Source organism: Cellulosimicrobium protaetiae (assembly GCF_009708005.2).
GTDB lineage: Bacteria > Actinomycetota > Actinomycetes > Actinomycetales > Cellulomonadaceae > Cellulosimicrobium > Cellulosimicrobium protaetiae.
Window position 1 is genome coordinate 921,611 of record NZ_CP052757.1, and the last position, 57,671, is coordinate 979,281.

General features: G+C 69.9%; 36 protein-coding genes (2 of these 36 running past the window's edge). 13 read left to right on the top strand and 23 right to left on the bottom strand.

The features are described from left to right. On the top strand, window positions 1-79 hold the 3' portion of the coding sequence (locus tag FIC82_RS03955; RefSeq protein ID WP_154797647.1) for a GTPase. The gene continues 1,181 nt to the left of window position 1, outside the view; the window shows 79 of its 1,260 coding nt (coding positions 1,182-1,260); its start codon lies beyond the left edge, outside the window; it ends in the stop codon at window positions 77-79. An 11-nt stretch (window positions 80-90) separates the two neighbouring features. Here the strand turns inward: FIC82_RS03955 and FIC82_RS03960 are convergent, their stop codons facing one another. The 10 genes from FIC82_RS03960 to FIC82_RS04005 form a co-directional block, all read right to left on the bottom strand. After that, window positions 91-507, bottom strand: coding sequence for a hypothetical protein (locus FIC82_RS03960; protein ID WP_154797648.1), 417 nt, complete (start codon window positions 505-507; stop codon window positions 91-93). Next, complete coding sequence (locus FIC82_RS03965) at window positions 494-1,000, bottom strand: helix-turn-helix domain-containing protein (RefSeq protein ID WP_216609982.1); 507 nt, start codon at window positions 998-1,000, stop codon at window positions 494-496. Before FIC82_RS03965 ends, FIC82_RS03960 begins: the two co-directional genes overlap by 14 nt. A 52-nt stretch (window positions 1,001-1,052) precedes the next feature. Beyond that, entirely contained in the window at window positions 1,053-1,547 is a 495-nt protein-coding gene (locus FIC82_RS03970; protein WP_154797649.1) for a hypothetical protein, read from the bottom strand. Between the two features lie 91 nt (window positions 1,548-1,638). Continuing rightward, window positions 1,639-2,388 carry a PP2C family serine/threonine-protein phosphatase gene (locus FIC82_RS03975; protein ID WP_256390417.1) on the bottom strand — a complete coding sequence of 250 codons (750 nt, stop codon included), beginning with the start codon at window positions 2,386-2,388 and terminating at the stop codon, window positions 1,639-1,641. Between the two features lie 24 nt (window positions 2,389-2,412). Then, window positions 2,413-3,096: a vWA domain-containing protein gene (locus tag FIC82_RS03980; protein WP_168731465.1), complete on the bottom strand. Its 684-nt coding sequence runs from the start codon at window positions 3,094-3,096 to the stop codon at window positions 2,413-2,415. Then, window positions 3,077-5,770 (bottom strand): CFI-box-CTERM domain-containing protein, encoded by a 2,694-nt coding sequence (locus FIC82_RS03985; RefSeq protein WP_168731466.1) that lies wholly within the window; start codon window positions 5,768-5,770, stop codon window positions 3,077-3,079. The genes FIC82_RS03980 and FIC82_RS03985 overlap by 20 nt, the downstream gene beginning before the upstream one ends. Then, a complete protein-coding gene (locus FIC82_RS03990; RefSeq protein WP_154797652.1) occupies window positions 5,748-6,278 on the bottom strand; it encodes a hypothetical protein in 531 nt (176 codons plus the stop codon). The genes FIC82_RS03985 and FIC82_RS03990 overlap by 23 nt, the downstream gene beginning before the upstream one ends. A 116-nt stretch (window positions 6,279-6,394) precedes the next feature. Continuing rightward, entirely contained in the window at window positions 6,395-9,160 is a 2,766-nt protein-coding gene (locus tag FIC82_RS03995) for a GmrSD restriction endonuclease domain-containing protein (protein WP_168731467.1), read from the bottom strand. Window positions 9,161-9,246: 86 nt separating this feature from the next. Further along, window positions 9,247-14,193 (bottom strand): class I SAM-dependent DNA methyltransferase, encoded by a 4,947-nt coding sequence (locus FIC82_RS04000; protein WP_154797653.1) that lies wholly within the window; start codon window positions 14,191-14,193, stop codon window positions 9,247-9,249. Beyond that, window positions 14,193-17,234, bottom strand: a complete 3,042-nt coding sequence (locus FIC82_RS04005) for a helicase-related protein (RefSeq protein WP_168731468.1) — start codon at window positions 17,232-17,234, stop codon at window positions 14,193-14,195. Before FIC82_RS04005 ends, FIC82_RS04000 begins: the two co-directional genes overlap by 1 nt. A gap of 308 nt (window positions 17,235-17,542) precedes the next feature. On the opposite strand from FIC82_RS04005, the gene FIC82_RS04010 reads away from it, so the two are divergent. The 3 genes from FIC82_RS04010 to FIC82_RS04020 all read left to right on the top strand — a co-directional run bounded on the left by FIC82_RS04010 (window position 17,543) and on the right by FIC82_RS04020 (window position 26,030). Further along, window positions 17,543-23,818: a DUF4011 domain-containing protein gene (locus tag FIC82_RS04010; RefSeq protein WP_154797654.1), complete on the top strand. Its 6,276-nt coding sequence runs from the start codon at window positions 17,543-17,545 to the stop codon at window positions 23,816-23,818. 153 nt (window positions 23,819-23,971) lie between these two features. Further along, window positions 23,972-25,582 carry a DNA cytosine methyltransferase gene (locus tag FIC82_RS04015; RefSeq protein WP_154797655.1) on the top strand — a complete coding sequence of 537 codons (1,611 nt, stop codon included), beginning with the start codon at window positions 23,972-23,974 and terminating at the stop codon, window positions 25,580-25,582. Window positions 25,583-25,652: 70 nt separating this feature from the next. After that, window positions 25,653-26,030 (top strand): very short patch repair endonuclease, encoded by a 378-nt coding sequence (locus FIC82_RS04020; RefSeq protein WP_154799809.1) that lies wholly within the window; start codon window positions 25,653-25,655, stop codon window positions 26,028-26,030. 64 nt (window positions 26,031-26,094) lie between these two features. On the opposite strand, the gene FIC82_RS04025 is transcribed toward FIC82_RS04020, so the two are convergent. Both FIC82_RS04025 and FIC82_RS20795 read right to left on the bottom strand, forming a co-directional pair. Continuing rightward, complete coding sequence (locus FIC82_RS04025; protein ID WP_154797656.1) at window positions 26,095-31,398, bottom strand: DEAD/DEAH box helicase; 5,304 nt, start codon at window positions 31,396-31,398, stop codon at window positions 26,095-26,097. 5 nt (window positions 31,399-31,403) lie between these two features. After that, complete coding sequence (locus FIC82_RS20795; RefSeq protein WP_154797657.1) at window positions 31,404-34,412, bottom strand: hypothetical protein; 3,009 nt, start codon at window positions 34,410-34,412, stop codon at window positions 31,404-31,406. A 158-nt stretch (window positions 34,413-34,570) separates the two neighbouring features. On the opposite strand from FIC82_RS20795, the gene FIC82_RS04030 reads away from it, so the two are divergent. Both FIC82_RS04030 and FIC82_RS04035 read left to right on the top strand, forming a co-directional pair. Next, the gene (locus FIC82_RS04030; RefSeq protein ID WP_168731470.1) at window positions 34,571-36,469 is read left to right on the top strand and encodes a DUF262 domain-containing protein; all 1,899 of its coding nucleotides are present in this window, start codon (window positions 34,571-34,573) and stop codon (window positions 36,467-36,469) included. Window positions 36,470-36,506: 37 nt separating this feature from the next. Then, window positions 36,507-37,157 (top strand): hypothetical protein, encoded by a 651-nt coding sequence (locus FIC82_RS04035; RefSeq protein WP_154797659.1) that lies wholly within the window; start codon window positions 36,507-36,509, stop codon window positions 37,155-37,157. A 138-nt stretch (window positions 37,158-37,295) separates the two neighbouring features. Here the strand turns inward: FIC82_RS04035 and FIC82_RS04040 are convergent, their stop codons facing one another. The 4 genes from FIC82_RS04040 to FIC82_RS04055 form a co-directional block, all read right to left on the bottom strand. Beyond that, window positions 37,296-37,502: a response regulator transcription factor gene (locus tag FIC82_RS04040; RefSeq protein WP_168731471.1), complete on the bottom strand. Its 207-nt coding sequence runs from the start codon at window positions 37,500-37,502 to the stop codon at window positions 37,296-37,298. A 535-nt stretch (window positions 37,503-38,037) separates the two neighbouring features. Beyond that, window positions 38,038-39,084 (bottom strand): flavin-dependent monooxygenase, encoded by a 1,047-nt coding sequence (locus tag FIC82_RS04045; RefSeq protein WP_154797661.1) that lies wholly within the window; start codon window positions 39,082-39,084, stop codon window positions 38,038-38,040. A gap of 157 nt (window positions 39,085-39,241) precedes the next feature. Next, complete coding sequence (locus FIC82_RS04050) at window positions 39,242-39,886, bottom strand: response regulator (RefSeq protein WP_253691426.1); 645 nt, start codon at window positions 39,884-39,886, stop codon at window positions 39,242-39,244. A gap of 42 nt (window positions 39,887-39,928) precedes the next feature. Continuing rightward, complete coding sequence (locus FIC82_RS04055; protein WP_154797662.1) at window positions 39,929-41,488, bottom strand: sensor histidine kinase; 1,560 nt, start codon at window positions 41,486-41,488, stop codon at window positions 39,929-39,931. A gap of 198 nt (window positions 41,489-41,686) precedes the next feature. On the opposite strand from FIC82_RS04055, the gene FIC82_RS04060 reads away from it, so the two are divergent. After that, window positions 41,687-42,529 carry a DUF4352 domain-containing protein gene (locus FIC82_RS04060; RefSeq protein ID WP_253691428.1) on the top strand — a complete coding sequence of 281 codons (843 nt, stop codon included), beginning with the start codon at window positions 41,687-41,689 and terminating at the stop codon, window positions 42,527-42,529. Window positions 42,530-42,762: 233 nt separating this feature from the next. Then, complete coding sequence (locus tag FIC82_RS04065) at window positions 42,763-44,940, top strand: family 43 glycosylhydrolase (protein ID WP_154797663.1); 2,178 nt, start codon at window positions 42,763-42,765, stop codon at window positions 44,938-44,940. Between the two features lie 437 nt (window positions 44,941-45,377). Here FIC82_RS04065 and FIC82_RS04070 read toward each other — a convergent pair whose 3' ends face one another. Both FIC82_RS04070 and FIC82_RS04075 read right to left on the bottom strand, forming a co-directional pair. After that, window positions 45,378-45,737, bottom strand: a complete 360-nt coding sequence (locus tag FIC82_RS04070; protein WP_154797664.1) for a HepT-like ribonuclease domain-containing protein — start codon at window positions 45,735-45,737, stop codon at window positions 45,378-45,380. Then, window positions 45,734-46,171, bottom strand: coding sequence for a helix-turn-helix domain-containing protein (locus tag FIC82_RS04075; RefSeq protein ID WP_154797665.1), 438 nt, complete (start codon window positions 46,169-46,171; stop codon window positions 45,734-45,736). Before FIC82_RS04075 ends, FIC82_RS04070 begins: the two co-directional genes overlap by 4 nt. Window positions 46,172-46,504: 333 nt before the next feature. On the opposite strand from FIC82_RS04075, the gene FIC82_RS04080 reads away from it, so the two are divergent. Beyond that, window positions 46,505-49,093 (top strand): hypothetical protein, encoded by a 2,589-nt coding sequence (locus tag FIC82_RS04080; protein ID WP_154797666.1) that lies wholly within the window; start codon window positions 46,505-46,507, stop codon window positions 49,091-49,093. A 36-nt stretch (window positions 49,094-49,129) separates the two neighbouring features. Here the strand turns inward: FIC82_RS04080 and FIC82_RS04085 are convergent, their stop codons facing one another. The 3 genes from FIC82_RS04085 to FIC82_RS04095 all read right to left on the bottom strand — a co-directional run bounded on the left by FIC82_RS04085 (window position 49,130) and on the right by FIC82_RS04095 (window position 51,683). Further along, window positions 49,130-49,870, bottom strand: coding sequence for a hypothetical protein (locus FIC82_RS04085; protein ID WP_154797667.1), 741 nt, complete (start codon window positions 49,868-49,870; stop codon window positions 49,130-49,132). A gap of 281 nt (window positions 49,871-50,151) precedes the next feature. After that, entirely contained in the window at window positions 50,152-51,129 is a 978-nt protein-coding gene (locus FIC82_RS04090; RefSeq protein WP_154797668.1) for a hypothetical protein, read from the bottom strand. 5 nt (window positions 51,130-51,134) lie between these two features. Further along, window positions 51,135-51,683 (bottom strand): DUF6318 family protein, encoded by a 549-nt coding sequence (locus tag FIC82_RS04095; protein ID WP_154797669.1) that lies wholly within the window; start codon window positions 51,681-51,683, stop codon window positions 51,135-51,137. A 464-nt stretch (window positions 51,684-52,147) separates the two neighbouring features. On the opposite strand from FIC82_RS04095, the gene FIC82_RS04100 reads away from it, so the two are divergent. The 4 genes from FIC82_RS04100 (at window position 52,148) to FIC82_RS04115 (ending at window position 56,421) form a co-directional block, all read left to right on the top strand. Beyond that, window positions 52,148-53,185 (top strand): carbohydrate ABC transporter permease, encoded by a 1,038-nt coding sequence (locus FIC82_RS04100; RefSeq protein WP_418884342.1) that lies wholly within the window; start codon window positions 52,148-52,150, stop codon window positions 53,183-53,185. Further along, window positions 53,182-54,099 (top strand): carbohydrate ABC transporter permease, encoded by a 918-nt coding sequence (locus FIC82_RS04105; RefSeq protein WP_154797670.1) that lies wholly within the window; start codon window positions 53,182-53,184, stop codon window positions 54,097-54,099. Before FIC82_RS04100 ends, FIC82_RS04105 begins: the two co-directional genes overlap by 4 nt. Window positions 54,100-54,247: 148 nt before the next feature. Continuing rightward, window positions 54,248-55,633 (top strand): ABC transporter substrate-binding protein, encoded by a 1,386-nt coding sequence (locus FIC82_RS04110; protein WP_168731472.1) that lies wholly within the window; start codon window positions 54,248-54,250, stop codon window positions 55,631-55,633. Continuing rightward, window positions 55,630-56,421 (top strand): glycerophosphodiester phosphodiesterase, encoded by a 792-nt coding sequence (locus FIC82_RS04115; RefSeq protein WP_253691430.1) that lies wholly within the window; start codon window positions 55,630-55,632, stop codon window positions 56,419-56,421. The genes FIC82_RS04110 and FIC82_RS04115 overlap by 4 nt, the downstream gene beginning before the upstream one ends. Window positions 56,422-56,476: 55 nt before the next feature. On the opposite strand, the gene FIC82_RS04120 is transcribed toward FIC82_RS04115, so the two are convergent. After that, window positions 56,477-57,040, bottom strand: coding sequence for a dihydrofolate reductase family protein (locus FIC82_RS04120; RefSeq protein ID WP_154797671.1), 564 nt, complete (start codon window positions 57,038-57,040; stop codon window positions 56,477-56,479). Window positions 57,041-57,143: 103 nt separating this feature from the next. Beyond that, window positions 57,144-57,671, bottom strand: the 3' portion of a protein-coding gene (locus tag FIC82_RS04125; protein ID WP_154797672.1) for a ribonuclease Z. 414 nt of this gene lie beyond the right edge of the window; 528 of the gene's 942 nt are visible here — the last part of the coding sequence; its start codon lies beyond the right edge, outside the window; it ends in the stop codon at window positions 57,144-57,146.

Sequence of the window (57,671 nt, forward strand, 5' to 3'; positions counted from 1 at the left end):
CATCATGGTCGTGCTCGAGTCGAAGCTCAAGGGCATGAGATCAACGGCTTCGGGGGCCTCCGCTGCGAGCTCGAAATAGCTCGAAGCGCCTCACTCGCCAGCCATGCGGTCTGCTTCCACCGCCGCGAGGTCCAAGGACATCGGCAGGCCAAGGCTCTTGCCGGCGACGGGTGGGATGAGGTTGATCAGTTCTGCTCGGGCGTGCGGCCAGAGCGCGCTGACGAGCGATCCGTGGTCGTCCAGCTCGACATCCGGTGAGAGTGCCACCGCGTAGGCAGCGTGCACTCCGAACACGCCACGGTCGGGGGAGTCGTCCTCGACGCGCTGGTCGCGGACGTCTACCCGGTAGTCGACCCGCCAGAGCACGGTCTGCTCGATCGGGTTGATCTCCATCCCGATCGAGATGTCGAGGGTCTCGGGGTCCGGGCCGATCCGACGCCGTTCGGCACCGAGGGCAAGCGTGAAGATGGCTTCGATGCCACCGAAGCCGCGTTCAGACAGTCGCACGTGTCGCGCCTGCGTAGGCCGCCAGGTCAGTGCCGCGCGCATCGCCAAGCGACACGCGCATCTGGCGGGTAGTGCCGGTCCGATGGTCTCGCGAGACTGCGTGCAAGATCTCGGATTCGTGCGGCGCGTTCTCTGTGTAGAAGCGAGAACTGCCCACGCCGGAGTCTCCGGCGACGACGAGGCGAACTTCGTGTCGGCCCGTCGACCAGCACCCCGGATCGGAGACGTCCGTGACCGTGTGCCGGACGACCTTTCCGACGGCGACGGCGTATCGGCGCAATGTCGACAGTCGGGGATCACGGTTCGCGGCCTCGATCCGTGCGACCGCTGCCTGCGAGATTCCCATGAGGTCGGCGACGTCGCGCTGCGTCGACGTCGCCCGCCGATGGCTGACGAGAGCATCGATCATCGCCTGGTCCTCTGCGACCTGTGCGGCAGCCCGCTCCTGGATGGGGTCGGTCGTGTCGATGCCGAGCATTGCTGCGAGATCCACTGCACACCTCCTATTACCTTTGAGTAATACTCCCACCCGGTGGCTGCTGTGCCTAGACCTGTTGCCGTGTGATCTCCCACGCTTCTGCTCGGGATCGCGCCTCGAGTGCGTGCCGCGTCTGCTCGTCGAGACCGATGCGACCCGGTGACTTCGAAGCGACCTTCAGACCGAGGAGCAGGCGGTCGTGCCGCGACGGCTCGATGAAGTAGAACCGCACGTGGCGTCTCCCGTTCGAGGCGCCGGTCCGGGTGGTGAGCCGGAGCTCCAGGACGCAGCCCGTGGTCTCCATCAGGTCCACGTCACCCGAGCGATCACGTCCCGTCCCGCGGACGAACTCGAGCTCGCCGCTCTCGGCACGGTTGAGCAGGTGTGTCACCTCGGCGAAGAGCACTGCCCTGTCGACCGGTGCGCATGCCGTGATGACGTCGCGCAGCTCAGCGATAGGGGTCGGCAAGGAAGGGTCGCCGACGTGCTTCCATGAGCCGCCGACACCTGGTCCGTCGCCGGAGCGACAGGAACGCGCGCCTGGAGGTTGGGCGATCTGCATGGAGCGAACCTAGACCTGCCCACCGACAGGCTCTTGGCGGTCTGACCAGCACAGAAGCACGCACATGAACCACGTCGCACGTGGTGCATCGTCACGGTGTGTCAAGGTGCCCGGCATTCGAGGCTCGTGCCAGGATCGCCAGCGAACAGTCGTCCTTCGTCCGGTTCCGGATGGTGGTGTCGACGACCCGCCGCAGCTGCTTCTTGAAGGTGGGGTTCCGTACCTGAGCGGTGGGAGCCCTGCCCACAACCGAGATGAGCGTGGAGCAGGCTCGTGCGAGCGTCGCCGAGCGCGAGTTGTACAGGCTGGCTCCGGTGCCGTCACTCATCACGATGAAACCAGAGATCTCGTCAGTCTCACCGCGAAACAGGCGCGTGCTCGTGGCCGCTCCTCGCGTGGTGACGAAGGTCGTCTGGTTCGCGAACTCGGAGTTGTCGGGTGAGGACATCAACCGCAGCGTGCCGTCCTTCACATATCCGATCACACCGTCCCCGGTGTGCACGGCGATGAACCTGTCGCCCGAGACGGCCACCGCGAGAAACGTGGCTGCGAGGTCCGCGACCTGGCAGCCAAGGCGGTCCGCGGTTCGTGCGAGTACGCCCAGGAGGTGCTGGGAGACCGCCTCCTTGACGGCACGGCCGTCGTCGTTCGCGATGAGCTCCTCGAAGTTGTCGACGAGGAAGCGAGAACCTGCATCGGTGATCGCCTGTGCCCCGTACTCCGACCGGGTCGCCGTTCCCGCACCGTCGGACAGGCAGATCGCCTGAACCCCTCCGCGCGACAGGTACTGGGTGCGGTCCTGGCACACGGTCCCGTCCTCGGCGTGACCCCGCCCCCGCACTTGGTGGTGGAACTCTTTGAACAACTACAGCTCCGCCCATCCGGCGAGACCCGCGAGGTCCAGCTTGACGGTGTCGCCAGGGCTCGACTGAGAGACGCGTGCCACGGACTTGGAGAGCCACTCGAAGAACTCCTTGAAGTGGAGACCCTGGAGGCGGAGTGGCGGACGCGTCGGGCTGAACCGTGCCAGGACGTCCATGTCGGCGCCTGCCCCGATTCCGATCGCGAAGACGGTGAGCTTCTTGTTCCCGGCGAGGTCCGTCACGCGCTGCACTGCGCGATCGAGCGCGGCGCGGTCACCGTTCGGTCCACCGTCGGTCATGAGGACGAGCCATGGCTGGTAGTAGAGGACGCCGTTGTCCGAGTAGAGCCGCTTGCGCGCATCGAGCGTGTCCAGGGCGAGGTTGACCCCTTCACCCATGTAGGTGCGACCTGTCGGCGCGATGGTCGTGATCCGCTGAAGACGTTCGACGCTCGCGAACTCCTGGATGACCTTCGCCCCCGAGTTGAACTCGACGATGCACACCTCGGCGGCGTCGTGGGCGTCGTCGTCCTCATCGATCGCGTCGTAGAACTGGTTGACACCGGCCACGAGCTCGCGGATCGGGTCACCGGACATCGAGCCGCTGGTGTCGATGCAGATGGCGACCGGCACGCGGGGCGTCGGGTTCTCGACCAGGTCCTCTGTCTCAATGTTGAGCTGCGCCACGTACGTCTCCCTCGGTCGGGTTGCCACCGGGTCGTCGAACTTCCGACCCGATGGGATCACGGTCTTGGTAGGGCTCGTCACCGAACCCGGATCGCTTGAGCGTCCTGACGACGCGGTTCAGCAGGTGGAGGACGGGGGTCGTGAACCACGGCTTCTCCCCGACATGAGCTACCAGAGGCGGGCTCCACCGGTAGTAGCAGCGGACGAACAGTCGTCCAGGAGCGGTCGTTCGGAGGCGAGTGTCCCTCCAGCGCCTCAGGACCCAGACCTCGGGGCAGTCGTATGAGCCGTAGACGGCTGTCGCCACGAAGCACCCGCCGGAGCCCTCTGCCTTGCCGTCTGTCGACGGCTTCGGGGCCCCGGTGCCCGGACGCGACTGGACCGGTACGCACGCAGGGGCGTCGCGCCGGTGGGCAGTCGGTACGGGCTTGTTGTTCGTCTGATGCCACTCGACGTTGCCGTGGGTGATGAACGTCTTGCCGCAACGTGTGCACAGGCGGGTCGGATCGATGGTCCGTCCCCTCTTCTGCTGCTCCGCTCGGCGAGCGGCGTCCGCGGCCCGACAGCGGGCACAACGGCCGGAAGAGAGCGTCGACCTCTCGGACTCGAGGCCGCAGCCCTTGCAGGCGATCGTTTGACACGCGTTGCACCGACCGCGGACGAGGTACTGCTTGCGGATGCCGCGGCCGCAGGACGCGCAGGTGCCCTGGTTGCAGTCGTAGCACCGCCCGTCCTTGAGCGACGATCGGCGCCGTCCGCAATCGGCGCACGCAGGTTGATGCTCCTTGCACTTGAGGCAGAGGGAGGGGGTCGCGTAGGACTTGGTGGTGTCGCTCCAGATGCCGGCCATCGACGCCCCGCACCCGGAGCACTCGTACAGGGGTGTGTCCGGAGACATCGCCTTGAACCGCGTCGGATAGACGTCGTTCGAGAGCGGATCGAAGTTCGCGGGGCTGCCGAGATACCTCCTGTAACCACGGAAGGCCGTGAGCCACTCCTGATCCGTGGGGCGGTCGTCGTAGCGGTCGCCGTCACGGTGGAAGGTGTGCCAGAACAGTCCCTTGACGCCGACTTGCAGGTGGCTCCACATGAAGCGCCAGTTCCCTGCGGGTTGGTCCTGGTTCGAGTTCTCCTTGTACTGGAAGGCAAAGTTGCCCTCCTTGATGAGTCTGACGATGTCGCCGTCCGAGCCGGACCTGGCGTACGGGAACTGCCCCGTGATGAGGATCATGAACAGCATCGTCGCGACGGCGAAGCGCTCGTCCTCGATGGTGCGCAGGAAGTCCGGATAGCGTCTCCCGATCACCGATGGAGCGCTGAACATCTCGGTTCCGACGGGGCACGGGAATCCCTCGAGCTGCCACGAGTCGGCGTCGATGACCCAGACGTCCTTGTTGGCGTCGACGAGGAGGTTCTTGGGGTTGATGTCGCCGAGGAGGATGTTCTGGGAGTGCAGGTAGTCAACCTTCTCCAGGAAGGAGATCGCGACGTCGACCAGATCCGACTTGGTCCAGCCGGGATACTCGTTCCTGAACCGTCTCGGGTTGAACAGGGACTTGGAGAACTCTCGCCCGCTCGCTCTCGGCATGAGGTAGCCGACGAACGCGCCGTCCAGGTCGGTGACGAACGCCTGGGGGAAGCAGATTCCCGGTTCGTCCAGCTGCCGACCGACGAGCAGCCGGATCTTCTCCTCGCGATGGACCGTGATGTGGTCGCCGTCGAAGATCTTCACGACGTGGGTGTCAGACACTGCGTAGACGCTGCCCTCGCCTCCCTCACCGAGCCTGCCGAGCAGCGTGCACTCGTACGTGTTCCCCGGCGACACCACGCGGACATGGTCGCCCTCGCTCGGGATGTCGCGGACGGGCAGCACCTCGTCGGGACCCTGGTACGCGGCGTCGGCAGCGAAGGGTGAGGGTCGGGGCCGCGGTGGGACGTCGCTGCTGGTGCCGTGGGACGTTCTCGGGCGACCGTTCCGCGAGTCCTCTTCCGCAGACAGGTCGAACGCGTCGCCGTACGCGAGGAGCACGGACTTCAGCGATGCCGCCTCGAGGTGGTCCTTGCGGGTTCCCCCACCAGTCTCCAGGGCGGTGCTGATGCGGCGGAGCTTGCGCTGCCCGCGCCCGTAGAGGACCCGAGGGTCTTCGCACTCCATCAGACCGTCGGGGGTGAGACTCCCCGCGCGCACCGGGTGTGTGCTGCTACGGCCCAGAAGGTTGATCCGGAGGAGCAGCGTGACATCGTTCGTGATCAGGAACATCGCGTACTTCGGCGAGTACGCCTCGAACAGATCGACGAACAGGTCGTCGGCGTAGGGGTTGGACCCGTCGCCGAGATCGTTGCGGACGAGTCCGGCGGCCTCCGCCGAACGGAGGAAGACGAGCGCGTTCTTCGCCTTCCGGGTTGCAGCGGCGCCGGGCTCGTCGAGATCGGCGGTGCTTGCGCGGCTCTTCGCTGTGAGCTCGTCGATGACCTTCGTGGGGACGATCACCGGCCGGTCGTGCTGCAGGATCGCTGGTGCGATCCGCTCGAGGAGATTCCGGAGGCCGCCCTCGCGTCGTGGGTCGGTGTCCATGAAGACGTTGGTGTCGACGAAGAGCCGTGACTCTGCCCCCACGAGCTCGACGGGGTCGATCCGCGTGGCCTCGGGACTAGCCATCGAACTCGACACCACTCATGAACTGAGGCGCGGAGGATTCTTGTCGGGATGCGATCCCCTTGGAGAACCGGACGTTGCTCATGAACCGGACGCCGAGGACCGCGGCCTCCGACCACTCGGGATTTCTTACGACGGTCGACTCGAACGTAATGCGGGGTTCTGTCGGCGCGGACTCGTCCGGGACGACCGTGATCTCGATGGACTCGACGGGGTCGTCATCGGTCGTGGAGCGGCTCGACAAGTCCGGACCCTGGGCCGCGCCGATGAGCGCGTCGAGCTCGTTCGGCACCTGCAGGAGATCCGCGAGGAGCCGCGCGGTGGAAGTCGGGAAGGCCGGAGCGTCCCAGGAGCGCGGGGCGGAGGTGCTCACGCCCGACGAACCGCGGACCGATCGGCTGATCGTCTGGCTCGCTCGGCCTGCCGAGTAGTACTTGCCGTCGTAGTTCCCGTGCGCTTTCAGCGCTGCGATCTGGCGGCCTGTAGCGGGGCGCGACCAGCTGCTCGTGACGGACCGACGTGCCATGTGGCTCCTTCTTCCCGGACGCGCCCCAGCCTCGTCCACCGACGACGGGTCGAACCTACACACGACGCATTCCGATATGAGAGGTGCGAGACGATTTTCACCCGCTCATGAAGCCGTCATCTCGACGTGGCGGCGAGAACGGCCGCCTTGACCGCCCGCTCCACGGCGTCGGCGTCGAACGGGACCAGGACCCATCCGGACGACTCGATCAGATCCCGGTCGGCGGCGGCGAGGGTGTCGACGGTGGCCGTCAGCCTGAGATTCGGCCACGAGAGCGACACGGGAATGCCCTCGACGAGCTCGTCGCCGACCGCCGGTACGGGCATGCCGTCGATCTCGGAAAGGACGCGGAGGAGTGCTGCCTCGTCTTCCGTGCCGGATCGGATCGCCTCGGTCCAGTCGTCGGAGAACTCGGGCAGCTCCGCGCGCTCCTCCTCCACCGCATTGATGACGGCCGCGAAGGTCTCGGCCGTCGACTCGTCCATCCAGTACGAGCTCGGGTTGCCTTCGACGAAGCGGGACGGCATGCGGTGCCCGCGCTTCGCCGCCGCACGGTCCGTGAACGCGAGCGCGCCGGCCAGGGATCGGACGCTCTCCTCTCCCACCCGTTCGGCGAGGACGGGCGCGGGGACCGGCTCGGGAGCGGCGGCGACCAGTGCGGCGAAGATGCTCCGTGCCCGGTCGCCGATCTCCGCCCAGTACTCCGACGCGTCGTCGAGGTCGGTCTCGGGGTCCCAGTGGCGGGCGGCCTCGTCGGGTGCCGACGGCGCCTCTGGTCGAAACTGCTGCCGGACGTCCGCGAGCCGACGCCCGTCCTCCAGCGACCAGAACGTCCAGCCGTTGGTGACCCCGCCGCGCACGTAGCGGCCGGCGCGTGACGGGGTGTCGAACGTCTGATCGTCCACGACGATCAGTCCGGCCTCGGTCACGACGGCGGTCTTGGCGCCCCAGGTCCCGGACCGCGGCCGCAGGATGGTGCCGGCTGCGATCATCCCGGCATGGACGAGCTCGGCCACCGTGACGCTCACCTGACCGCTCGTCCGGGCGTCCGTGACCTCACCGGTATGGGCGTCTGGTACCGGCCACACCGCGAGCATCCCGTCGAGGAGGATCTGGGTCCGGACGTCGATGTGCTCCTCGTCCCAGCCGGTCTCGCTCATCGTCAGCAGGCGGCTGTTCAGCAGCAGGACGTCGTGCTGCGCGATCTTCGCGCGCTTGCCGCCGCGGCCGAGCCACGCGGCGTTCGACGCGGACGAGTTGAGCTTGCCCGTCAGGAGGGTGAGGTTGCCCAGCCGGTGCACGTGGGCGTTGCGCGCGATCTCGTCCTGAAGGTTGTCGACGGGCCACTTCCTCTCCCAGGACTGCGGGAGCAGGTGCTCGATCGGGTACGCGCCGCGTGGTACCTGCTGCGCGTCGTACTCGCCTCGGAGCTGGTTCTCGGCGGCCTCGAGGAACATCCGCAGCCGGGTCCGCGAGAAGCGTCGGTAGGCTCGCTCCTCCTCGAACACCTGGCGGATCTCGGCGTCGCCCGGCCAGTAGGTGGAGGTGACGCGGAAGGACCGCAGGGTGTCCTCGACGCGCTCGACGAGACCCTCCGCCGGGACGCCTCGCATCGCTCGGAGGACCTCGGCGACGGCGCGGCCCAGGGATGTCGAGGTGAGCCGCAGCAGGGTGCGACGCACGAGCCAGCTCTCGACGAGGCGCACGACGCCGAACACGACGTCGTCGGGCAGGGTGTCGTCCGCCGGGTGCAGCCTGAGCAGGATCGGAGTCAGCGCCGCCGATCCGATCGCGCGCGACCGGTACATGCACATCTCGACCGGGTCGAGGCTCCGGCGGGTGTCCCCGACGGCGCGGGTCCAGCGTTCGTAGAGCTCGGCTTGCGCGCGCATGTCCATGAGGACGTCGAGCATCGGGCGCCCGGCCTCGTGCTCCATGTAGTGCTTGAACCGCGTGAAGGTCGCCCTCGGGCGCACTTCCTCGGCGACCGTCGCCGCGAGCCACTGGTTGATGAACAGGGCCGCGTGCGTCGACGTCGCACGCCCGACGGTGATCTCGGAGTCCCAGAACGCGGAGTCGAAGGGCCACACGTCCCGGTACGCCGATCGTGCGTCCGCACCCTCCTTCGCGAGGCGCTGGAAGACGAGGTTCTTGACCAGGTCGGCGGCCGTCAGGGGAGTACCGCGAGCGTTGAGGGTTTCGAAGATGGCCTGGGAGTCCTCGTTCGCCTGCAGGTCGATGACGACGAACTGGATGCCGTTCGACAGCACGCCGGCCAGGAGCTCTGCCCGCTGCGTGACGTCGTCCGGCCGTGCCCCGGCACTGACGTCGCCCTCCCCGTCCAGCCACTCGCCGACGCAGCGGGCGAAGTACGCGTGCGCCGCCGTGATGCGGGACGTCGAGTGCGGCAGGTCGTCGTGGGTGACCGGCGGTTCCGCGTTCATGACGTCGTCGAACGCCGCACGGTCGCGGTTGGTGTGCCGCACCTTGAGGCGCTGCTCCTCGTCGTCCACGAACGCGGGATTGTTGTGCGTCAGGGCTTCGAGCTGGGTGCTGTACCGGTCGAGCCCGCGCTCCTCGAAGGCGGCCCCGGCGGCGTCCATGAGGAGCTGAAGAGTGGTCAGCCGCTGCTGGCCGTCGATGACGTTTCGCACGATGAGGTTCCCCATCGCGGACTCCTCCGCCTGGACGACCACGGCCCCCAGAAAGTGGCTCGCCCCGATCGAGCCGCTGTGCCGGATCGACGCGATCCGGACCACGTCCTGCCACAGCGGCTCCCACTGGTCCTCCTCCTCCCACACGTACGGGCGCTGGAAGAGAGGGACCACGATCTGCTGCGGCTGGATGAAGATCTGCTGCGGGGTCCGGACGTTCGTTTCCACTCGAGCGTTCCTCGTCCTTCATGGTCTCGCGGGGCGGTTGATGTCGCTGGCGTGCGGATTGCTGATTCGTGCGTTCCTGCTGGCGTCTACTCCGGCGTGGCCGGCTCGGCTCGTGCCGCGAGGCGGCGCTCGAACTCGGCGTAGGCCTGGCGCATGTGGGCCTCGCGGTCGAGGGTCTGGAACGGGAGGTCGTAGGTGTAGGCGACGCCGCTGCCCGGGTGGACGGCGGTGAGGTCGTCCTCCGAGAAGCGGCCGTCGTTGCCGCCCTTCTTGCGCCACGTGGTCAGGACGGTGTTCGGGACGAGGCGGCCGTTGTCGTCGTAGTGGTCGCGGTTGCGGTCGTAGCCGTACAGCACCGGGAACTGGGTGCGGTAGATCGTGCACAGCTCGTCCGCGGTCAGGCCCAGCGACAGCGCCACCAGGGCGTCGATCTCCAGCAGCGCCTGCCGACGGTCCTCCGCCCGGCGCAGCGGCGTCTCCGGCGTCCACTCCGGGCCGACGTCGCCGAGGTCCACCCAGCCCGTACGCTCCGGCAGACCGGTCCACGAGTCGTCGCGGAACGCCGTGTCGTAGCACTCGGCCCACAGGTCGGCGTAGGCGCCAGTGACACAATTGAGGCGAAGGGCTCTCAGCCGGATCTCTCGGTCGAAATGGCTCGACACAAATGGGAGGCGCTCCAACTGTGCCGCGCGAATGTGCTTCTTCGGCACCACTCGGGTTGTCGCATCAAGAACCAGTGAACTCGCAAATCCAGCGACGTCAACGAGGGTCCGATAACTTCCCGCCGGGAGCCCAGCGCTGAATCCGCCATCCACATGGGTGACACCGGGCGGTAGCAGGGCGGGGATTAGCGTGCGTTCGCCAGTGGGCGCAGCCATCGTCCGCCAGGCAATACGGTAGAAGGCGCGGGCGGAGACGGTCTCGGTGCGGACGGCGGTGCCGTCGGCGCGGCTGGCGGTCTCCACGTGGCGGACGTACTTCGGGTCTACGGCGGGGGAGCCGTCGATGGGCTTGCTGTCCGGGCCGACGACGACGTCGCGGGTCCAGTGCGTGTACGCCGCGTCGTAGGTCTTGCGGTCGCCGCGCGGCTTGTACGACGTCGCCGGGATCGCCCTCGCGCCGAGCGCTTCGAGGTCGACGGCGGACCAGTCGAGGTTGTTCGCCATCGTCTCGTTGGGCGTCTTGTACGCGGGGTTCGCCACGTGGAGGTGCGGCCCCTGAATAATCGCGTCCTCCCAACAGTCAGCGACGTCCCAGGATTTCTCGAAGAGGCCGCGCTTGAAGTCAGTCGTCTCATTCCACCCCTGGGAGAAGGTGAGGTCGAGTGACTTGATGCGCTCAGCGGCAGAGATCTTGTCGAGGGCCGAAGCGGTCGCCTTGTTTACGGCGTAGACCACGCGACTGCGACTCGTCGGTACGTCTGCGTCCTCGAGAGTCGCGTGCCAGGTTCGAAGAATCGCCTCATCGACTGCAATGACACGAGCAGCATGGGGTCTCACGTCCCATCGGCCGTCGGGATCCTTGAGGCCGGGCTCCTCGCCCAGGCCTTGGTGGTCGAAAGACCGTTCGACGGTGTCAGGGTGATAGAGCGAGGCGGCTTGAAGGAAGTGCGGGGCACGGGAGGTGCCGTAGACGTGCACGCCGTAGCTGACCAGGTGGTGGATCTCGAAGAGGACTAGCTCGTTGATGAACTGCCAGTGTCGGCGGAGGCGGCGGTAGGTCACTGCGCGAAGTGGACCGGCCTTCTCATCCGTGAAGTGGGTCTCGGGGTGGATGAGGCCGATGGAGCCGCTAGTCGCGATGTGGCGCCAGGTCTGCTCCATGAAGCAGCGGTAGAGATCAGGGCGGAGGCCGACGAGGTATGGGTAGTCGGTCGGGCTCGACACGGCTTCCCGAGTGGCGACCGTCGCAGTGAGCGAATCGAGATAGAAGTCCCGGGCGGCAGGCAACTCGAGCGTGGCGCTGCGCAGATCGCTTGCTCGGCCCGTCGCCAGCTTCCCTTCCAGTGCGAAGGCCACTTCGTACTCGCCTAGCGCTGCGGCTTCGTCGAAGTCAGGCCGGACCCACGGTGGGTTACCCACCTGAAGGTCGAACCCACCGCGCGTGGCGAACACTGATGCAAAGTCGAGCTCCCAGTGGAAGAACCCCTGTTGAGCCGCAACCCGTTGGCACACGACGAGCCACGGGTGCTCGTGCAGCACTCGTTCCGGCGATGCGACACCGGCGAACGAGAGCTCGAACTCCTCGGCCTCGTTGAGCTCGTCCCAGTCGGCAGTCGACGCAAGGGTCTGGTCGCCGCCGGTCCACTTCCGTCCACGCCCCGAGGCTCCGCTCTCGGCGTGGACGCCTAGCACGGCGCGCAGGCCGCCGATCCACTCGTCCAGGGTCGGCGGTTCGATGCTCTCCTCGGAACCGTCGTCAGACTTGACCCGGGTTGACCCATCAGTCAGCGGCCAGAACCACAGTGCCGACCACGCGTCCATGACGAGTCGGAGCCGCTGGTAGGCGCCCTTCGCGTCGGCCAGCGCCTCTTCGATCTGCTTGCGCGTGACGGCGCCGCCGACGGGCAGGTCGTCGGCTCCCCACACGTCGATGGACCGACGGATCTGGTCCTCGGCGATGCGGAGCCGCGGGTGGGCGAGGTCCCAGAGCGCCTCGACGCGGTGGGCGAGGTTGACCAACTCGTCAGCCTGCTTCTTCGACGGCGTCACGAGCACGGTCTTGCGCCACGCCTTGAGGCGGGCCAGCGCCTCGGGGGCGAGTTCCTTGGCTTCCTTCGCCTCGACTGCCGAGCCCCAGCCCGCGGCGGGGAGCAGGAAGTGGTGGATCCTCCCGCCCACGTCGCCGAGCGAGCTCGACCGCCCGGCGGCGCGGTCGGCGTCGGACGGAGAGAGCGGCACGTCCGTGGGTACCGCGGTGAGCCACGCCCGCTTGGCGAGCTGGTCGCGGCGGTACACCGCGCGTCGGGCACCGATGAGGGAGTTGCCGCGCTTGAGATGCAGGCCGAACCACGGCGCCTGCAGGCCCTCGCCCATCGTGTCGAGCCACAGGGAGATCTCGGCGAGCTCGACGGCGGTCCCGTTGAGGTCCACCCCGTACACGTTGTGCAGGGCGATGTGCGCCTTGACCTTCTGGAGCTCGGCGGCGTAGCGGTCGGGGTCGATCCGCTCGCCGGTCTCGTCCTGCTTGCGCCGCAGGTACGCGGCGGCGAGCTGACGCACCGCCTCGATGGCGAACGCGCCGGAGCCGAGGGCCGGCTCGCACACCGTGAGGTCGAGGATCTCGCGCGCCGACATCTTGCGGGGGACCTCGCGGCCCTCCCACTCGACGGAGCCCTCCTTGACCTCGTCCGGCCCGATGAGCTCGACGAGAGCCTGCGACACCGTGAACCGGGTCAGCACCTCGGGCGTGTAGTACGACGCCGACTGCTGCCGCTCCCGGCCCGCGAGCCGGAACACGAACGTGCCCTGCTCGTGCACGACCGGCTTCTGCTCGCCCGTGACCGGGTCGGGCGCGGTGACGAAGTCCTTCGGTGCGATCGACTGCGACCGCACGACGGGCACCACCCACGAGCCCTTCTCCGCGTTGCCGTCCTTGGCGACCTCGTGCAGGTCCTCGGTGGCGAAGAAGCCCGTGTAGCTCATGAGCCCCTCGTACACGGCACCGAGCTGGTTGATGCCGAGCTCGGCGTACGAGATGAACCCGCGGTCCTTGCCCTTCGACTCCTTGCTCAGCAGCAGGTGCCGCAGCACCTGCTGCAGCGCCGCGTTCCCCAGCCCGACGGCGTCGATGTGCGCGGTCTTCGACGGCAGGAAGAGGTCCGCCTTGAGCGGCTGGAACGTCAGGCCGTCGGCCCCGTCGTCCACCCGGTGCACCTCGCCGTCGACCCGCTCGTCCCGTGCCGCACCCCCCGCGCCGTCGTGACCGGCGTCGACGAGCCGGAACAGCGTGCCCAGCGACTGGTAGAGGTGCGTGCCGTCCTGCGAGCGGTGATCGGCGATGTTCACGAGCGTCAGCTCGCGCAGCCGGTCCAGGCTGTAGCCCTGCTCGTACGTCGGGTCGCCGACGGGCAGCACGCCCAGCTCCGGGGACGCCTCCGCGAACAGGAGGAACAGGATCCGGTACAGGAAGCGCAGCGACTGCCCGGCGAGCTCCTGCGCCTCGGCCTGCGGCAGCGGGTCCAGACCCTGCGCGGCACGGCGCCGCACCACCTCGTTCGCGATGATCTCGATGGACAGCCGCACGCCCTCGCGCAGGTCCTTCGACACTCCGACGGTGTGCTTCACCGACTCGTCCAGCACGCCCGGCCACCACAGGTTGCCCTCGGGGTCCGGGGCGAGCGACGCCGCGTCGACGCACGTCAGTGCCGTGTCCGTCTCCCCGCCGCGCTTGTCGTCCGCCCGCTCGGCCACGAGCTGCAGGTCGACGGCGAGGTAGCGGCCCTCCGCCCAGCGCGCCTTCTCCGCGACGAGCATCCACCCGCCCGCCAGGACGAGCGCGAACTCGGGCGCGTCGTCCTGCACGAACAGGTACGACAGCAGCCGCGCCACCGAGTGGATCTGCGTCGTGTCGTCGACGGCGTACGGCTCGAGCAGTGTCCGGTCGCGGGGCGACGGCTTGTCCCGGTCGCCCTTGGCGAGCAGGGCCTCGACGTCCTTGACCGCCACCGCCTCGACGATCACCAGGGGAGCCGCGGCTTCCAGGCCGGTCGCGTGGACGCGCTCGACCGGGCCGTCCTGCTTCGACTGCAGCGCTACCGACGTGTAGCCGAGCACCCTGCGCAGCTCTGCGTACAGCTCGGGCAGCACCGCGAACCGGCCGCCCTCCTCGCCCAGCCCCGCCAGCGTCGACAGCAGGCTCGCCCGCGCACCCACGAACCGGGCACGCGTCGTCTGCTCGCCCTCCTTCTCGGCGTCGTCCCACGCCTTGCGGCGCTCCAGCACCCGCGTCCGGAAGGACTGCTTGCCGTCCGACCCGACGTAGTGCTCGCTGATCCAGTCCTCGCCGACGACGATCGCGTCGCTCGCGGCCATCAGTGGTTCTCCTCGGTGTCGGGCTGGTCGACGGGGACGACGACGAGCAGGGGTCGCAGCAGGGTGCGGTGCGGCACCATCTCCCGCGCGAGGCGGGTCTCCTCGTCGACGTCGGACTGGCGGCTCGCGATGCCGGACCTCGCCGCCGCGGCCTCGCGGCCGATGAGTGCCGACGCCTCCATGCGCCAGTGCTGGCTGCGTCGCAGCCACGCCTCGACGCGGTCCTGCGTCTCGGCGCGGATCGACTCGATCTGGTCGCCCACCGACGCCTCCGCGGACGCGACGGCCTGGCGGACGAACGGCTGGAGCGCCTCCGCGCCCGGGATCGCTCCCGTGTTGGTGGTGCCCACGCGCAGGTACGCGACGGCGTCGGCCGACGACGCGTGCTGTGACGCGAGGCCGAACGACGGGCTATCCGGGTTGGGGAACGCGACCGTCTGGTACGACGTCGCGACGACCTGACCCCGCACGTTGTACAACGCCGCCTGCACCAGCACCGTGAGGTCCTCGACGCCGCCGCGCACCGCGAACACCTGGCGGCGCTGCAACGTCGAGAGCACACGGTCGGACGCCCAGTCGACCACCGGGTGCAGCGGCCCGAGGAAGTGCGCCTCCGGCCAGGTGGAGCGCGACTCCGCGCTCTTCGCGTTCACCAGCTCCTGGGTGCCGCGCGCGGTCGCCGTCGCGAGCCGCAGCGTCTCGGTCACGTTCCGGTCCGCGAGGTACGACTGGGGCAGCACCTCCAGCCGCTGCTGCAGGTCGCGCGGCGGCTTGAGCGAGGCGAGGGACTGCTGGGGGTACGTCTTCCACGCGACGCCGTTCGGCGGCTCCTGCCCCGGCGTCGTGCAGATCTGGGTGAGCGCGTCCTCCAGGAACGACAGCTCGTCGTCGTAGACGCCTGTGCTGCCGCCGGTCTCCACCGTCGGGGCGGAGGTCTCCGGCTCGGCGGGAGCCGCGGCGCCCATGCCCATCAGACGCGCCAGGAGGCCGGCGGGACCGTCGTCGGCGACGACCTCCTCGACCTCCTTCACGACGTGCTCCAGCGACTTCGCCTGCCGGAGCACGTCGGCGATCGCCTTCTCCTCGGCCTTCACCGAGTACTCGCCCATGAGCGACGCCGTGTCGCCCAGAGCCCGGTGCGCGTGGTGCTCGCGCTCCACCAGACGCGTGAGCACACGAAGGTCACCACCGAACCGCGTCGTCGTCTGTGGGTCCAGCAGGAGGCTGGTGATCTGCGGGGCGTGCTTCTGCCCGTACCGGTCGATGCGGCCGTTGCGCTGCTCGATACGGATCAGGGACCACGGGATGTCGTAGTGCACCAGGTGGTGGCAGTGGCTGTGCAGGTTCACGCCCTCGGACGCCACGTCGCCCGTCACCAGCACGCGGATCGGGGACGACGCGAGCTTGAACGACTCGACGATCGCCTGCTGGTCGACGTCGGACAGACCGCCGTGCAGCACGACGACGTTCTCCTCCGTCAGCCCGAGGTCCTGCCCGAGCTTCTTCCGGAGCCAGCCCAGGGTCGCGACACGCTCCGCGAAGACCACCGCGCGCATCTCCGCACCCTTGCGGACGCCGATGCCCCGCAGATGGTCGAGCAGCGCGTCGTACTTCGCCGACGGCTCGGTGAGCGAGCGGCGGGCGAGGCCGTGCAGGCGCGTGAGCGCGGCACGCTCGGCGCCCCGCGTGCCGGTACCCGACGCCGCTCCCGGGCCGGGCGAGGCCAGGCCGGGAAGGTGCGCCGCGCCGTCGGGCACGGGGCTACCGTCCGTGGTGTCCGGGGCGACGAGCGAGTCCTCGTCGTCGGACTCCTGCCTGCCACCCTCCAGGACGCGCAGCCGCTTGCGGACCGACTCCTCCAGCGCGGCGGGGGAGGACAAGAACGCCTTGGCGAGCGTCCACGGGAAGAGCGTGGCACCGCCCTTGCCGGAGTACGGGCTCGCACCACCGGCCGGCCAGAGCCACGTGCGCTCCAGCTCGACCGCGATCTCCTCCTCGACAGGCGACGCCGGGACGAGCACGTTCTGCGGTTCCCTGCGCTCCGCCCAGTCGGCCCCCACGACCGACGCGACCTCGGGCGAGTGCCGGTGCCGACGGACGATCAGCCGCTCCACCTGCTTCTCGTCCAGCTCGACGCCGTCGGGCTTGACGGCGGACGGCTCCAGCATCCGGACCAGCGCCGCGAACGACCTGGGGTCACCGTTGTGCGGGGTGGCGCTGGCGAGGACGAGCGCGTCCGTCTGGCGGGAGAGCATCGTCGCGAGGCGAAAGTTCTGCGTCGAAGAGTTCGTCACGTTGTGCGACTCGTCGATCACGACCGCGTCCCACCGGTGCTTGCGCAGGTGCGCCACGTACTTGTCCGACTTCAACGTGTCGATCGAGATGATGACCCGCTTGAAGAACGCGAACGGGTTGCGGTTCGCCGGCAGCCTCTGCCGGATGCGCTGGATACCCGTGCTGTCCAGGCGGACGAACGGCAGGGCGAAACGCGTCCACAGCTCGAACTGCATCTGCTCCAGCACGTGCTTCGGCGTCACGACGAGGATCCGCTCGCCCCGCCCCCGCCGCGCGAGCTCCGACAAGATCATGCCGATCTCGAGCGTCTTGCCCAGGCCCACCGCGTCCGCCAGCAAGATGCGGGGACGCAGGTTGTCCGGGTCCAGAGCCTTGCGCACCGCCGCGAACTGGTACGGCAGCGGGTCCGCCAGCGCCCGGTGCGCCGTCGTGAGCGCCGGGTCCGCGATCGGGACCGGCGTCTTGCGCAGCATCGCCTCGAGCCACAGGCGCGACGTGCGGTACCTGGGCGAACCGTCCGCCACGACCGTCGTCTCCGCCGGGTCCGCGACCGCGACGTCGTCGAGCGCGGTCGAGAAGACCGCCTCCGTGTCACGCACCAGCTCCGACAACCCCACGACGTGGACGAAGTGCCCGTCCGTCGTCGGCTCGATCTGGGTGACCAGCCACTCCTCGTCCCGGATCACCACCGTCGACCCCGGGGCCGCGGTGAACTCGGCGGTTCGTGACTCGGTCGTTGCTGCCACGCTCAGTCCCTCGGTCGTGCTCGGTATCGGTGCACCAGCGGTGCGGTCGCTCAGGGCCGACGACACGGCGGCGGCCAGGCAGACTGCCCCGAGGATATCCGTGGTTCGGTTCCGTTTGTCCCCGGAGAGGGTGAAGAACTGCTTCCTTCCTCGACCGTCACGTCCATCGGTGAATGGAGAGATTTCACCCGTGGTGAAATATCCCGGAGTGCTCAAGAGCCCTGATCCAAGGACCCGAGCGCTACAGTCGCCTCGATCACCGGCGCGGCGTCCGGAGAACGTGATCGTGAGACGAGCAGGAGCCTCGAGTGACGGACGTGCTGGACAGCGACCAACCCCAGTCCGAGGCCCACCTGACGGACGCGAGGGTGCGTCTGCACACCCTGGTGAGCGAGGAGTGGTCGTGGGCGTCGTCGCTCGCCAAGATCCCGCAGATCAGCGAGGTCACGCTCACCGTCTCCGCTCCGCTGAGCGAGGCACGCGTCGAGGTCGCACTTCTCGACGGAGATCTGCGGTACGGCTCGGTCGTCGTGCACGACGGACCGGTCCGCACCCCGATCTTGCACCTCGGCAGCGTCCACGTACCGCTCTCCGCCACGGTCATGGCGTCGATCGACGAGCGCCGGACGGCCGAGTGCGTCGTGACCGTGTCCGTGCGTGGCGAGGTCCTCGCGCAGAAGGCGACCCCTGTGGACGTGCAGCCCCGCGACCTCTGGAACTGGGAGGGCGACCCACGTCGAACGCTGTCCCATCTGGGCGCCGTCCAGCGTCGGGTACGAGAGCTCGCGGTCCTGGCCGACGGGTCCGCGGCGTCCGTGACTCGTGCCGAGACGGTTCGTCTGGCGAGCCTCTTGCAGGTCGGGGCTCGGGACGGTCTTTCCCGCGCACTTCTCGCCACTTTCGTCCGGCCCAACCATCCGGAGGTTGCCGCCGTCGCGCGAGAGGCGGTGGACGTGCTCGGGGCCAAGACGGGAGACCCGGGATTCCACGCATTCCAAGACCCAGATCCCCTCCGTGCCGCACGGCGTGCCGACGTCACGGTCGACGCGGTCTACGAGACGCTGAGGGCGCGCAGGATCGCCTACTCGGAGCCCCCGCCCGGGTGGGACTACAGGTCCGCAGGACAACGTGTGCGGGACCACGGCGACGTCGCGCGCGGGGGACTCGGTACCTGCATGGACACGACCGTCCTCATGGCGGCCGTGCTCGAGCACGTCGGCGTCCTGCCCGTTCTCGTGCTCGTCCCCGGCCACATCTTCGTCGGCTACTGGCGCCGGGACCCCGATCAGGGCGCGCAGGACGACTGGTACCCCGGCAAGCCCGTCCTTTCCGATGCCGCGGAGATCAGCAGCCTTGTCGAGACGGGGATCCTCGGCCTCATCGAGACGACGACCTTCGCCGTCGGCAAGTCCGTGTCCGCTCGGCAAGCGTCGGAGATCGCACGAACCGGCCCCCTCGCGGACGGTCGTGCAGCGGGCGCGGTCACTCTCATCGACGTGGCCGCAGCTCGGAGAGACGGAGTGCGCCCGCTCCCCGCGATCAGCACGCGGGCGGACGGTGTCGTGGAGGTGCTCGTGGAGCGCCAGGGCGAGCGCCCCACGGTTCACCACGTGCCGCCCACGACGGACGACGGGATCCCGGGCCTACGGCAGGTCGACCACCACCCCGTGCGCTTTCGCACGTGGAAGTCGTCGCTGTTCAGCCTCAACGCACGGAACGCGCTGCTGAACCTCGGTCACGGACCCACCGTGCAGCCGCTCGTCCTTCCCAGCGACGCGCTCGGCGAGCTGGAAGACCGGCTCAACCAGGACGTCGACTTCAACCTCGTGCACGGGAGCGAGGTGTCCGACGTCGACCGGGCGCAGGAGATCCGGAACGCTCTCGGGCTGAACGCCGAACTGCTCCTGCGTCGACTCCAGGACCGCTCGCTCTACGTCCAGCGGATCAGCCGCGCAGCGTCGTCCAACGGGCCCGTCACGAGGACCAAGTTCGTCTCCGAGCTGCGGAGCATGGCTCGCCGTGCCAAGGAAGCTCGCGACGAGAAGGGGATGAACCCCCTCTTCTTGTGCCTCGGTCTGATCAAGTGGTCGCACAAGGCCGGTGCCGTGGCCGAGGCGCCGCTGATCCTCGTCCCGGTGAATCTCGCCGAACGCCGGTCGCGCGGTCGCTTCTCCCTGACGTTGGACCCGTCGTCGCAGACCACTCCCAACGCCGCCGTGATCGAGTGGCTGCGGCGCGAGCACGACCTGGCCGTTCCTGAGCTCGCCGAACCAGCCGCGGATCGGGCCGGCATCGACGTCGATGCGGTCCTCTCGGCCGTCGGGAGATCCGTGGCCGAGCGCGGACTGCCCTTCGCGGTCGCCGCAGAGGCTCGCCTCGCCATCCTGGACCTGTCCGCGTTCCGCATGTGGAGCGATCTCCACCACCACGGCGACTCCTACCTCGAGCAGCCGTTGATCAAGCACCTGACGCACACGCCGGCAGAGCCCTACATCGACCCCGTGATCGTGGGTGACGGTCGCGTGGACCCGTCCGCGCTGGAAGAGCTCCAGACCCCGATCCCTGCGGACGCGACGCAGAAGCTCGCCGTCCAGTGGGCGAAGGAGGGGCGCACGTTCGTCCTCCAGGGGCCGCCCGGCACGGGCAAGTCCCAGACCATCACGAACATGGTTGCTGAGTGCGTCCAGGCCGGGCAGAAGGTGCTGTTCGTGGCCGAGAAGGGGACTGCGCTCTCCGTGGTGCAGCGCCGGCTCGACGACATCGGGATGTCGCCGTTCACGCTCAACCTCCACCACGAGGGGTCCAGCTCAGCCGTCGTACGAGACCACCTGAAGCGGTCCCTGAGCACGCGTGCGACCCCGGATCCCGTGGCGATGGAGAGCGCCCAGCGGCGACTCAAGAGCTCGCGTTACGAGCTCGGTCAGTACCCGACCCGGCTGCACCGGGAGAACCCCGTCGGCCTGTCGGCCTACGGTGCGCACGACAGGTTGCTCGTCCTCGGCGACGGTCCGGTCCTCGACGTGCCGTCCGAGGTCGTCACTCACCGTCCGGACCTGGTGGACCAGGTGAGGGACGCGTTCTCCCGACTGCCTCAGCTCGCCGCCACGGCAGATGTGCGCCGGGGTCACCCGTGGCGTTTGGTGGGTCGCGCTCCGGCCGGGGCGCATGACGTGACGACCACTGCGACAGCGACCGTGCGAGGGATCCTCGACGGTCTGGCGTGGAGCGACACGCTCACCGGACCGCTGCGCACCGCTCTGGACGCGGCGACCACCCCAGGGCAGCTACGGCTCCTGGTGGTCGCTGCCGACCCTCTCCTTCCCCACGGACACGAGCTCGACGGGTTGCTTCAACCCAGCTGGCCCGACAGCGCCCACCAGAGCCTCGGAGCCTGCGAACGAGCTGTCGCCGAGCGACGAGCACATCTCGGCGGGTTCCACCCGGACGCACTCGCGCTGGACCTCCGGCAGATCTGGGCCGCCTTCGAGTCCGCGACGGCGTCAGGGCCCATCGGTCGGGCGAAGCGGCAGACGGCCGTGCTCGAACCTCTCCGGGCCTACCTGCCGGGCGGGGCGGTGGTCGCTCCCGCGGACGCCCGCGCCGCGCTGGGCGCACTGATCGCCGCGCAGGACACCGCGCGCTGGTGCGTGGAGACACTGGCACGGACGCCGGGGCTCGCGCCGGGTCGGTGGATCAACGTGTTCGTCGATGGGGTGCTCGATGGCGCGCGACGTCGGTTCGAGGAGCTCCGCAGCGCGACGGAACCGCTCCGTGAAGACTCCCCGTGGGGACGAACGGTCCGTGAGCTTGCCATCGCCGGGGTCGGCCATCACCTGGAGCGTCTGCGGGCGTACGCGGACGCGTGGACGAGCGCGTTCGAGGTCCTGGGTGCGATGCCCGCTGACCTCGAGGTATGGCGCGCCGGGGCCAGCCTCGCGACTGCCGCTCGGCGCGACGCCCCCACCTGGCGCGGCCAGATCGACCATGAGCGGCTCCTCCCGCTCCAGCGATGGACCGAGCTCGTCGGCTCCCTCCAGCCGCTCGTGGAAGCAGGGATGGACACCGTCCGTGCTCAGATCCTCGACGGGAGCCTCCCGGCGGACGAGGCGGACGAGGCATTCGAGCGTGGGCTCGCTCGAGCTTCGCAGGCCGAGCGCCTGCGCACCGAAGGGCTCGACCGCTTCGACTCGGAGGCGCACGACCGGCGTGTCGTCGCCTACTCGGAGGCGGAGACCGAGGCTAGGCGGCAATGGACCACGAGCGGGCCCGCGGCGCTCCTCGAACGACGCGGCGGAAACGGTCTCGGGATGCGCACTGGCGGGCTCGCGCGTGAGCTGGAGAAGACGCGCGGTCGGCTGGGTACGCGCGCGATCCTCAAGCGCTACGGCGACGCCGTCCAAGAACTGACACCGCTCGTGCTGGCCAGCCCGTCGTCCGTGGTCGACCTGGTCGCGCCGGGCGTCATGGACTTCGACCTGGTGATCTTCGACGAGGCGTCGCAGATCACCGTCCCCGAGGCCGTGGGGGCGATCGGACGCGCCCGCGCCGTCGTCGTGGTGGGGGACAGCAAGCAGATGCCCCCGAGCAGGAAGGTGGGTACTCAGCCCGCGACGGACGAGGAGATCGAGGACCCCGAGCTCGAGATCATCGAGGACCAGGAGTCGATCCTCAGCGAGTGCGAGCTTGCGCGCGTGCCGGTGCTGCGGCTCTCCTGGCACTATCGCAGCCAGGACGAGGCGCTCATCGCGTTCAGCAATGGGGCGTACTACGACGGCAAGCTCAGCAGCTTTCCTGCACCGACGCTGCTCTCCGCGACGACCGGGGTCGAGCTCGTCCGGGTGTCGGGGTCGTTCATCCGGGCCGGGAGCAGCGAGAAGCGCGAGTTCGGAACCACCGAGAAGATCATCGCTGGTAGAGGAACCAACGCCGACGAGGCGCTCGCCGTCGTCGAGGCCGTCCGAGAACTTCTCTCCGTCGCGAACCCGCCGACGATCGGCATCGTGACCTTCAACGAGCAGCAGCGCCAGCTCATCGAGGAACTGCTCAAGGACACGAGTGACCCGGCGATCACCGCGGCGTGCAACGAGTCGGCGATGGGCCCGTCGAACGTGCTGTTCGTCAAGGCGCTGGAGCAGGTCCAGGGAGACGAGCGCGACGTCGTGCTGTTCTCGGTCGCGTTCTCGAAGCAGGCGAACGGCAAGATTCCGTTGAACTTTGGTCCGCTGTCGAACGTCGGCGGCGAGAGGCGGCTCAACGTCGCCGTCACGCGGGCTCGGCGCAAGAACATCGTGTTCTGCAGCTTCGACCCCGATGAGCTCGACGCAGACAGCGCCACGTACAAGGGCGTCAAGGACCTCAAGAAGTTCCTGCTGTTCGCCCGGGACGCGAACCTCCGTGCCGACGTCGGCGCCGGACTCGACCGCACTGCAGTGCGCGACCGGCACCGCGACGACGTCGCCGAAACCCTCCGGGAGGCTGGGCTCCACGTTCTCACCGACGTCGGGCTCTCCGACTTCCGCCTGGACCTCGTCCTCGCCCGGCCTGACCGTCCGGAGCGGCTACTGCTGCCCGTGCTGCTCGACGGGGAGAGCTGGAGATCACGCAGAACGGTCTCCGACCGGGACGTCCTCCCCGTCGAGGTGCTGCAGAACCTCATGCGCTGGCCCGCAGTGGCTCGGATCTGGTGGCCGATGTGGCTGCAGAACCGCCAGGAGGTCGTCGACCGGATCCTCGCTCAGGTCGACGCGGTGGACCTCGCGCTTGCCACGAGCGAGGACATCGCCGAGGAACTGGAGCTCGACATCGAGACGGCGTCTTCCGCCCTGGCGCCTGTGCGCACAGCACCCGAGCCGGAGACGTTCACCTACGGTCAGGTGAACAACCTGTTCGGTGCGCCGCCCGACCTCTTTGACGCACCTGAAAACCTGCTTGTTGACTTCTCGGCCGCCGACACGAGGGCGAGCGCACCGGCGCAGGACATCGAGTGGCCTGGCGGGGCCGCTGGTGGCGCGAACGCGGGCGTGTCAGGGAGCGGGCTGGACCTCGCCCGTCCGACCTCGTCGAACGACAAGGTCAGCATCTTCGTCCCCGCGCACTGCGAGGTCGTGGGGAGTCGTGAGGTGCTCGACGCGCTGCCAGACCGTGGGGCTGCCGCCGCCGTCCGGGCACAGGTCATGGACGTGATCACCGTAGAAGGGCCTGTCGCGGTAGACCGACTGGTTCGGGTCGTCGGTCGGCGTTTCGGGTTGACCACGGTCCGCGCGTCGAGAGCAGCCGACATCGCGCGACTCGTGCCCCGAGCGCAGATCCGCCGGGGCGCGGACGCCGCCTTCGCCTGGCCGCAGCACATCGATCCCGGAACGTGGACCGGCTACCGCATCCCGGACCCCGACGGGACACGACGGTTCGACGAGATCGCTCCGGAGGAGATCGCCAACGCGATGCGTGCGGTGGTCGACGCTGAACCCGAGCTCGACGACGAGGGCGTCCTCCGTCGTACGGCAGCAGTGTTCGGGCTGTCGCGACTCGGTGCCGGGGCACGCGCGAGGCTCGAGGCCGTCCACGACCGCAATCGAGCACGTTGACGAGACCTGGGTCCGGGTGACGTACGTAGGCGAGGACTCTCGCCGGGAAGCCGCGCCGGGTAGCTTCCACCGGCTGAGCGATGATAGCTTGAACGTGCGTTCGAGCTGCCTCCTGGGTCGTGCACCGAGGTCGGTCGTCGCGCCACGAGTCACATGCGCGGGAAGCCTCAGGAGGAACAGTTGAACGCCGGTCGTCAGTTCACGTTCGTCGATCTGTTCGCCGGCATCGGCGGATTTCATGCGGCACTCGGTACACTCGGCGGGCGGTGCGTCTACGCCGCGGAACTCGACGACTCCGCCAGGGCCGTGTACGAGGCTGCGTGGCGACAGCCTGACCGCGCACGCGGTGTCGAGTACCCGTTTGCGCGTGACATCAACACCGACGTGCCGGTAGTGCCGGAGACGGAGCTGCCGAACGCTACCGATGACCTTCCCGCGTTCCCCGAGCACGACGTTCTTGCAGCGGGATTCCCGTGTCAAGCATTCAGCAAGTCCGGGCGTCAGGCCGGCATCCTCGACGCCACACGTGGAACTCTCTTCTACAACATCCTGCGGATCGTCAGGGCGAAGCGACCCAAGGTCGTCTTCCTCGAGAACGTCCGAAACCTCGCCGGGCCCAAGCATCGAGAGTCGACCTTCAGGATGATCGTCGAATCGCTCCTCGACCTGGGATACGTCGTCTCGGAGGAGCCGACGGTCATCTCGCCCCATCGGATCCACCCCGACAGGGGCGGGACACCGCAGCTGCGCGAGCGCATCTACATCATGGCGATCCACAGGACAGTGCTCGGCGGAGACGTCGAGAGCGTTGAGGGTCGAATTCGCTGGACCGACGACAACTGGCCTTTCGTCCGGGACGTCGAGGCATTTTCATCCTTCTCCTACGGCGCGTGGGACCCGCAGACGTGGAGCCTCAGGGAAACGGGGCTCGCGCTCTACGGGGGCGAGCCGGTCGTCCTCCCGGACGAGCGCATCGGCGATCGTCGACGCCTGGAGCTCAGCCCTGGAGACGCCAAGGCACTCCACGCCTGGGACGACTTCGTGCGTCGCGTCGTCAAGCGAAACGAGCTGGGCGACGGCGACGGCGTCCGCAGACTGCCAGGCCACCCGATCTGGACCGGGGTGATGGACCCGAACTGGCTTGCGCGAGAGCGAGCTGACGCCAACGCCCGGGCACAAGAGGGCTTTGGCTGGAAGAACGCCTTCCTCGAAAGCAACATCCGAACGATCGGTGAGCACCGGGCTGATCTTGAAGCGACGATCAAGCCGCTGCACGGATCGATCCCGGAGAGCCGGTGGAAGTTCGAGTGGCAAGCGCAGGACGCGTCTTCAATTGATGAGTGCTTGATCCAGATGCGTCCGTCCGGGATCCGGGTCAAGAAGGACAACTACACTCCAGCGCTCGTCGCCATCAACCAGACGCCCATCCTCGGGAAGGAGCGTCGTAGGATCGCTCCGGCAGAGGCCGCCAGGCTTCAGGGCTTCCCGGACGAGGTGGCGGAGATCATGACTCAGATCCAGCCGGACGCGAAGTCCTACAAGCAGCTCGGCAACGCGGTCCACGTGGGTGCGGTCGGGTTCGCCCTGTCGCAGTTCCTCGAGCACTTCAGTGAGACGGCGGACCTGGACCCGGGGCTAGCGGAGATCGTTGATGTCTGGAAGCGTCGGTGGGAGCCAGCAACGTCGAGCCTCTCCGATCCGGAGGCATCTCAGCTCACGCTCCTTGACGATGGTCCCGTCGATGGTGAGACCCGAGCAGCCTGAGTCCGGGCGCGCGCAAGCCCAGCACGTGCCGCAGCACCCTGGCTCTTCGTCGCCGATGGTGTCGCTGCGGATGAGCCGTGCCCGACGTCGCGACACGGCTCCCGAGATGGAGCTCCGGCGGCGGCTGCACGCACGTGGGCTCCGCTACCGCGTCGCCCTGCCGATCCCAGGTCAACGCCGAAGGACGATCGACATAGCCTTCACGCGTCATCGGTTGGCCGTCTTCGTCGACGGATGCTTCTGGCATGGTTGTCCGGAGCACGGAACGAGCCCACGAGCGAACAGTGAGTGGTGGAAGACAAAGATCGCTGCCAATCGGGCCCGAGACGCGGACAGCGACCGACTACTGCGTTCGCTCGGCTGGACTGTCGTCCGGGTGTGGGAGCATGAGCCGGCCGACCGCGCCGCGGACAACGTCGTCGAGGCGCTGGCCGCGATGAGTGGCTGAAGGCCTTCGCAAGCTCTCGCTCGGATCATCAGCACCACATGTAGTCAGGCTCGACACCGCGGCATCAGTCGACGTAGCCGTCTGCCAGCGCCTTCGCCACGAGAACCCCACGGCGGCGCAGCGTGCGCGCGTCCGTCCACGCCACGGTGAGGCCGCTCGCGTTGAGACTTGCCGCTACCGATCGCTGCCGAGCCGTCTGGTGGTCGACCGTGCGGCTCCACAGCGGGTGGCCTACTACCGCTGCGCGGCTCCCATGGACGAGCACGTGGACATCGTCGATCGTGTCGACGGTGTAGCGCTCCTCGAACATCGCCCTGAACCCAGCGTCAAAGGCGTGGATGGCGTCTGGGACGAGGTCGAACCAACGACCGAGATTCAGTTCACGACCGAGGGCGAGGTCGGCGACGTCGAGCGCGAGCCGCCAGTCGAGGACCGGGTGGAGATGCCGGTTGTCCCAGGAACGGAGGCAATCGGGACACGACGAGTCGCACTCGACATGGGCGGGTGCGGCCCAGCGTGCACTCGTTCCGTCGGCGATCTGCCGGACGACGTCGTCCATCCTTGGGCCTGCGAGCTCGAGGGCGTAGCCGGCACCGTTCTCGAGCGTGTCGGCGATGTAGACCGCCGACGTGCGCGTGCCGTCGCCGTAGCGGCGGGGCTGAAGCCCGACCGTGAGCTCGTCCGGGTCGATGTCGAGCTCGGCTTGCGCACCGCGGCGGAGCGCCTCTGCGAACGACAGCATCGCAGCGGGGCCGGAGGGACATTCCGCTGGGTCGGTCGGAATCACCTCGCTCGGGATGCGGTCGGACCTGAGCAGGAGCAGCGCCGCGTCCGTCGTGCGGACGTCGCCGATCGCGCCACGGCCGACCTTCGGCACGGAGATTCCGTCGGTCTCGACGGTTGGCACGATGACCGACTTGTCGCTGAGGCGGAACAGCTCGAACTGCGCGCGGCGGTTGTCGTTGACGGTTACCAGGTTGGCGTCCTCGAGGCGCCAGATGTCCATCGCGCCGGACCGCTCCGGCTGGATCCCGCCCAGGTCGGTCCACTCGAGGACCGGCCGTGATGCGGTCGCAACCTGGGAGTCACCGAGTTCTCCGTCCTTGGCCTTTGGGTGGGTTCGGAAACCTTCCGGCTGGTACACCGTCATCGGTGTGACGCTTCCCGCGCACACGGGGCACATGGCCTTTCGGTCAGCAGCCTCGGGGAGACCTGGTGCGGTGCCCGGTGCGATCGTCGACGAGCCGCAGGTGGCACAGCGTTCGAGCGCGAACGACGAACGAAGCGGATCGTTCGTGCGCACCGCACCCCTTCCGTCACGGTAGACGGAGGCAAAGCCGTTGACCGTGTACACCCACCCGTCGCTGACAACCTCGGCGCCTGGTGCGAAGAGCGAGACCGCCTGGTCGAGGGGGCGGTCGCTGATCTCGTCGAGCGTCAGCCGGTTGTCGGCGCCGGTCCGATAGAGGGTGCGTACCCGGGTCGGGAACCCGAACATCGGCAGCACGCCGGCGTTGGCCAGGCGTTCGCTCAACGCCGGCTGCGTGAAGACGGGCGACTCGACGACCTTGTCGACGTCGAGGACAAGACTGTCTCGTGCCCACTCGACGATCTCACTGACGGCATGCGCCGAGAGCCCTGTGTGGCTCGCAAGTCGGTGAACGACCTCCTCGACGTCGGAAGAGTGCATGAGCCACGCCTCGACGAACGTGCGCATCGGCGGTGAACCTTCCTCCGAGCCTTCGTTCCACTCGTCGGCACGACCGAAGGCGCCGTGCACACTTTCGCGGAGCACCTTGGGCGGGTTCGGAAGCGCCCGACAGGCGCGACGGAGGAGTTCAGCCGCGACCACGCGCTTGAGGATCTTCGCGCGGTTGGTGTCGAGGAACGGCTGGGGCGGCGGGTCGCCGGTGATCCGGCGCGGGTTCGCAAAGTAGTAGTCGTCGTGCGACCGGTCGCGGCAGAGCGTCGCGGCGAACGAGAACGCCTGGCCCTGACGTCCGGCGCGGCCCACGCGCTGCTGGTAGTTGAATCGCTTGGGCGGCATGTTGCCCATCACCGTCGAGCGCAACGAACCGATGTCGACACCGACCTCCATGGTCGTCGTCACCGAAAGGACGTCGAGCGGAGAGGTCAGGCGATTCTCCGCGGGTGCTGGCTTGAGAGCGCCGCGAAAGACCCGCTGACGGCGCCGCTGCTCCTCTGGGGGACGCGTCTGTCCCGTGAGCTCCGCGACCGCCAGTCGCTGCGGCTTCTGCTTCGAGAGCCACGCGTAGTAGTCCTCTTCGAGGATGTCGATGCGCTCGCGCTCCTCCAGCTCGCCCGTGCAGCCGTTGCGGACGCACGTCCGGGCCGACTCGTGGAGATGGCGTTGGCCGCACGTCGCGCAGACCCAGACGCCGTCGGCACCGGGAACGACGAGCAGCGGGACGTCGGCGGTTGCAAGGTCGACCACTGACCCGACCAGCATCGGCTCGAGAACCTGTTGAAACTCGGTCTCAACGTCGTCGGCGCTCGTCCCGAGCACCTTGGCGGCGCGGCCGAGGTAGTTCGTGACGTCGCGTGGTAGAAGATTCGCGCGCGACAAGCCGTCCGAGTCCTGGGGCGCCCAGCGTCCGCTTGACAGGTAGATGCGCAACGCGGAGCGCATCGCCGTTGTCCGGAGGTCGTCGGCGGAGTCCACCAGGGCGCGAGGGAGGATGGACGCGACCAGGTTGTCCTCGGCGTCGCGTGCCGAACGGGAGGCTCCGACGAGCACCTCTGCGACCGAGGTCGTCATGTAGGCATGGAACCGCTTCTGGTGCTCTTGCCGTTCGGACATGTCCGAGAGCGGCGCCCAGAGGCCGGCCGACGGAGGCTCGAACGCCCGGTACCACGGGGTCCCGGACTCGTCGAGAGTCAGGCGCGACGCACGCGGACCGCCTGGTGGCACTCCGAGCGAGACGAGCTGACGGCTCAGGTGTCGGACCAAGCCGGTCCATGGCCGCGCCCGGTCGGCCGCGACCTTGCGCTCGAAGGTCTCGACCGCGGCGGACTGATCAGGTGTTCCGTATCCTGCGTTGATCGCCGCGTACGCGGCCACCATCTCGGGATGCTTCTGCGCGAGCTCGCCGAACGATGCGGTCTGGTCGGCGCTGAGGCGCCCTGCGAGACCCTCGCGCAGGATCATGGCGACGTTTTCTACGGGGGCTGCCAGAGCCTGGTCGACCTCCTGCCGGACGAGGTCGTTGTAGTGGTTCATCGAGAGCCCCACCGCCATGCGGGCGGCGTCATCACGGGAGTCGGTGAAGACGATCGTACGGCTGGAGCCCTGTTCGTCGCCGAGCTCGCGGAAGATCTCGGCGACGAGAAGCTGGGTCGCCTGGGTTGCGCCCTGCGTGTGGGCGCGGAGTGCCGAGGCGACGCGTCCGGACTTGAACTCCGACTGGCGCCGCGTGTGCAGGCATCGAGGGCAGTGGGACGGGAGCGCTGGAGGGAGAAACTCGTCGTCAGGGTTCTTCACCGTGACGAACGTGCCCGTCGCGTCCCCAGCGGATCCGGACTGGATGAACCCGGTGGCCGGGTGGAGCAACGCGCGGGAGAACTGGAACGTGACGTCCTTCCTCGGACCGCTGTGGCTCCACGAGGTACCCAGACCCTCGGTGAACGGTGAGTACCACCGGTACTCGCTCCGGCGTCGTTCGAAGAGGAACTTCGGCCGGTCGAGCTCGCTGTCGGACGGGTCGATGCCAAGGAATTCTCCACCGCTGCCGGTCGCCACGACGTGGCCACCGAGACTGGCGTCGCCGCACTTGCCGCAGTAGACGAGCTCGAGGACGCGTCCGCCGCAGCGGCACTGGTGAACGGGGCGTGCAAAGAGCCGTCCGATTCCGGGACGTTCTCGCGCTTCGTCCGCGGCGATCTCCGTACACCCGGAGTTCGAGCACGCCCACATTCCGCGCATCGTTCGCATGAAGTAGTGCGCCCGGAACGGGATGCCCGTTCCGTCGGGCGCGTCCGCGATGATCTCAAGCGCGTGCGCGACGTCCGAAACCGTGCCTTCGTGGCCGAAAGCGCGGGCTGCGATGGTAGGTAGGTCTGTGGCGCGAACGACGCCTCGCTCGTCACGGCAGGCCTCCGCGAGCACATGGGTCAGGGCCCCCGCGTCCATGGAGACCAGGCGGGAACTCGCGACAGGCAGGTCCGCCATGACGGCCCGCGTCTCGCCGGAGATCTGCTTGAACGTCGAGCGGGGGACGCCGAAGAACCGCTCGAGGTAGTCAGAGCGATCGCCGTCGAGCGATGCGCTCGTGCCGATCACCCGGAGCTGGGGAGAGTCAGGGGCTAGCCCGAGCCGCATCATGAGGTTGCGTATGATGAGCGCGACCTCAGAGCCCTGCGTACCGCGGTAGAGGTGCAGTTCGTCGACCACCAGGGTGAAGACGTTGGACGGGTCGGACTGCAGCCAGTCGCGGGTCTGCTCGAAGATCGGCTCCTCGAGCCGGCGCATGAGCATGACGTTCAACATCGAGTAGTTGGTGACGAGGATGTCGGGTGGGTCGGAGATCATGTCCCACCGTGTGATGAGCTCCGCCCGGCGCGGGTCCGCCAGGAAGTCGCGCACCTCGGGGTTGGAAGCAAGTGCCTCGTACTCCTGGACCAGAAGACGCAGGTCTTTGCCGACTTCGGTGACCTTCTCGTCCTTGCGCGTTGTCGACGGCAGTCGGGTGCCACCAGGTGCGCCCGAGGTATAGCGGCCGAACCAGAGCGCGGGACCACCGAAGTCCGCGATCCGTCGCGCGGTGCGGCGGAGCCGCGACATCTGGTCCTCGACGAGTGCGTTGGTCGGGTAGAGGACCATCGTCCGGACAGCAGCGGGACGTTGCTCGTCCTTGCGAACGGGTGACCAGTGGCTGGTGTCCCACCACGCATTGACACGGTTCGAAGACGCCCAGCCCCGCGCCTCCATCAGGAGGCGTGCCAGCACCGGTAGGAGAAAGGCTTCAGTCTTTCCCGAACCTGTGCCGGACGTGACAACCGGGTTCGTCGGACCGTGCACGCCGAGCGCGACGGCCAGGGAGTCGGCCTGATGGCGGCGAAGGCGGACCGCCACACCTGGCGTGGTGCCGAAGAGACCGTGGACGAGCCAGGATGCCTCGTCGTTCGTCATGCCGACGTCGCGACATGCCTGGACCGCATCGACCACACCGTCGTAGGGAAGAACAGGCTCGATGAGCGGGTCCGGTACCAGACGAACGTCATCGAGGAGCAGCCGACGGCGCTCGGCGCGCAGGCCGGAGTCACGGAGATAGAAGGCGGTGTCGATGTAGCGGAGGACGGTCTCGTTGATCGAGCGTCCGACGGACAGGGGGTTCACTGGTGTGGCCATGGTGCTCAGTTCTCGAGGAGATAGGTGATGCGGGCGGCGACGTCCTCGCTGACATCGCGGTAGACGTGCATACCCCGGTTCTTCTGCGGGGGAGCAGCGGAGTCGAGCACGACGGCACGCTCGTACATCCCGGGAAGCAGCGCTCCTAGCGGCACGACGAGGGACTTGGCGTGGCGCGCATAGGCGAGGAGCGGCCTGCCCGCGAGACTGGATGCGGCGTGGTGCTTGGCCATGTAGGCCGAGGTCTGCGCGAGCGTGCCTGACTCGAGGTCCTTCTCGGTTCGGATGAAGTACCGCGCTGCGTAGCGTCCGACCCGGTACGCGCCCGGCGAGCTTGAACCGACGACGTCGACCCATGCTGCACGGGCGGGGTCGAACCACTGGAGTTCGGTCATGGTGGGTGATGGCGCGCGTGGCAGGGCTGCAACCACCTCGCTGAGCCGGGGGAGGAATGCGGCGATGGTCTTGCCGGTCCGCCCCGCGAGGAGCACATCCTCGACATCGAGCCAGTCTGCGAGCTCGTCGGACGTAGCATCGGTGGAATAGCGAGTGAGGCCGCTCTCGTACGTCCTCTCGACGACGTCGTGCCCATGCTCACGGCAGGACCGCATCACCTCGGCTACTAGCCCCTTGGTCCAGAATCCGGTGAGGACGCGTGACCCTCCGGCATCGATGATCGCCGTGGGCGCGACCTCCCAAGCCTCGGGCTGCAAGGTTTCCGAGGATCGGCGGACTTCGATGTGTCCCAGGGCCTCGAGGGTTGAGATGAAGTCAGCAACAAACAGGCTGCTCGCGTCAAGCTGGCGCGCGACCCGCTCGAGCGAGGAGACGGGCCCGCCGCCGAGGAAGCGCAGTGCGTCGAGCGCGATGTCCCAGTCCTCCGCCTTCGTAGCGGAGTCGGACACGACTGGAGGGAGACCGGTGACGTCGATAGGGCGACGGGTGTGGGACCCTGCATCGAGCTTGCGCTCGAACGCGGACCGGTTGCGGTAGTAGTTCGCGGAGTACCTCTTCGTCGTCCCGCAGTACGAACACGTCCCGGTCACCGGCGTCTTCGACCGGTCGTTGTACGCGACCTCGGTGATCTCGAGACGGTGTGCGCCGGTGAAGAAGCAAGACTTGGCGTCCGGGCGGTGAAGCGCCACCGACGGCCTCCGGACCTGGTCCTGTGCCGGGACCCACCACGGGCGGTCGGCTGGTACACCGACCTCGACCTCGGGCTCCTCTTCGGCGGCGACGACGACGCCCTGGACGATGCACGGGCTGTCCTCCTTGGTGCCGGCGCCGATCGCCGCGAGTGGCTCACCGAGGGCGTGAGTGACCGAGTCGTGACGCTGCCACTGGGCAGCATCGTGGTCGTCGGCGGAATGGAGCGTGAACTCCTTGCGTGCGAGGACCTGTGTCGCGTCGAACATCTCGAGCGCGTAGTGCCCGTCCCGGAGCTCTTGGGTCGCGAGGTCGACGAGCACGAATCCGGTGCCTCGGTCGGGCCACGAGTCGAGCATCTGGTCGCCGCCATCCCTGCTCTCCACATCGAGGTCGAGCAGCCGGACGTCGAACGGGCCGCCGTCGTGCATCGCGCGGACCTCGGGGGGGTGAGCCGAGTGCCAACGGGTACGGGAGGCCCCGGGGAGCGCGAACCCGCCGGACAGCTTGAGCTGGCTGCTGGTCAGCGGGACGAGTGCGTGAAAGTCCTGGTTCAGCTTCTCGGGTGGTGTCGAGGGTCGACCGAAGATCTCGACTCCCTCGAACAGTGTCCATCCGGTCGGAAGCCCTGGCCGGGTGGTGCCTTCGGTCCAACCCGGCCTAGCGATCTCGTTCAGCAGCCCACGAACCTTTTCGACCGTGCGGTCCGCGGTGAGCACCACGACGTCGTCCCCCATCAGCACCTGCCGTGTCTCCAGCCAGATGCCCGAGAGATCGTCCTTGCGGAACACGAGGACAGCGCGCGGTGGATGTACCACCTGGCCACCCAGCTCCTCCGTGATCTGGAGGACGCCTTCGAGGAGGTGTGCCGGGTCGATCTGCTCCGGATCGTCGAGAGACATCGAACCTTGGAGGTCGAGCGACGGGATGAGGGAGATCGGCTGATCGCCGTCTATCGTCCTGAGCGTGGCGCCGCGAGCCGTCCCGGGCTCCACGACGAAGAAGTGCGGGAATATCAGGAGCTTGCGCTTGGGAAAGCCTCGGAACTGCAGGCCGATCAGTGCTCGTCCCCGTGGCCCCGAGCTGGTGTCGTCGGACTCGTCGACACCGTTCCACGACTGGAGCTCGACCGACGCCACGCCGGCGATCCGTTCACGAAGGTCTACCTTCGACCACAGTTTTCCCAGGTGTGAACCCCGTCGCTGCTCGTCCGCCAGCCAAGCGCCGAGAATGGGCTCCAGCTCCGAACCGGGTACCTCCGAGCGTGGCGCGAAGTCGAACTCCACGAAGAAGCGCTCGAGCTTTCGGCGGTCGGCCTCGCGGACGAGCGCCTGTGAGAGTGGGAGGCCGACGAACCGCTTGCCCAGCGCGAACGCGGTCGGCGTCCCTCTCCTGCCGCCCAGCGTCGAGAGCCAGAGATTGAGCCCTTCCCAGAGCGGCTCGGCGACGTGCATGTATCCACGGCTCAACCGTTCTTTGTTGCCGCCGAGCAGGTCCGCGAGGCGACCGTAGTAGTTGGTCGATGCCATACCGCCCTCAGCCGCCATGCGCTCAGCCGCGAGCGAGAAGACGGCGAGCAGCGCGACCGCTGGGTAGGTGTGCGTGCGTGAGCGATCGCGCCACGTTCGGACGCGCTCGAGATGCCGGGCGAAACCGTCGGGCGAGTCGTGGTCGATAGTGCGCCCCACGATCTCGACGAGTCCGTCGACGACGCCGTCTGCGTCCATGTTCAGCAGTTCGCCCATCTTGGCGATCTCATGGTCCTCGATATCGAGGTAGGCGGGCGTCGCCGCGTCGTTCTCGGGGAAGAGGACGTCAGCGACGACGTCGTTCCACCGGACGTACTCCTGCCAGTCGGCCCTGCTCACTCGCACGTGCGTCCGCCTCCTTGGGTTGCGGCGTCATTATGCGAGCCATCACCGACAGCAGCACAGGGAACAGCCACATTTCACCCGCTCGCGATCTGGTCGTGCTGGCGGGCAGGATACCCTGGCCCGAGTTCGGAACCGATTCAAGGAGCAACTGGATGCCGATTCTGCCGACGGTCGACTCCGACCGGCGAACGCTTGAGAGCACACTGGCCGAGAGCCTTGCAGCGTTGTCGCAGCACTCCCCGGAGCCGGATGGCGTGATCGTCGCGCGAGCCTTTGACGCTGTCGACATCGACTTTGGCAGCGAGGCTTGGGTCGACTATCTGGAGCTCGTTCAGGACTGGCTCCGTCTCGACCAGAGGATCGAGAGCTTTCTGAGCACGAAGGAGGTCCTCCGGGATCTCTTCTCCTGTCTCGGCAAGGGTGGGCTTCACGGAAACGTCGAGGTCAACGGGATCAGCCTCACGCAGCAGGGACTCGAAGCGCTGCTCGAGCGGGTCGAGCGAGCGAACGCACTGCGAGAGAAGTTCCTGGGCGACCTGGAGGAAGTGACTCCGAAGGTGGCGTCGGACCGTTGGTACGAAGCCTGGGACGAGGCGTCGGTCGCTACGAGCCGGGAGCCGATCCGCGCGAAGGCCGACACCTGGACGATCCAGAACTTCGTGGCCAAGGCCGAGCGGGACAAGCTCGAGCTTAACCCGACCTACCAGCGCGGCGACGTGTGGCCGACGAAGGACGCGCAGCTCCTCATCGAGTCCATCCTGCGCGGCATCCCCCTACCTTCGATCATCGTGCTGCGCCCGGATTCCATCGCTTCATCGCCCTACGAGGTGGTCGACGGGAAGCAGCGCCTGACGTCGATCCTCAGGTTCGTCGGAAAGCACCCAAGCGCTCTGCGCACCGTGCGCGAGGTTGACAAAGCGCACCCTGGCTTCAACCTTGAGCATCTCTTCCGCACCAACTACCCCTCGTTTCGCCAGGCGTGGAAGGCAGCGACCGGGGAGAGCCTTACGCTCGCTGAAGAACGCCGGCTCTACTTCCCCTTCCCGCTCGCGAAGGACTTTGGAGAGGGAACCGAGCTGGCGCGCATGGGTGGTCGGTTCTTTCACCAAGTACAGGACGAGGTGGTACTCGTTGGAGGCGGCGAGGCCACCATCTACGACGTCTTTGAGGGGACCACCGACTACAAGGTTCCGATCATCGAGTACCTGGAGGCCACGCCGCGCCAGGTTCACGAGGTCTTCAATCTCTACAACAAGCAGGGCAAGCACCTGAACGCGGAGGAGATTCGCAACGCGGTCTTCCACGAGCTCGACATCATGCGAGCTTTCGCGACGATGGCGGGAGACGGCCCGGGCCTGGAGGTCGCGACGCCGTTCCTCGCGCCCGCTGAGGCCGACGTGCACGTGATCCGCGAGTACATCGCTGGGTGCGGCATGAGCGCCGATCGGTTCAAGCGGACGAAGGTCGTCTCCTGGCTCTCGTCCCTCGCGGTCTCCGACCCCACGGAGCGCAAGGACCAGCAGGACGGTGCCGTCGTACGCAAGCAGTCGACCGCGCGGCACATCGACACGTTCCTTGAACGCGTCGGGGAGCGCAACGACCCCATGCGGACGCAGTCCCGCATCCGTGAACTTGTCGCTCTCCTTGGCACAGCAATGCGCGCCCACGGGGCGATCGTGTGGCCCGAGTCCCTGCGTGGCAAGACCACCGGCTGGGAGGAACTCCCTCTCGTCGCAACGCTGCTCGGAACGACGTTCGCCGCGGCGGTCCTCGGAGAGCGGACCGACGACCGCATGCGCGAGCGTGAGGTCGCGCTTCAGTCCGCCGCAGCCACGGGATGGTTGCGACCGGCGAAGACGCAGACTGGTCTGCAGTGGGCGTATATTGCGGACACAGCCCTCGGCATCGTTGACGCCCTCGGAGTCCCTTCCTCGACGGTGGACGCGCACCTCAGGAGTGCGTTCGTGCACTCGCCTGTCGAGGCATTCCGGATGGTGCGGGCAGACGAGCGCCTCATGGCCGACCTGCGCAAGAACCGGAAAGGGAGCTAGGCAGCCCAGTTCGACATCCGAGCCGGTCCTGGCACCGATGCCCACGCCGGCCCGGGCGGGTGCGACAAAAGCGGAGGTCATCGCGTCGATCGCGCAGAGGCTCGGTTTCGAGACCCCAGTGCTCTCGACTGGGAGCACTGAGCCGCGATCGTTCTTCGCGGCCATCGATGCCGCGATGGGGCTAGGGATATTGTCCCGGACCAAGCAGGGCATGGCGCGGGAGATCGTTCAGTTCTCGGGCGCAAGCTGGGAAAGCAGGTTTGAGTCGGCGGGTGCGACCGTCACGCTTGATGGTCTGCGCGCCGTCGCCGAAGCAGTCGAGACAATCATGCTTGGTCGATACGCAGCGCCGAATCAGGTCTCGTCGATCGACGCGACCTCAACACTTGACTCATACCCGGGCTGGGCTGCGTGTGCGGCCATCGCGACGAGCCGTGAGCTCGAGCTGCTCCGCGAGATCGCCGACCTGGCCGAGGACGGAGTCGAGGCGCCAACCGTGGGCGAAGAGGCCTGCGACGGGGTCCCGCTCTCACTTGCATGGCCTGGAAGTCGTCTGACGGTCGAGGCTCCGAACCTTGGTCCTGAGCTGCTTGCCGAGCTCCGTGCGGCCGGATGGGTGATTGTGGAACCCATCGCGGCGGAGATTCGTGCTGCCTTGACGAGACGTGGCTCGTCGGAGGAGGTATGAGCTTTCAGCCCAGCGAGCAGTTCATAGCAAAGTTGCTGCTGTTCACACGCCGCGCTGTTCATGCCCCGGGCGGATTGGCTGTTAGGGTCCGAATCGTCGATTTCCGAGCAGCGCATCCAGCCGCATCCCGACCCATCGTCAGGGAGCGTGGGTCACGACGACCGCGAGCTGCACGCGGTTCGTGACGCCGAGCTTCTCAGTCGCCGCCGCGAGATGAGGCTTGATCGTGGCCTCGCCGAGGAACAGCCGCTGTGCGATCTCCTGGTTGGACAGACCCCGCGCGAAGAGCCGGGCGACGTCGAGCTCAACGTTCCGTGAGCGTCGCCAGCTTCTCCATCGCTTCACGGTGCCCCGCTGCGCCGGGTGCAACGCTGGCCTGCGCCATCACCGTTCGCGGGGCGCGTGGTGACAGCGCGCCTTCGCCAGTGGCAATGGCACGGACGGCCGACACGATCTCTTCCGGCGACGCGCCCTTGGCGAGGAAGCCCTAGGTGTACCCGACCAGCAGGCTGTAACCAACGTCGTGGCCGGGTACACCTAGGCGCCGGCGTGCACGGCGTCGAGGATGACCGACCCGGTGTCGAACGACGTCAAGGTGACACGCCAGGCAAGCGTGTTAGGGCCCTAACGCTCCGAGTCGCGGCGCCCCCCTCATCCGGGGCATCCGCAGGTCCATGAGTACGACGTCCGGTTGTGCGCCTGGACCGCCGTGACGACCTCGTCACCGATCGGACGCCTCGGCAACCACCTCTTGCCGTCCGGTCGCAGGATCGTCCGCAGCGGCCGTCGCACCCATCGCGTCGTCGACGACCAGCACCCTGATCACGCCTCGACCCTAGGGGCGTCCGCCCACGTTCCCGCCAGAGGACCCCGTCATGCCTCAGGAGATCGCCAGCCGAGCACGCCACCCAGCGTTCACGACCCAGCGCCACGCTGAACGGCCCGGCGAGCCGGGCGCTGGCATCAGCATGCACCTTTCTCGTGACGGGTGACGTCGACCGCGACATCCGCCCATCTGCGCCGACCTCTCCATAACCTTCGTGACACGGGGTCGCCGCTCCGCGGACCACAGGCGCAGCGCCTCGGGCACGCCCGCAGCAGCGGATCCAGCGCCGTCGAGCGCCTGGCACCAGCCCTGCCCGACGTTCGGCAGCATCGCGTTCGCCGCGTCTCCGACGAGCGCGACGCGCCCGGTCACGAGCGACGTCGGGGGAGCGGGGAGCTGCCGGAGCTTGTGGCACAGCACGTGGTCGGGGTCGACGGACGCGAGCAGGTCGGGGATCGGCGCGTGCCCGTCGGCGAGCCGGTCGCGGAGCTCCGCGAACGATGCCGCGACCCCACGTTCTCGCTCCCGACCGCACCACCCGGCTCGCCGGGCGGTGCCTCGGCGACGAGCCGCCACGCCGTCGACCCGCCGGGGACCGGCCCTGGCGCATCGGGCCACCAGCGTCGCCGGGTCGGCGAGTCTATGCCGTCGGCCGCGACGACGAGCGCCGCCTCGATCTCCTCGGCACCGCCCGGTGACCGGTAGTCGACGCTCAGCCGATCCCGGCGAGGGCTCCTGGTCCGAACGCTCGTCACGCTGTCGCGGCGCGTCGCCGCTCCGCCCGACGGCACCGTCCCGTCCGACGTCACGGCCCTGCTCGACGGCGTCGCGCACCCGCACGCGCGCGGGCCGTCCCGCGTCGCCGAGGTCCACGACGGCGGCGTCGACGCCGAGCCGCAGCGCGCCGTCGGGCAGGGCGTCGGCGACCATGCCGACGAGCTGGGCGCGGAGCAGCACGAGCGTCTGGTCGCCGAACCGGGCGCTCGCGGCGGACGCGTTGGCGCGGACGAGCCAGCGCCCGTCGGGCCGGCGCAGCCCGACCTCGCCCTGGAGCGCGGCGAGGTCGCGCAGCCGGTCGCCGAGGCCGAGCGCGGCGCTCACCAGGTCTCCATGCTGCAGAAGGTCACTCCGGCGACGCTACCGGCGACGCATCAGGCTCCGCGTCCCCCGCGCGGGGGAGTGCCGTCGGGGAGGGGCCGCGCCGCGGTCGCACCGCTGACTGCCGCGCTGTCGTCGCCAAGTCGACGGGTTGCGCGCGCTACCCCGTGGCCTGGGCGACGACGATGGCGAGTTGGGTGCGGTTCGCCACCCCGACCTTGGAGCAGGCGCTGGAGAGGTGAGTCTTGACGGTCGCCTCGCCGAGGTAGAGGCGACCGGCGATCTCGCCGTTGGACAGCCCGTCGACGAGGAGGCGTGCGACGTCCATCTCGCGCTCGGTGAGCGCGGCCAGGCGCTCCCCGGCCACGCGACGGGTGGCCGCACCGGTGTCGGCCCCGACCTGCGTGATCATCGTCTTCGCCGCGCGGGGCGACAGCGCGCCGCCGCCCCCGGCGACGGCGCGGACCGCGGCGACGATCTCCGCGGGTTCGGCGTCCTTGGCGAGGAACCCGTCGGCTCCGGCACGGACCGCGTCGAGGATGATCTGCTCGGTGTCGAACGAGGTCATGGCGATCACGCCGGGCGGGTCGGGGAGCGCCCGAACCGCGCGGGTCGCGACGACCCCGTCGACGCGTGGCATCCGCAGGTCCATGAGGACGACGTCCGGGTGGTGGGCCTGGACCGCGGTGACGACCTGGTCGCCGTCGGCGGCCTCGGCGACGACGTAGAGCCCGCTCGCCTGCAGGATGGTGCGCAGCAGTCGGCGGACCATCGCGTCGTCGTCGACGACCATCACCCGGATCACGACGCGAGAGTAGCGGTGACCGCCCACGCGGGGCAGCGACGGTCAGCGGCCCCGACCGGTGCCGGGCTGCTCCGTCGGCGGGTCCCAGGGCAGGCGGGCCCGCACGACGAACCGGCCGCCGTCCACGCCGGCGTCGAACGTGCCGCCCACGGCCTCGCACCGCTCGCGCATACCCACGACCCCGGCACCGCCGCCCGGCACGCCGGTGCCGCCGACCGTGGCGCCGGGCTCACCGAGCAGCGGGGTGGCGTACGGGTCGAGGTCGCGCGTCAGCGCGTTGCGCACGGTGATGGTGACGCCGTCGCCGGGCCGCGCCCGGACGTCCACCTCCGCCCTGGCCCCGGGCGCATGCTTCATGACGTTGGTCAGGGACTCCTGCACCACCCGGTACACGGCCCGCGTGAGCGCGGGGGGCGCGGCGTCGGCGTCGGTGACGAACACGGTCGCCGCGAGGTCGACGCCCGCGGTCCGGGCGTCGTCGAGCAGGGTCGCGAGGTCTCCCAGGGCGGGAGCGGACCCGGTGTACTGCTCCGACCCGGCGCGCAGGGACGTGATGAGGGCGCGCATCTCGTCGAGCGCGCGGTGTGCGGAGGACCGCATGGTGCGGGCGGCGTCGACCACCCCGGGGTCGTTCGTGGTCACCTCGAGCGCGGACGCCTGGAGGGAGACGACGGAGAGGTTGTGCGCGACCGTGTCGTGCATCTCGCGCGCGATGAGCTCGCGCTCGTCCTGGCGCGACAGCTCGGTGCGCAGCTCGTCCGCCTGCGTGCTGAGCGCCTCCGCGCGCCGGTTCTCGGCGACGGCGACCTGCTGCGCGGCGTCGGCACGCCCGAGCGCCCGGCGCAGGAACCCGGCCCCCACGGACAGGGCGAGGCACAGCAGGGTCAGCACGACGTACCCCACCGGGTCGAGGTAGGACGTCGCGGTGGTCCCCACCGGTGTCGTGGAGAAGATCACCGCAGCGCCGTCGCGTGCCGCGTCGCGCCAGAACGAGACCCCGACGGCGAGCGTCGTCGCGGCGGTGCACAGCGCGACGACCTTCCACCGCCGCTCCCGCGCGATCACGAAGGGCAGCGCGACGAGCGGGGCCATCGCGCCGACGGGGGTCAGGACGCCCGCGGCGGCGGTGGCCAGGCACACGACGACGGCGTGCCGGTCGCGCCACACGACGGCCGCCGCGAGCCCGGCCGCGAGCACCCACCAGAACAGCGTGAGCCCGACCCGCCACCCGGCAGGGTCCGGGCCGAGCCCGATGTTGTCGTACGTCGCGCTGACGATCCCGACGCAGAACGTCGCGGTCGCCGCGGCGACGGTGCCCAGGACGGACCACGCCCGGCCGAGCAGCGATGGCCCGGTGGCGGGGCGGACGGGGTAGGGCCCGGCGGCGTGGTGGTACGGCGGCGGGTACGGGTGCGAGGAGAGCGGTGGGCCCGACGGCGGCCGTGTGCCGCCCGGGGGCGGGCCCGCCCAGGTCACGGGCGGGGTCGGCTGGCCCGCGTACGGGACAGGGTGTCGTGGCGGAGGGCCGCCGGCACCGCGGGGAGCACCGGCGCCGTACGGACCGGCCGGAGGCGGTCCGGGCTGCTGCGGTGGCGGGTGCATGGGCGCGAGCCTACGGGCACCCGCCGACGGCGGGGCTCCATCGTTCGGCCGGGGCCGGCGGTTTGGGATCCACCGGTCGGGGTGCCGGGTCGAGCCGGTCGGGGGATCCCCCGGATCGACCACGACGCGCACTCTCGTCGTCGAGACCAGCACGACGTCGCCGACCGAGCGCCGTCGACCACGACGCAGGAGGCGACGATGTCCGCACCCACCCCGCACCCGCAGCAGCACCCTCCGGTGCCGCCGACCGGCCCGCAGTCCTCGTTCGCCCCACCCCCCGGCGGCCATCCGCAGTCGGGACCGGCCGCGAGGCCCACGATGCCGCCCTACGGCGCGCACCCGCCGCAGGGCTACCCGGTCCACGGCTACCCGGCGCCGGGCGGGCAGCCGGGCGTCCCGCCCACGCCCCGGAAGTCCTGGTTCGCACGGCACAAGATCCTCACCGGGCTGGGCGTCGTCGTGCTCCTCATGATCGTGGGCGCGAGCCTCGGCGGCGGGGGCGACGACGAGCCGGCCGCGCCCGCCGCCGTCGCGGACGCGGGTGCCGAGGCCACCAGCCCCGAGGACGCCGACGTCGAGGCGGACACCGCGCCCGCCGAGGAGGAACCCGCCGAGGAGCCCGCACCCGCACCCGAGCCGCCCGCGGCGCCCGGCGTCGGGACGGCCGTGCGCGACGGCAAGTTCGAGTTCACCGTGACGTCGGTGGAGACCGGCGTCCCGAGCGTCGGCGACCAGTACCTCAGCCAGGAGGCGCAGGGCCAGTACGTGCTCGTGCACATGACGGTGACGAACATCGGCGACGAGGCGCAGATGTTCACGGGCGGCAACCAGCAGCTCACCGACACCGAGGGTCGCACGCACGAGAGCGACAGCACGGCAGCGATCTACCTCGGCGACACGAACAGCTTCCTCACGGACATCAACCCGGGCAACGCGGTCGAGGGGGTCGTCGTGTTCGACATCCCGGTCGACGCCGTCCCCGCGACGCTCTCCCTGCACGACTCGATGTTCTCGGGCGGCGTCGAGGTCTCGCTGGGCTGATCGCACCTCGCCGCCGTCCCGTCGCGGCGGGTCGGTCCTCACCGGGCGCCACGGCCACGTCCTCGATCGCTTCTAGGGTGTGACCGTGGCGCCGGGTCACGGAGTCGCAGGAGCGAAGACATGTTTGGTTGTGCGAGAAGTTGTTGACTTGTGAGAGTCCGCCCGGGACACTCGAAGCCCCGAGGTCGACGCCGTCCCGGGTTCTTGCCCCCTCACCGTCGAGAGGACACCCCATGAAGTACTTCTCGTCCCGCGCGCGCTCGCGTGCCACCGCTGTCACGAGTGCGTTGATCGCGCTCGGGCTGGCGGTCTCGGGCGCGGCCGCCGCCACGGCGGCGCCGGCCCCGGCGGCCGCACCGGCCGCGGTGCCCGTCGCCGAGCCGACGATCTCCCCGGTCGTCGACGCGAACTTCCCCGACCCCGACATCCTGCTCGTCGACGGCGTCTACCACGCCTACGCGACGAACCACCAGGGTCAGAACGTGCAGCACCGCACGTCGACGGACCTCGTCACGTGGAGCGCACCGACCGACGTCGCGCCCGACCTCGGAGCCTGGGTCAGCGAGTCGTGCACGTTCTCGCCGGGTGGCGCGACCGACCGCTGCGTGTGGGCCCCGGAGGTCTCGGCAGTCGAGGGCGGCTACGCCCTGTATTACACGGCGCGCGACGCGACGTCGCCCCGCCAGTGCCTCGGCGTTGCGCTGTCCGACACGCCGGAGGGCCCCTTCGTCCCCGTCGGCGACGACCCGATCGTGTGCCCCAACGGCGAGGCCGGCACGGAGGACCTCGGCGGCGCGATCGACGCCGCGACGTTCGTCGACGGCGACCAGCTCTACCTGCTGTGGAAGGCCGACGGGAACTGCTGCGCGGGCAAGACGGCCATCATCTTCGCCCAGCCGCTCTCGCCCGACGGCGCGACGCTCACCGGCCCGCCCGTCGAGCTGATCCGCGTCGACACGGCCTACGAGGGTCGCGTCGTCGAGGGCCCGACGCTCCTGGAGCGCGACGGCACGTACTACCTCTTCTACTCCGCCAACGACTTCGGCGGGGGCGGCTACCGCACCTCGTACGCGACGGCGTCGAGCCTCGCCGGCCCGTGGACCAAGGCCACGACCGAGCTCCTCACGAGCGACCGCTTCCAGGGCGACGTGCGCGGCCCGGGCGGGCAGGACGTCGTGACGGCGCCCGACGGCTCCGACGCGATCGTCTTCCACGGCTGGAACGAGGCGTTCACCTACCGCGCGATGTACGTCGCGGACCTCGAGTGGACCGCGGACGGCGTCCCGTTCGTCCCGCAGGCGTCCGACCGCTACCAGGCCGAGGACGGCGTCGTCACGAACGCGCGCGTCGTGGCCGACGGCGGGGCGTCGGGCGGGGCGAAGGTCGGCGGCCTGGACTTCGCCGACTCGTCCGTGACGGTCGAGGTCCACGCCGACGAGGCCGGCCCGGCCCTCCTGGGCATCCGGTTCGCCAACGGGTCCTTCGACGGCTCGACCCGCGTCCCGTCGACGAGCACGCTGTCCGTCAACGGCGGGGCCGCGGAGACCGTCGTCTTCCCGCACACCACGTGGGGCAACTGGCAGACGTCCGAGCACGTCGTGGACCTCGTCGCGGGCACCAACACGATCACGCTGACCCGCGGGACGTTCTACACCGAGCTCGACGCGTTCGACGTCTACCCCGCGACGCGCGACCCGCGCCCGTCCGCGCCGCCCGTCATCCCGTCCGACGCGACGCGGTACGAGTTCGAGGACGGCGTCATCACACGCGGCTCTGTCGGGAGCGCGTCGGGTGCGTCCGGCGGTCAGAAGGTCGGCGGGCTCGACTTCCTCGACAGCTCCGTCGCGCTCCAGGTCCACGCCGACGAGGCGGGCCCGTACACGCTGGGGGTCCGGTTCGCGAACGGCTCCGAGCGGGGTGGCTACACGCTCGCCTCGACGAGCACCGTCACGGTGAACGGCGCGGACGCCGGGGTCGTCACCTTCCCGCACACCACGTGGGGCAACTGGCAGTCGGTCACGCACGAGGTCGAGCTCCAGCAGGGCTGGAACACCGTCGCCCTCACCAAGCTCACCTGGTACACCGAGCTTGACGCGCTCGACGTCTTCCCGGCCGAGGTGCCGCCCGTCGACCCGCAGGTCACCGTCACCGCGCAGCCGCGCTGCCTCGGCGGCACCCCGTACCTCGCCGTGCGCGCGACGAACGACGGCGACGAGACCGTCGCGATCGCCCTCCGGACCGAGCACGGCGAGCGGTCGTTCTCCCAGGTGGACCCGGGCAAGAACGCGTACCAGTCGTTCAAGGTCCGCGGCGGCGCGCTCGCGGCGGGCGAGGCGCTGGTCGTCGTCACCGACGTCGCGGGGACGACGACGGAGGTGACCGCCGCGTACGACGCGCTCACCTGCGCGTAGCCTCGAAAGACCCGCGGTACCGCTCGGCCGATGAGCGGTGCCGTGGGCCTGCCCGACGAGATCGACCCCAGCGTCGCGAGATCGGCCTCCTGAAGGTTGATCTCGAACGCTGGGGTCGATTTCGTGGTGCGGTGCGGTGCGGTGCGGTGCGGTGCACGACGGCGCCCGTGTCTCTGCTGCGGACGCCACGGTGGCAAGGTGCCCGACGGCGGCCGTGCGGACGTGTGGGACGGAGCGCCCGACGGCGGTCGTCGAGTGCGGGGGCGGGAATCAGTCGGGCAGGTCGTCGGTGACGAGCCGAGACCGGGCCTCGTAGACGCGCAGCGCGTCGGCGGCTGATGTGATGGTCGCGGTGCCGGAACAGGGGGTCCATGACGAACTCGTCGCCCGTTTAGACCTCATCGCCGACGGGCGGCAACGGCGAACGGGGCGGTGACTCAGTCCGAAGCGTCCGGGTGCTCCTCGATCAGATGGTCGACGCCCCGTGCGACCTCCGGGATGTTGATCGCCAGGATCGCCCAGAGCAGCTCGGTGTCGACGATGTCGTAGCCGTGGGCGATGACGTTGCGCGCGTCCTTGACGCGCCGGAGCTCGAGGTCGGGGTGGGCGCCGACGAATCCTGGCTCGTCCCGGTCGATCCTGCTGACGCACTCTCCGAGTCGGATCAGGAGGTCTTCGGCGGCGTAGCGCAGCATCTCGTCGGCGTCGTAGGCGTCCTTGCCTCGTGCGATGAGGCGCCCCACGGCCTCGGCGTGCTCCACCAGGTCGCGGAGCCACCGCCGCGTCCGAGCGTTCACAGCGGGACGGCCTCGGCGAGGACGTCGCGATGCTTGGCGCGCAGCCCACCCTCGGTGACCACGTCGACGTGAACGCCGAGCAGCTCCGACAGCTCGCGAGACGTCGAGACGAAGCGCCAGGCGTCCTCGGGACGCACGTCGACGACGATGTCGACGTCGCTCATCGGGGTGTCATCGCCGCGTGCCACGGACCCGAAGACCCGTGGGTTGTGCCCACCGTTGCGACGGATGAGGTCCCGGACCTCGTCCCGGTGGGCACGCAGCCGATCCGACGGCCGGATCATCGCGCGACGAATCCGGTCGAGCATCGCGGGTGACGCCTGACGCTTGCCGGACTCGTAGGCCGACAGGTTGGACGCCGCGATGCCGGTGATCTCGGCCAGACGCGCCTGCGTCAGCCCTGCGCGCTCACGCTCGGCTCGGAGATCCGTCATGCACTCGAGGTTATCAGTGATAACTCGCAAGAGGGGTGGATGTACCGAGGCGCTCTCGTGCCGCGAGACCTTTCGACAAGTGGTGCGAACGGCCCGTCGTCACGCGAGCTGGACGCTCCCCTCCTCGCGTAGCGCATCCCGGGATGAGCCCGTGGTGCCGATCGGCCGATGAGCGGCACCACGGGTGCTCTCCAGGCGGCCCCGGTGCGAGTTGTCCACAGGCGCGGCATCGGGGCTGGTCGTGACCGCCGCTCGCGCCCTAGGGTCGCCTGCATCCGAACGGACAGGGGGCCCGGTCGGTCCGTCGTCGTGGGCCCCGGAGAGCGGGGGGACATGACGGAGCAGGACGTCGCGGCGGCGATGCCGGGAGGGTCGCCGGAGCACCGAGAGGTGCGTGGAGGCGGGTACGAGACGGCCACTGACGACACGACGACACGGGGGGAGCCCGCCGTCCTGAGCGACGGTCTGCCACGGGCAGGGCAGGGCTGGGCCACCGCCGGGCCGCGGCTGGGTCGGGCCGCAGCCCGCGCGGGCTTCGGGTACGTGATCGGTCTCGCGTTCAGCAACGTGGTCGTCCTCGGCGTCGCGGCCCTCGTCGCGGCCGGTCGGCTCGCCGACCTCTCGCCCGCCGACGACCTCCCGGTGGTCGCACCCGTCCCCACCGGTTCCTCGCCGGACATGGGCTTCACCACCTACGTTGTCACGGTCCTCCTGCTGCTGAGCGCCGCACTCTTCGCACCCTTCGAGGTGTCGTGGCCCGGGGTCGGCTCGTTCGACCTGTACGCCGTCCCGCTCACGGTGACGACCCTGATCGCGGTGGCGCTCGTCGCCGGCACGACGTGGCGTGCCGACTCGTCGCCGCGCACGGCCCGCGAGCGCTGGACGGACGCCGGGCTGACCGGGGCCGTCCTGGGGCTGGCCGGCGCGGTCACCGCCCTCTCCGTGCAGCTGACCTTTCCCGCGGGCTACTTCGCGACGGTCGGGACCGTCGGCGCCGAACCCTGGGGCGCGCTCGCGGGCGGTGCGCTGCTCGGGACCGCCGCGACCGCCGTCGGGCACACGCTGCGGCGCCGCCCGACCGGAGGGGGCTGGGCGATCGCCCCGGAGCGGCTCGGAGTCACGCCGCCCCTCGCGCTGCGTCGCGCGTGCGGCGCAGCGGCGGCGGCGTCGGTCCTGCTCGTCGCGGTCGCCGCGGTCGTCGTGTTCCTGTCGTCCGCCGCCGCCGCCGCCAGCGACCCGGCGAGCGCGACGATCGCCCTCCTGCTTGTCGGGCCCAACCTCGTCGCCGTGGCGCTCGGGGTCGCGGGCCTCGGGGGTCTGACGACCTCGGTCTCGATAGGCCCGCACGCGGAGGTCGAGACGTACACGCTCCTGCACCCTGACGTCCCCGGCGCCGCGTGGCTGCTCGTCCTCGTCCCGGTCGTCGCCACCGTCGTCGCGGCGCTGCGCCTGCACCTCGGCAGGCTGGTCGACGGCCGTGCGGCCCGGTGGGAGGACGCCTGGGCGACCCCGACGGTGCTTACCGTCGTCGCCCTCGTCGCGGTGCCGCTCGCGGGCGTGCGGGCGACGGTGAGCTACGAGAGCAGCTACGAGGAGGTCGCCGGGGCCATGGGGTGGGGACTCGCGCCGTGGACGGTGCTCGTCGCGGCGCTGTGGGGCCTTCTCGCGGAGGCGCTCTCTCGCGTCGCTGGCCCCGTTCTCGGCGCCGCCCTGCCGCACCGGGTCGTTCGTCTGCTCGCTCCGCGGCCTCTCGCCGCCCTCCCTCCGGTCGGCCCGCTCCCCACCGGTGCGGGGCCGGCGGTGGCCCCGCAGCAGCCGGCCGCCGCCGATCCCGTGCGGGTCGGTGGAGCAGCGGGAGGCGTGCCCGCACCCGAGGCGCGGGCCGTCGACCCGCGCAGCGCGCGGCGCATCCTCGCGGTCGTGGCGCTCGCCGCAGTCGTGGTCGTCGGTGCCGTGGTCGCCCGCGGCGCGGTGGCCTCGACCGTGTTCGCACCGGAGCGACCCGTCGAGCGGTACCTCGCCGCGCTCGAGGCGGGCGACGCGTCGAGGGCGCTCGCGCTCGCCGACCCGGACGTCGCGCGCGCCGAGCGCGTGCTCCTGACGCACGCCGTGTACGAGGACGCGGAAGCCCGCCCCTCGGGTGCGCGCGTCCTCGGCGTCGAGCGTGATCGGGCTGCCGGGACGGCGGTGGTCACGGTGGCCTGGGACCAGGACGGTGTGAAGTCGGAGCACGACTTCACGGTGCGTCGGGTGGGCAGCAGGTTCGGGGTCTTCGACGACTGGGAGATCGTCGCGCCCCCGGTGTCCGTCGTCGATCTCGGTGCCCTCCCCGGGGAGGGCTCCGCGACGGTGGTCGTGAACGGTGTCGAGGTGGACGTGACCGACCCGTCGTCGCCGTCGTTCGTCGCGTTCCCCGGCCGGTGGGAGGTGACGCTGCCCGACGCCGGACCGAACCTGCAGTCGTCCACGGCGACGCTGCTCGTGACGGCGCCGGGCGTCCCGCCCCGTCCCGTCGGCTCCGCCGACGACCTGCCGTTGCGGTACTCGCTGACCGAGGCGGCGCTCGAGGCAGCCGTCGAGCAGGCACGGGAGCAGCTCGACGGCTGCCTGGCGGCGACGAGCGCACGGCCCGACGGGTGCCCCGTGTACGACTGGTCCTACGGCGCCTCCGAGGCGCAGGACGTGACGTGGACGCTCGCGACGGAGCCGACCTTCGAGGCCGAGCAGCTCGACGCGTCGACCGTGCGGGTGCACGTCTCCGACGGTCTCGCGACGACGTCGGGCACCCTGCCCGCGCAGCCGGGTCGCCTCTTCGGGCGGGAGAGCCCCGAGCCGTACACGGGCGAGGTCGAGATCGACTACGCGGTGGAGCTCTCGGTGCAGGACGGCGAGCTGGTGCTCCGGGAGTCCGCCTGGTGGTGAGGTGCGGCGTGGCCGGGACGAGCGTCCCGGCCGCGCTCACTCCCCGCTGATCTCCAGCCCGGTCAAGGACCACGGTCCCCAGCCGGCGGTCTCCCACGTGAGGACGCCGTACCAGCCACCGCTCGTGAGCGTGCGGCACGACCACCGTCCCCGGTCCTCGTGCGTGCACTCCGGTTCGCGCATCGTCTCCCCGTGCTCGACGAGCGCCCGCAGGTCGGCGTGGATGGCCTCGTCGGCAAGGGCGGTCGCGGCGCCGGCGTCGCGCGCGTCGAGAGCCTCGAGGAGCTCGAACGTCGCTCCTTCCGCGGTGTGGACGACGACGTCGGTCGGGGTGAGCGCGTCGCCGTCCAGCACGTATCGCGCGGACGCGGGGGAGTCGCCCATCGCGAGCGAGTCCTCGTCGGTTCCCGTCCACCAGCGGACCTCGACCGCTCCGTCCACGAAGGTGACGTCCTCGACCCACTCGCGCCCGAACTGCGTCTCCTCGAACGGGCTGAGCACGTGGGTGACCTGCGCCGTGGACTCCTCGGGCCCGGCCTCGAGCACGCCGAGCACCTGCGGCCAGGCGGACCCGCCGTGGTGGCAGGAGAACACGCCCACGGCCACGGGCACCGCCTCGGGGCCGAGCGAACCGTGCACGACCTCGTCCTCCAGCCACACCCCGCCCTCGGGCCCGTCCGGAGCGGTGCCCTCGAGCACGCCGTCGACGAGGCGACCGGGCGGGAAGTCGCACAGGCTCGGCACCCGGGCGCCGAGGACGGCGTCGAGGGTCGGCACGGCGTGATCCGTGGCGGCCTCGGTTGACGACCCGGTACCCGGGACGGAGTCTGTCGGGGACGGTGACGTCGGCGGCCCGGCGAGGTGGGCCGTGCACCCGCCGAGCACGAGCGCGACCAGGACGCCGGCGAGCGAATTCCGCCCCAGGACGACAGGTCGAGGGGGCGGCCCAGGGAGGGCCGACCCGGGGCGCTCGGTTCGATCCGACGGGTGCTGGCTGACGCCGTGGCGATGTGGGCGGCTGTGCACGACGCCGGTGCGTGCCGACGATCTCCGCGCCATCATCCGGGCAGGTCGTCGGTGACGAGGCGAGACCGGGCTTCGTAGACGCGCAGAGGGTCGGCGGTGCTGGTGGTCGTGGCGGTGCCCGTGACGTCGGTCCAGTTCGGCGTGCCGGTGATGCGGAACTGCCCGGACCAGGTCGTGGTCAAGGAGATCTGAACCTGGTCGGCGGGCTGGTCGTAGGTGTGCGCGACGGTGTGGTGGGGGTAGGCGGCGCCGGGGTCGGTGGTGGCGAGCGGGGTGGTGCCGTCGCCGTAGTCCCAGGTGTAGGTGCGGGGGGTGGCGCGGATCTGGACGGGGATGCCGAGCAGGGTGGTGTCCAGCACCTGCTCGCCCGGCTCGGTGTAGGTGATGGTGGGGACGTTGACCAGGGTCCAGCCGTCCGGGGGCTGCACGATGACGGGGGACGGGGTGATGGTCAGGGTCGCCAGGGCGCGTGCGGCTTCGTCGGCGAGGTCGGCCGGGGTGATGCAGGAGTGTTCGGCCACGGGGTCCCCGGCTGCGGACCACTCGCCTGGTGTGCCGTCGGTCCCGATCTCGCGGGTCTGGCGGTAGAGCGCGCCGAGGTAGTACGAGCTCTGGTCGCACTCCAGCCCTTCGGCGATCAGGCGTTCCCAGTCCGCGCAGCGACCGGATAGGTCCGACGTCGGGTCGTCCAGACCGTTGAAGACCGAGCAGGTGGTCTGCGCGGCACGGTAGTACCGCTCCGTCGCCGGACCGCCGGCAGATCCGCCAGTCTCGTAGGTCCCACCGCCAGCGGTCGCCACCTCAGCGTCGACCGTCACGCTCTGCCCGGCCGCCTGCGCTCTGTTTCCGAAGCCCGCCGGGGCCTCGGGCGCAGGCGATGCGGGCGGCACCGAGTTTGTCGGAGGGCTGTCGTCTGTCCGACTGCGGGTTGTCTCGCCCGCCGCGAATGCCTGGCTCGCCGTGAAGAGGATGGCTATGGTGGCAAGAGCCGCGAGCACTGTGCGCCGCATTCTTCTCACCCCTCGTCCTTGGGCATAGGCGCAACCTCTACGACCACCCAGGATCCGGTGTTCCGCCCCATCTCGATTCGTAGTTCGACGGTGTCCCGTGGAACGGTCTCGACGCTCTGGCCAGTGGCGTCGCTCACCTCGATCGGTTCTTGGTGGGTGCGAACATCGAGGGGAAAGATCCCGGTCTGCGAGTCGCGTGCGTAACTGGTCAGGATCTCGACGGTGGTCTCGCCCCCGGTGAAGACCGAACCTGAGTCCGACAGCCAGCGCGCATTGGCGAGGCTCTCCGAGCAGTAGCCGCACTCCTGATGAGACATGGCTTCCCACTCGGCGGTATCGCTCGAGGTCATGATGTACGGGTAGAGCTCGAGGAAGTACTCCGCGGCCGCGGCGGCGCCCTCGGCGTCGTCGCGGTCCATCGCGGTGGGTCGTTCCGGCTTGACCGGGCCGGTCTCGGTCGGCGACGGCTCGGGTGTCTCCGTCGGTGACGGTTCCGCCGACGTCTCGATCGGCGTCGGGTCGGGCTCGGTGCTGCCGGAGCACGCGGCGGCCATGCACCCCACGACGAGCGCGACGCCGAGGGTGAGTGCCCGCCGTCGGGCGGACGGCCAGGAACGTGGCGGGTCGGTCGCCCTCACGGGCACGACGGCGTGGGACGGCACACGGACGGACGGACTCACGAAGACCCCCTGCTGGTCGGCGTCGAGCGGTGGCCGCGCGAGTGGCTGGGCAGCGCCGCGCGAACCTCCCAGAACCTAGCGAAACCGCGCGCCGGGCGGAACCGTCCGTCCCGCCCTGTGGACGACGGCCGCGCAGGTGTCCGTGACGTTGCCTCTCCACAGGGCTGCGTGGCGCGTCGGGCACGGGTGCATGAACGTTGCCCGAAGCCTCGATCCGTACCTGGACATCACAGGGCAAAAAGGGCGCGGCCGCTTCCTATGCTCGCCGTGGCCGCCCACCCGCAGGACGGGTTCCGTGCCGGCCGTGACCTCACCCCTCGTACGAGCGGATCCTTGCTGTGACCACCGTCCTCACCCCGGAGTCCCCGGGTTCCTCGGGCGCGCCGCGCGCCGCCGCCCGGGCCTCGGGCCCGGCCGCACCCGGCCGACCCGGCGGCCCTGCGCCGTCCGACCCCGCCGACCGTGAGGCGCAGGCGCTGCACCGCAGCCGCCTGGGTGCGCGACGCCGTCGGCGGAACCTGCTGTGGGTGCTGCTGCTCGCGGGGCCGAACCTCGTGCTCCTGCTGGTGTTCGTGTACCGGCCGCTGCTGCAGAGCTTCTACCTCTCGACGCTGCAGTGGAACCTCGGGTCGCCGGTCGCGCGCCAGGTGGGGCTGGGCAACTACGTCGAGTGGTTCACCGCGCCGACGACGGGCCGGATCGTCACCACGACGCTCGTCTTCACGGTCGCGACGGTCGGTGGCGCGATGGTCCTCGGCCTGGGCCTGGCGCTGCTGCTCAACCGCCGCCTCAAGGGCCGCGGCGTCGCCCGGACCGTCGCGTTCGCGCCGTACGTGCTGTCGGGCTTCGCGGTCGGGATCCTGTGGCTGTTCATGTTCGACCCGCGCTACGGGCTGGTCCAGGAGCTGCTCGGCTGGGTCGGCGTCGCGTCGCCGCAGTGGTACACGCAGCGCCCGTGGCCGCTCGTGATGATCGTCGTGGTCTACCTGTGGAAGAACCTCGGGTACGTCGCCCTCATCTACCTGGCGGTCCTGCAGTCGGTGCCGCAGGACCTCCGGGACGCCGCGGCGCTCGACGGTGCGTCGTCGGCCCGGACGCTGCGGTCGATCATCCTGCCGCTGCTCACCCCGACGACGTTCTTCCTCGTCGTGACGATGCTCCTCGCGTCGCTGCAGTCCTTCGACATCATCAAGGCGATGACGCAGGGCGGCCCGCTCGGTTCGACGACGACGCTCATGTACTCGATCTACGAGGAGAGCTTCGTCAACGGTCGCGCCGGGTACGCGTCGGCGGTCGCCACGATCCTCTTCCTCGTGCTGCTCGCGGTGACCGCGGTGCAGATGCGGTTCGTCCAGCGGAAGGTCCACTACGCATGAGCGCCGTCGCGCCCACCTCGACCGGGCGCCCCGAGACCGCGCCCGCCACCCCGGCCGCGCTGACCGCTCCGGGCCCGCGCACCACGTCGGCCCGACGCCGCAGCCTCCAGCCGGGCGGCTACCTCGCCCTGGTCCTCGCGACCGTCGTGCTCGGCGCGCCGCTGCTGTGGATGGTGCTCGCGAGCATGAAGACGCCCGCGGAGCTGTACACCGTCCCGCTGCAGTGGCTCCCGGGCAGCGTCAACCTCGACAACTACGCGCAGGCGGCGGACTCGGTCCCGCTCGGGCGGCTGCTGGCCAACAGCGTCGGGATCACGGTCGTGGGCGCGGGCCTCAAGGTCGCGCTGGGGCTCACGTGCGCGTACGCGCTCGTGTTCCTCGACTTCCCGTTCAAGAAGGTCGTGTTCGGGCTCGTCATCGCGACGCTCATGATCCCGCCGCAGATCACGATCATCCCCAACTACACGCTCGTCGCGAGCCTCGGGTGGCTCAACACCTACCAGGGCATCCTCGTGCCCGGCCTCGCGAGCGCGTTCGGGACGTTCCTGTTCCGCCAGCACTTCCTCACGCTGCCGCGCTCGATCCTCGAGGCCGCAGAGCTCGACGGCGCGGGCCACTGGCGCAAGCTGTGGCGGTTCGTCGTGCCGATGAGCACGCCGACGCTCGCGGCAGTCGCGCTCGTGTCCGTCGTGACGGAGTGGAACGACTACCTGTGGCCGTTCCTCGTCATCGACCGCCCGGACAAGATGACCCTCCCCGTCGGCCTCACGCTGCTCCAGAACACCGACGGCATGACGAACTGGGGCGTGCTGCTCGCCGCGACGGTCGTCGTGACGCTGCCGATCCTCGTCGTCTTCCTCGTCCTGCAGCGCCGCCTCGTCGCCGGCCTCACGGCCGGCGCGGTCACCGGCTGACCCATCCCGCGCCGTCGTGCCCGACGACGGCGCCCACCCCGGGCGGGCCGCGGGCCCGCCCACCACCACCGAGCTCCCCGGTCCGCCCGCAGCGGTCCGGGTTCCCCGAAGCGCACCGAGACCCGGTGCACGACCTGAAGGAGCACCTGTGTCCCACCGCACCGCACCCCGGCCCGCGCGCCGTCGTCGGGCCCGCGCCGCAGCCACCGCCGTCACGGCGGTCACCGCCCTCGCGCTCACCGCGTGCGCCGGGCCGAGCGTGGCCGGGGCCGACGGCGCCGCCACCGCGGGCGACGAGGCGACGGCCGAGGCCGTCGACTGGTCCGCCGTCGAGCCGGCGTCCGAGATCACGTGGTGGAGCAACCACCCCGGCACGTCGCAGGAGATCGAGCAGGAGCTGATCGACCGGTTCGAGGAGGAGTCCGGGATCTCGGTCGAGCTCGTCACCGCGGGCGCGAACTACGACGAGGTCGCGCAGCGCTTCCAGGCCGCGTCGCAGACCGACGAGCTGCCCGACGTCGTCATCGCGTCCGACGTGTGGTGGTTCCGCTACCACCTCAACGACCAGATCCTGCCGCTCGACGACGTGCTCGAGTTCGTCGAGGCCGACGCCGACGACTTCCAGCCCGCGCTCTACGCGGACTACGAGTACGACGACCAGCACTGGGCCGTGCCCTACGCGCGCTCGACGCCGCTGTTCTACTACAACAAGGACCTGTGGACGGCGGCCGGCCTGCCCGACCGCGGCCCCGAGACGTGGGAGGAGCTCGAGGCCTGGGACGCGTCCGTCAAGCCGCTCGTCCCGGCCGGCGGGTCGACGTTCGGCCTGTCCACCGGGCCGTCGTGGGGCGCGTGGTGGTTCGAGAACATGATCTGGGGCCAGGGCGGCGCGTACTCCGACGGGTTCGACCTCACGCTCGACTCGGAGGAGTCGGTCGCGGGCGGCCAGTTCCTGCACGAGCTGTTCCACGAGAAGGGCGTCGCGACGCTCTCCGCGGACGACGCGATGGCCGACTTCTCGTCCGGTCTCATCGCCTCGACGATCGGCTCGACGGGCTCGCTCAAGGGCGCGCTCGACGCGGCGTCGTTCGAGGTCGGCACGGCGTACCTGCCCGACGGCCCGGCCGGCGGCGGCACCCCGACGGGCGGCACCGGCCTCGCGATCCCGTCGTCGAAGTCGCCCGAGGAGCAGCTCGCCGCGGCGATGTTCCTCGCGTTCCTCACGAACACCGACAACACCGCGTACTTCTCGCAGAACACCGGCTACATGCCGGTGCGCACGTCGGCCGTCGAGTCCGACACGATGAAGGCCATCTACGAGACGACGCCGCAGTTCCGCACCGCGGTCGACCAGCTCGCCGACAAGGCACGCATCCAGGACGACGTCCGCGTGTTCGTCCCCGGCGCCGACGCGCTGCTCAACGAGGCGATCGAGCAGATCGTCATCGAGGGCGTCGACCCGGCGACCGCGTTCGAGTCGGTCACGCCGCGCATCGAGACGGCGTACACCGAGAACGTCGAGCCCTACCTGTGACGGCGACCGTGACCGCGACGGCGCCCACCGGCGCAGTGTCCGAGCGGGCCGGGCGCCCGCGCGTCATCGCCCACCGCGGCAACAGCTCGGTCGCTCCGCAGAACACGCTCGCCGCGTTCGAGGCGGCGTGGCGGGCCGGGGCGCACAGCATCGAGATCGACGTGCAGCTCACGGCGGACGGCGAGCCGGTCGTCATCCACGACGACACGGTCGACGCGACGACGTCGGGCAGCGGCACGGTCGCGCGGCTGGACCGCGCGGCGATCCGGGCGCTCGACGCCGGGTCGTGGTTCTCGCCGGCGTTCGGCGGCCAGCGCGTGCCGACGTTCGCCGAGGTGGTCGACCTCCTCGTCCGCCGGCCGGGGATGGACCTGCTGCTCGAGCTCAAGGGGTCGTGGACGGCGGAGCAGGTGCGGCGCGTCACGGGCCCGATCCGGTTCGCGGGCATCGCGGACCGGGTCGTCGGGCAGAGCTTCTGGCCCGAGACGGTCGCGGCCCTGCGCGAGGCGGACCCGGGCCTGCGCCGCGGGCTGCTCGTCGCGTCGCTCGACGACGACGTGCTCGCCCGCTGCGCCGAGCTCGACGTCGTGACGTGCAACCCGATGGGCCTGCTCCTCCTCGAGGACCCGGGGCTCGTGCAGCGCCTGCACGACGCCGGTCTCGAGGTCGCGGTGTGGACGCTCGACGAGACCGCGCACTGGGCGGACGCCGTCGAGCTCGGCGTGGACGCGATCATCACCGACCGGCCGGACCGCCTCGCGGGCTGGCTCGCGGGCCGGGACGTCTAGGACGTCCCGCGGGACCCGGGGTGGTGGGGCGGGGCCGTGCGGCTCCGCCCCACCGTCACCGGGTCACGGGCCGGTAGCGCACGGCCACGGCCCCCGACCGGAACTCCCGACGGCCGACGAGCTCGAGCTGGATGCGTTCCCGCAGACCGGCGAGCAGCGTCGGCCCGTGCCCGGCGAGGACCGGCTGCACGACGAGCTCGTACTCGTCGATCAGCCCCAGGTCGGCCAGCGCCAGGGGGAGCGTCACGCCGCCCACCCACAGGCCCTCGCCCGGCTCCTGCTTGAGCCGCTCGACCGCGGGCCCCAGATCACCCCGGACCAGCTCGGCGTTCCAGTCGGGGTCGGTCAACGTGCTCGACACGACGTGCTTCCGTGCCCCGTCGATGGCCTCGGCGAACGGGACCTCCCACTCGTCCATCCAGTCGGGCCACGCGCCCGTGGCCGGACGCCGCCAGGCGGACTCCATCATCTCGTAGGTCACCCGGCCGAACAGGAGCGCGTCGGCGCGCTCCATCTCGGCGGTCCAGTAGCGCATCGACTCCTCGTCCGGCGGGAGCCCCGCCTCGTGGTGGCAGCAGCCGTCGAGCGTGACGTTGATCGAGTACCGCAGCGGTCTCATCGCGTTCCCCTCCCGTGGTGCGCTCCGGGGCGCACTGGCGTCCACCCGTGGTCAGACGGCCGCCCGACCCGTTTCTCATCGGCGACCGCACCGGCGTCGACCGTCAGCCGGGTCGGCGTCGGTGGGGGACACGGACGCGGTCGAGGTCCTGTGCGACCGTGAGCTCGCCGTCGAACACCTCGCGCGCCTCGCGCCAGAACTCCGTCGGGTCGGGGTAGCGCTGCGAGAAGTGCGTGAGCACGAGCGAGCGCACGCCCGCCTCGGCGGCGACGGTCGCCGCCTGTCGCGCCGTGAGATGCCCCCAGCGCTCGGCCTGGTCCCGGTCGCGGTCGAGGAACGTCGACTCGATGACGAGCAGGTCCACACCGTCCGCGAGGCGGTGCACCGCGTCGCACAGGCGCGTGTCCATGACGAACGCGAACGACTGCCCGGGGCGCGGCGCGCTCACCTCGTCGAGCGTGACGGTGCGGCCGTCGGGGGCGGTGACGACGCCGGTCCGCTGCAGCTCGCCGACCGCGGGCCCGGCCAGCCCGTGCCGCGCGAGCAGGGCGGGGTCGAGCGACCGGCCGTCGGGCTCGTCCAGGCGGTAGCCCATCGCCTCCAGGGTGTGGTCGAGGCGTTCCGCGCGCAG

What these genes read in the sequence shown, in the direction of transcription:
- FIC82_RS04065 (WP_154797663.1), top strand. Translation starts at nt 42,763, where the DNA reads ATGAAGTACTTCTCGTCCCGCGCGCGCTCGCGTGCCACCGCTGTCACG.
- FIC82_RS03970 (WP_154797649.1), bottom strand. Translation starts at nt 1,547, where the DNA reads ATGCAGATCGCCCAACCTCCAGGCGCGCGTTCCTGTCGCTCCGGCGAC.
- FIC82_RS04055 (WP_154797662.1), bottom strand. Translation starts at nt 41,488, where the DNA reads ATGCACCCGCCACCGCAGCAGCCCGGACCGCCTCCGGCCGGTCCGTAC.
- FIC82_RS04080 (WP_154797666.1), top strand. Translation starts at nt 46,505, where the DNA reads ATGACGGAGCAGGACGTCGCGGCGGCGATGCCGGGAGGGTCGCCGGAG.
- FIC82_RS04015 (WP_154797655.1), top strand. Translation starts at nt 23,972, where the DNA reads ATGCGCGGGAAGCCTCAGGAGGAACAGTTGAACGCCGGTCGTCAGTTC.
- FIC82_RS04030 (WP_168731470.1), top strand. Translation starts at nt 34,571, where the DNA reads ATGCCGATTCTGCCGACGGTCGACTCCGACCGGCGAACGCTTGAGAGC.
- FIC82_RS04105 (WP_154797670.1), top strand. Translation starts at nt 53,182, where the DNA reads ATGAGCGCCGTCGCGCCCACCTCGACCGGGCGCCCCGAGACCGCGCCC.
- FIC82_RS04060 (WP_253691428.1), top strand. Translation starts at nt 41,687, where the DNA reads ATGTCCGCACCCACCCCGCACCCGCAGCAGCACCCTCCGGTGCCGCCG.
- FIC82_RS04095 (WP_154797669.1), bottom strand. Translation starts at nt 51,683, where the DNA reads ATGGCCGCCGCGTGCTCCGGCAGCACCGAGCCCGACCCGACGCCGATC.
- FIC82_RS04035 (WP_154797659.1), top strand. Translation starts at nt 36,507, where the DNA reads ATGCCCACGCCGGCCCGGGCGGGTGCGACAAAAGCGGAGGTCATCGCG.
- FIC82_RS04000 (WP_154797653.1), bottom strand. Translation starts at nt 14,193, where the DNA reads ATGGCCGCGAGCGACGCGATCGTCGTCGGCGAGGACTGGATCAGCGAG.
- FIC82_RS04120 (WP_154797671.1), bottom strand. Translation starts at nt 57,040, where the DNA reads ATGAGACCGCTGCGGTACTCGATCAACGTCACGCTCGACGGCTGCTGC.
- FIC82_RS04090 (WP_154797668.1), bottom strand. Translation starts at nt 51,129, where the DNA reads ATGCGGCGCACAGTGCTCGCGGCTCTTGCCACCATAGCCATCCTCTTC.
- FIC82_RS04025 (WP_154797656.1), bottom strand. Translation starts at nt 31,398, where the DNA reads ATGGCCACACCAGTGAACCCCCTGTCCGTCGGACGCTCGATCAACGAG.
- FIC82_RS04075 (WP_154797665.1), bottom strand. Translation starts at nt 46,171, where the DNA reads ATGACGGATCTCCGAGCCGAGCGTGAGCGCGCAGGGCTGACGCAGGCG.
- FIC82_RS04020 (WP_154799809.1), top strand. Translation starts at nt 25,653, where the DNA reads ATGAGCCGTGCCCGACGTCGCGACACGGCTCCCGAGATGGAGCTCCGG.
- FIC82_RS03990 (WP_154797652.1), bottom strand. Translation starts at nt 6,278, where the DNA reads ATGGCACGTCGGTCCGTCACGAGCAGCTGGTCGCGCCCCGCTACAGGC.